The organism is Agrobacterium vitis (assembly GCF_013426735.1).
Lineage (GTDB): Bacteria > Pseudomonadota > Alphaproteobacteria > Rhizobiales > Rhizobiaceae > Allorhizobium > Allorhizobium vitis_D.
The window spans coordinates 327501-385171 of record NZ_AP023272.1; the positions used below are offsets into that span (position 1 = coordinate 327501).

49 protein-coding genes (2 of these 49 cut by a window edge) are annotated in these 57671 nt (G+C 58.2%); 15 read left to right on the top strand and 34 right to left on the bottom strand.

The window, feature by feature from the left end; all coding sequences use genetic code 11:
- The 4 genes from lhpI to H1Y61_RS01570 all read left to right on the top strand — a co-directional run.
- On the top strand, nt 1-458 hold the final stretch of the coding sequence (gene lhpI / locus H1Y61_RS01555) for a bifunctional Delta(1)-pyrroline-2-carboxylate/Delta(1)-piperideine-2-carboxylate reductase (protein WP_180573518.1). The gene continues 499 nt to the left of window position 1, outside the view; only the last 458 of its 957 coding nucleotides appear in the window; its start codon lies beyond the left edge, outside the window; its stop codon occupies nt 456-458.
- 82 nt (nt 459-540) lie between these two features.
- The gene (gene hrpB, locus H1Y61_RS01560; protein ID WP_180573519.1) at nt 541-3003 is read left to right on the top strand and encodes an ATP-dependent helicase HrpB; all 2463 of its coding nucleotides are present in this window, start codon (nt 541-543) and stop codon (nt 3001-3003) included.
- 36 nt (nt 3004-3039) lie between these two features.
- A complete protein-coding gene (locus H1Y61_RS01565) occupies nt 3040-4344 on the top strand; it encodes an ActS/PrrB/RegB family redox-sensitive histidine kinase (protein WP_156554736.1) in 1305 nt (434 codons plus the stop codon).
- Nucleotides 4345-4503: 159 nt separating this feature from the next.
- On the top strand, nt 4504-5079 hold the full coding sequence (locus H1Y61_RS01570; RefSeq protein ID WP_070165173.1) for an ActR/PrrA/RegA family redox response regulator transcription factor: 576 nt from the start codon (nt 4504-4506) through the stop codon (nt 5077-5079).
- Between the two features lie 19 nt (nt 5080-5098).
- On the opposite strand, the gene H1Y61_RS01575 is transcribed toward H1Y61_RS01570, so the two are convergent.
- Nucleotides 5099-5584, bottom strand: a complete 486-nt coding sequence (locus H1Y61_RS01575) for an MmcB family DNA repair protein (RefSeq protein WP_041697305.1) — start codon at nt 5582-5584, stop codon at nt 5099-5101.
- Nucleotides 5585-5760: 176 nt separating this feature from the next.
- Between H1Y61_RS01575 and H1Y61_RS01580 the strand changes: the two genes are divergently transcribed.
- A complete protein-coding gene (locus tag H1Y61_RS01580; protein ID WP_012654547.1) occupies nt 5761-6459 on the top strand; it encodes a L,D-transpeptidase in 699 nt (232 codons plus the stop codon).
- A gap of 161 nt (nt 6460-6620) precedes the next feature.
- Here H1Y61_RS01580 and H1Y61_RS01585 read toward each other — a convergent pair whose 3' ends face one another.
- From H1Y61_RS01585 to H1Y61_RS01640, 12 genes are all read right to left on the bottom strand, one after another.
- Entirely contained in the window at nt 6621-8801 is a 2181-nt protein-coding gene (locus H1Y61_RS01585) for a malate synthase G (RefSeq protein ID WP_180573520.1), read from the bottom strand.
- 347 nt (nt 8802-9148) lie between these two features.
- On the bottom strand, nt 9149-12697 hold the full coding sequence (gene addA / locus H1Y61_RS01590; protein ID WP_180573521.1) for a double-strand break repair helicase AddA: 3549 nt from the start codon (nt 12695-12697) through the stop codon (nt 9149-9151).
- Nucleotides 12690-15875 carry a double-strand break repair protein AddB gene (gene addB / locus H1Y61_RS01595; RefSeq protein WP_180573522.1) on the bottom strand — a complete coding sequence of 1062 codons (3186 nt, stop codon included), beginning with the start codon at nt 15873-15875 and terminating at the stop codon, nt 12690-12692. The genes addA and addB overlap by 8 nt, the downstream gene beginning before the upstream one ends.
- A gap of 4 nt (nt 15876-15879) precedes the next feature.
- Complete coding sequence (locus H1Y61_RS01600) at nt 15880-16611, bottom strand: nucleotidyltransferase family protein (RefSeq protein ID WP_180573523.1); 732 nt, start codon at nt 16609-16611, stop codon at nt 15880-15882.
- A gap of 163 nt (nt 16612-16774) precedes the next feature.
- Complete coding sequence (tsaE, locus tag H1Y61_RS01605) at nt 16775-18283, bottom strand: tRNA (adenosine(37)-N6)-threonylcarbamoyltransferase complex ATPase subunit type 1 TsaE (protein WP_180573524.1); 1509 nt, start codon at nt 18281-18283, stop codon at nt 16775-16777.
- Nucleotides 18280-20832: a sensor histidine kinase gene (locus H1Y61_RS01610; protein WP_409363954.1), complete on the bottom strand. Its 2553-nt coding sequence runs from the start codon at nt 20830-20832 to the stop codon at nt 18280-18282. The genes tsaE and H1Y61_RS01610 overlap by 4 nt, the downstream gene beginning before the upstream one ends.
- Nucleotides 20833-21208: 376 nt before the next feature.
- A complete protein-coding gene (gene ahcY, locus H1Y61_RS01615) occupies nt 21209-22609 on the bottom strand; it encodes an adenosylhomocysteinase (RefSeq protein ID WP_180573526.1) in 1401 nt (466 codons plus the stop codon).
- A gap of 173 nt (nt 22610-22782) precedes the next feature.
- On the bottom strand, nt 22783-23058 hold the full coding sequence (locus H1Y61_RS01620; protein WP_012654539.1) for an HPr family phosphocarrier protein: 276 nt from the start codon (nt 23056-23058) through the stop codon (nt 22783-22785).
- A gap of 14 nt (nt 23059-23072) precedes the next feature.
- Complete coding sequence (locus H1Y61_RS01625; protein WP_012654538.1) at nt 23073-23474, bottom strand: PTS sugar transporter subunit IIA; 402 nt, start codon at nt 23472-23474, stop codon at nt 23073-23075.
- Nucleotides 23475-23834: 360 nt separating this feature from the next.
- Complete coding sequence (locus tag H1Y61_RS01630) at nt 23835-24293, bottom strand: HPr kinase/phosphatase C-terminal domain-containing protein (protein WP_180573527.1); 459 nt, start codon at nt 24291-24293, stop codon at nt 23835-23837.
- Nucleotides 24290-26062: a sensor histidine kinase gene (locus H1Y61_RS01635; protein WP_180573528.1), complete on the bottom strand. Its 1773-nt coding sequence runs from the start codon at nt 26060-26062 to the stop codon at nt 24290-24292. The genes H1Y61_RS01630 and H1Y61_RS01635 overlap by 4 nt, the downstream gene beginning before the upstream one ends.
- A 342-nt stretch (nt 26063-26404) precedes the next feature.
- Entirely contained in the window at nt 26405-27127 is a 723-nt protein-coding gene (locus H1Y61_RS01640; RefSeq protein WP_087729524.1) for a response regulator transcription factor, read from the bottom strand.
- A 355-nt stretch (nt 27128-27482) separates the two neighbouring features.
- Between H1Y61_RS01640 and H1Y61_RS01645 the strand changes: the two genes are divergently transcribed.
- Together H1Y61_RS01645 and arfB are read left to right on the top strand one after the other, a co-directional pair.
- Nucleotides 27483-29093 carry a phosphoenolpyruvate carboxykinase gene (locus H1Y61_RS01645; RefSeq protein WP_071203248.1) on the top strand — a complete coding sequence of 537 codons (1611 nt, stop codon included), beginning with the start codon at nt 27483-27485 and terminating at the stop codon, nt 29091-29093.
- Between the two features lie 164 nt (nt 29094-29257).
- Nucleotides 29258-29692 (top strand): alternative ribosome rescue aminoacyl-tRNA hydrolase ArfB, encoded by a 435-nt coding sequence (arfB, locus tag H1Y61_RS01650; RefSeq protein ID WP_012654533.1) that lies wholly within the window; start codon nt 29258-29260, stop codon nt 29690-29692.
- Between the two features lie 36 nt (nt 29693-29728).
- Here arfB and H1Y61_RS01655 read toward each other — a convergent pair whose 3' ends face one another.
- The 7 genes from H1Y61_RS01655 to hisB form a co-directional block, all read right to left on the bottom strand.
- Nucleotides 29729-30307 carry a DUF3237 domain-containing protein gene (locus tag H1Y61_RS01655; protein WP_174112137.1) on the bottom strand — a complete coding sequence of 193 codons (579 nt, stop codon included), beginning with the start codon at nt 30305-30307 and terminating at the stop codon, nt 29729-29731.
- A 66-nt stretch (nt 30308-30373) separates the two neighbouring features.
- Nucleotides 30374-31366, bottom strand: a complete 993-nt coding sequence (gene coaA / locus H1Y61_RS01660) for a type I pantothenate kinase (RefSeq protein WP_174112136.1) — start codon at nt 31364-31366, stop codon at nt 30374-30376.
- Nucleotides 31367-31371: 5 nt separating this feature from the next.
- Entirely contained in the window at nt 31372-31686 is a 315-nt protein-coding gene (locus tag H1Y61_RS01665; protein WP_012654530.1) for a phosphoribosyl-ATP diphosphatase, read from the bottom strand.
- Between the two features lie 12 nt (nt 31687-31698).
- Nucleotides 31699-32493, bottom strand: coding sequence for an imidazole glycerol phosphate synthase subunit HisF (hisF, locus tag H1Y61_RS01670; protein ID WP_180573529.1), 795 nt, complete (start codon nt 32491-32493; stop codon nt 31699-31701).
- Nucleotides 32490-33236, bottom strand: coding sequence for a 1-(5-phosphoribosyl)-5-[(5-phosphoribosylamino)methylideneamino]imidazole-4-carboxamide isomerase (gene hisA / locus H1Y61_RS01675; protein WP_180573530.1), 747 nt, complete (start codon nt 33234-33236; stop codon nt 32490-32492). The genes hisF and hisA overlap by 4 nt, the downstream gene beginning before the upstream one ends.
- A gap of 24 nt (nt 33237-33260) precedes the next feature.
- A complete protein-coding gene (gene hisH, locus H1Y61_RS01680; protein ID WP_180573531.1) occupies nt 33261-33911 on the bottom strand; it encodes an imidazole glycerol phosphate synthase subunit HisH in 651 nt (216 codons plus the stop codon).
- 28 nt (nt 33912-33939) lie between these two features.
- Nucleotides 33940-34536 carry an imidazoleglycerol-phosphate dehydratase HisB gene (hisB, locus tag H1Y61_RS01685; protein WP_012654526.1) on the bottom strand — a complete coding sequence of 199 codons (597 nt, stop codon included), beginning with the start codon at nt 34534-34536 and terminating at the stop codon, nt 33940-33942.
- Between the two features lie 194 nt (nt 34537-34730).
- On the opposite strand from hisB, the gene hslV reads away from it, so the two are divergent.
- The 5 genes from hslV to H1Y61_RS01710 all read left to right on the top strand — a co-directional run bounded on the left by hslV (nt 34731) and on the right by H1Y61_RS01710 (nt 40518).
- On the top strand, nt 34731-35291 hold the full coding sequence (gene hslV / locus H1Y61_RS01690) for an ATP-dependent protease subunit HslV (RefSeq protein WP_012654525.1): 561 nt from the start codon (nt 34731-34733) through the stop codon (nt 35289-35291).
- A 34-nt stretch (nt 35292-35325) separates the two neighbouring features.
- Nucleotides 35326-36633, top strand: a complete 1308-nt coding sequence (gene hslU / locus H1Y61_RS01695) for an ATP-dependent protease ATPase subunit HslU (RefSeq protein ID WP_071203241.1) — start codon at nt 35326-35328, stop codon at nt 36631-36633.
- 272 nt (nt 36634-36905) lie between these two features.
- Entirely contained in the window at nt 36906-37763 is an 858-nt protein-coding gene (locus H1Y61_RS01700) for a DUF1402 family protein (RefSeq protein ID WP_234617698.1), read from the top strand.
- A 198-nt stretch (nt 37764-37961) separates the two neighbouring features.
- On the top strand, nt 37962-38282 hold the full coding sequence (gene trxA / locus H1Y61_RS01705; RefSeq protein WP_180573532.1) for a thioredoxin: 321 nt from the start codon (nt 37962-37964) through the stop codon (nt 38280-38282).
- 265 nt (nt 38283-38547) lie between these two features.
- The gene (locus H1Y61_RS01710; RefSeq protein WP_180573533.1) at nt 38548-40518 is read left to right on the top strand and encodes an ATP-dependent nuclease; all 1971 of its coding nucleotides are present in this window, start codon (nt 38548-38550) and stop codon (nt 40516-40518) included.
- A 121-nt stretch (nt 40519-40639) separates the two neighbouring features.
- On the opposite strand, the gene H1Y61_RS01715 is transcribed toward H1Y61_RS01710, so the two are convergent.
- The 9 genes from H1Y61_RS01715 to H1Y61_RS01755 all read right to left on the bottom strand — a co-directional run bounded on the left by H1Y61_RS01715 (nt 40640) and on the right by H1Y61_RS01755 (nt 49934).
- Complete coding sequence (locus H1Y61_RS01715) at nt 40640-41305, bottom strand: DUF2161 domain-containing phosphodiesterase (RefSeq protein WP_180573534.1); 666 nt, start codon at nt 41303-41305, stop codon at nt 40640-40642.
- Nucleotides 41306-41803: 498 nt separating this feature from the next.
- On the bottom strand, nt 41804-43147 hold the full coding sequence (locus H1Y61_RS01720; protein WP_235680810.1) for a bifunctional folylpolyglutamate synthase/dihydrofolate synthase: 1344 nt from the start codon (nt 43145-43147) through the stop codon (nt 41804-41806).
- 108 nt (nt 43148-43255) lie between these two features.
- Entirely contained in the window at nt 43256-44176 is a 921-nt protein-coding gene (gene accD, locus H1Y61_RS01725) for an acetyl-CoA carboxylase, carboxyltransferase subunit beta (protein WP_012654518.1), read from the bottom strand.
- A 134-nt stretch (nt 44177-44310) separates the two neighbouring features.
- Nucleotides 44311-45150 (bottom strand): tryptophan synthase subunit alpha, encoded by an 840-nt coding sequence (trpA, locus tag H1Y61_RS01730; protein WP_180573535.1) that lies wholly within the window; start codon nt 45148-45150, stop codon nt 44311-44313.
- Between the two features lies 1 nt (nt 45151).
- Nucleotides 45152-46372, bottom strand: a complete 1221-nt coding sequence (gene trpB / locus H1Y61_RS01735; protein ID WP_180573536.1) for a tryptophan synthase subunit beta — start codon at nt 46370-46372, stop codon at nt 45152-45154.
- Complete coding sequence (locus H1Y61_RS01740; protein ID WP_180573537.1) at nt 46369-47043, bottom strand: phosphoribosylanthranilate isomerase; 675 nt, start codon at nt 47041-47043, stop codon at nt 46369-46371. The genes trpB and H1Y61_RS01740 overlap by 4 nt, the downstream gene beginning before the upstream one ends.
- 41 nt (nt 47044-47084) lie before the next feature.
- Complete coding sequence (locus H1Y61_RS01745) at nt 47085-47849, bottom strand: M48 family metallopeptidase (RefSeq protein ID WP_180573538.1); 765 nt, start codon at nt 47847-47849, stop codon at nt 47085-47087.
- A 205-nt stretch (nt 47850-48054) separates the two neighbouring features.
- A complete protein-coding gene (locus H1Y61_RS01750) occupies nt 48055-48501 on the bottom strand; it encodes a DUF2852 domain-containing protein (protein ID WP_180573539.1) in 447 nt (148 codons plus the stop codon).
- Nucleotides 48502-48638: 137 nt separating this feature from the next.
- Nucleotides 48639-49934: a polyhydroxyalkanoate depolymerase gene (locus tag H1Y61_RS01755; protein WP_180573540.1), complete on the bottom strand. Its 1296-nt coding sequence runs from the start codon at nt 49932-49934 to the stop codon at nt 48639-48641.
- Between the two features lie 418 nt (nt 49935-50352).
- Between H1Y61_RS01755 and H1Y61_RS01760 the strand changes: the two genes are divergently transcribed.
- Nucleotides 50353-50949, top strand: coding sequence for a nitroreductase family protein (locus H1Y61_RS01760; protein ID WP_180573541.1), 597 nt, complete (start codon nt 50353-50355; stop codon nt 50947-50949).
- A gap of 160 nt (nt 50950-51109) precedes the next feature.
- Here H1Y61_RS01760 and gyrB read toward each other — a convergent pair whose 3' ends face one another.
- The 5 genes from gyrB to H1Y61_RS01785 form a co-directional block, all read right to left on the bottom strand.
- Nucleotides 51110-53545 carry a DNA topoisomerase (ATP-hydrolyzing) subunit B gene (gyrB, locus tag H1Y61_RS01765; protein WP_180573542.1) on the bottom strand — a complete coding sequence of 812 codons (2436 nt, stop codon included), beginning with the start codon at nt 53543-53545 and terminating at the stop codon, nt 51110-51112.
- 125 nt (nt 53546-53670) lie between these two features.
- Entirely contained in the window at nt 53671-54066 is a 396-nt protein-coding gene (locus tag H1Y61_RS01770; RefSeq protein WP_180573543.1) for a helix-turn-helix domain-containing protein, read from the bottom strand.
- Nucleotides 54063-54641 (bottom strand): Smr/MutS family protein, encoded by a 579-nt coding sequence (locus tag H1Y61_RS01775; RefSeq protein ID WP_180573544.1) that lies wholly within the window; start codon nt 54639-54641, stop codon nt 54063-54065. The genes H1Y61_RS01770 and H1Y61_RS01775 overlap by 4 nt, the downstream gene beginning before the upstream one ends.
- Nucleotides 54641-55786: a murein transglycosylase A gene (gene mltA / locus H1Y61_RS01780; RefSeq protein ID WP_180573545.1), complete on the bottom strand. Its 1146-nt coding sequence runs from the start codon at nt 55784-55786 to the stop codon at nt 54641-54643. Before mltA ends, H1Y61_RS01775 begins: the two co-directional genes overlap by 1 nt.
- Nucleotides 55783-56481 (bottom strand): Tim44/TimA family putative adaptor protein, encoded by a 699-nt coding sequence (locus H1Y61_RS01785; RefSeq protein ID WP_180573546.1) that lies wholly within the window; start codon nt 56479-56481, stop codon nt 55783-55785. Before H1Y61_RS01785 ends, mltA begins: the two co-directional genes overlap by 4 nt.
- A 121-nt stretch (nt 56482-56602) precedes the next feature.
- Here H1Y61_RS01785 and H1Y61_RS01790 point away from each other — a divergent pair, with 121 nt between their 5' ends.
- Together H1Y61_RS01790 and secB are read left to right on the top strand one after the other, a co-directional pair.
- Complete coding sequence (locus H1Y61_RS01790; protein ID WP_180573547.1) at nt 56603-57136, top strand: FxsA family protein; 534 nt, start codon at nt 56603-56605, stop codon at nt 57134-57136.
- A 79-nt stretch (nt 57137-57215) separates the two neighbouring features.
- Nucleotides 57216-57671, top strand: the 5' portion of a protein-coding gene (gene secB / locus H1Y61_RS01795; protein WP_012654504.1) for a protein-export chaperone SecB. 6 nt of this gene lie beyond the right edge of the window; 456 of the gene's 462 nt are visible here — the first part of the coding sequence; it begins with the start codon at nt 57216-57218; the stop codon falls past the right edge of the window.

Consider the following 57671-nt stretch of genomic DNA (forward strand, 5'->3'; position numbering starts at 1 on the left):
CAGCCGCAGCCTGTGAGCTCGGTTTTTCTGCGCGGGCGGTGACAGAACTTGAAGAGGTTGCGCAGCAGGCGGATATTATTTCCTGCGCCACCCTGACAACGGATCCGTTGATTAAAGGCGACTGGCTGAAACCTGGCGCCCATGTCGATCTCGTCGGCGGTTTCCGGCCTGTCATGCGCGAGGCGGATGATACGGCAATTCGAAGGGCGCGCGTCTATGTCGATACCCGTGCAGGTGCGATGGCTGAGGCTGGCGATATCGTACAGCCGCTCCGCAATGGCAGTCTGACAGCAGAGCAGATTCAAGGCGAGCTCTCGGAGCTCGTCAAAGGCACTGTCAATGGACGAAAGAACAGAGAGGAAATTACGCTGTTCAAATCCGTTGGGGCTGCGCTAGAAGATCTCGCAGGCGCCATTCTGGCGTATGAAACCGTAAAGGCCCGGCAGGGTCAGCTGTGAAGCTACCCTCTTTCAAGGAAGGACTGCCGATCGGTTGAGCCGGTTTCGATTTCCCTGACACATACCAGCGATACACAATTCCATGGCATTCTCTCTTCCTCTTTATCCTGTCAGCGAAATCCTGCCTCCTTTGGCCAAGGCATTGCGAGAGGGAAACCGTGCTGTGCTTTCCGCTCCTCCAGGGGCAGGCAAAACGACGCTTGTTCCACTCTACCTGCTCGACCAGCCATGGCGGGGCGATAACCGGATCATTCTGCTGGAGCCAAGGCGGCTGGCTGCGCGTGCTGCGGCCTCCCGCATGGCCTCCCTTATCGGCGAGACTGTGGGTGAAACCGTAGGCTACCGGATGCGGCTCGATAACCGCATCTCTGCCAAGACACGGATTGAAGTGGTCACGGAGGGCGTATTTGCGCGGATGATTCTGGAGGACCCCGAACTGTCCGGCATCGCCGCCGTGCTGTTTGACGAATTTCACGAACGGTCCCTGGATGCGGATTTCGGCCTGGCGCTGGCATTGGATTGCCAATCCGCCCTGCGCGATGATTTGCGGCTGATCGTTATGTCGGCGACGCTGGATGTGCAGCGGGTAGCAGGCCTGATGCAGGACCCGCCGGTGCTGGAAAGTGCGGGGCGCGGCTTTCCCATCGATATCCGCCACCGCGACCGGCCCGGCACGGAGCGGATTGAAGACAGCGTCACCAGCGCTATTCTCGATGCGCATGCCAATGAAAGCGGGTCGATTCTGGCCTTTTTGCCCGGACAGGCCGAGATCCGCCGCGTGGCGGAGCGGCTGGAGGGCCGGTTGCCAGCCGCAACTTTGATTGCGCCGCTTTACGGCAATCTTTCGCAAGCCGAGCAAGACCAGGCCATCAAGCCAACCACTCCCGGCACCCGCAAAGTGGTTCTGGCAACATCGATTGCCGAAACCTCAATCACCATCGACGGGGTGCGGATCGTCATCGACAGCGGGCTGCAACGCCTGCCGGTCTACGAACCCTCGACGGGTATTACGAGACTGGAAACCACCCGCGTTTCGCGCGCGTCCGCCGACCAGAGGGCCGGGCGTGCCGGTCGAACCGAGCCGGGTATCGCCATCCGGCTGTGGCATGCCGGTCAAACGGCAGCGATGCCAGCCTTTACCCCGCCGGAAATTCTCGCCAGTGATCTGTCCGGTCTGGTGATGGACATGGCCCATTGGGGCGTGATCGATGCTTCTGCCTTATCCTTTATCGATCTGCCGCCTGCCGCCGCCTTGAAGGAGGCGCGAAACCTGCTGATGGCTCTTAGCGCACTGGATGATCAGGGGCACTTGACAGCCAAAGGCAAGATCATGCGCGGCCTTGGCCTGCCGCCGAGGCTTGCCGCCATGGTGATTGCCGCCGCAGAACAGGGACAGGCCAAAACAGCCAGCGAGATCGCCGTCCTGCTGACAGAACAAGGATTGGGTGGATCGGATATCGACCTGGAAGAACGCCTGCGCCGGTTTCGGTCGGATCGCGGCGAGCGGGCCAGTGCAGCGCGCAAGCTGGCGGAGCGGCTGACGAAAGACCTGCCGAAACGTCAGGCTGCCGCCACGCCAGCGCTGGCCGGAATGCTGCTTTTGCATGCCTATCCAGACCGGATCGCGCTGAAACGGGGCGCGCCGGGGCGATATGTCATGGCAAACGGGCGTGGCGCGGAACTGGCGCAAACCGAACGGCTGGCGGCAAGCGATATGCTTGTCATCGCCGATCTGACCGGACGGGCGGCGCAAGGGCGAATCCTGAGCGCGGCGGAAATCCGCCTTTCCGATATAGAAGAGAGCCTGCCGGGGGCAATCATTCAAGACGATGAGAGCTTTTTCGACCCGCCAAGCGGCCAGGTCCGGGCGCGGCGCGTCAAGCGGATCGGTGCGATCATTCTGGAGGAGACACCGCTAGGGCGACCCAGTGGCGAAGGTGCCACCAAGGCACTGGCTGAAGGGTTGCGGCAATTGGGCCTCGAACGCCTGAATTTCAGCAAAAATGCCGAGCAATTGCGCCATCGTATCGGTTTTCTGCATCGCACGCTCGGAGCGCCGTGGCCGGATATGAGTGACGAGGCCTTGCTGGAGCGGCTTGAGGACTGGTTCATTCCCTTCCAGACCGGTGTGCGCAGCCTTGCCGATATTTCCATGGGCGGAATCATCGATGGGCTGAAGGCGCTGGTGCCTTACGAGGCGCAGCGGGATCTGGACCAGATGGCGCCGACCCATTTTACCGCGCCGACCGGCATGAGCCATCCGATCCAATATGACGGTGACGAGCCGAAACTGACAATCCGCGTTCAGGAATTGTTTGGCCTTAAAAACCATCCGGCCATTGGCGGCGGACGGTTGCCGCTGCTGCTGGAACTGACCTCGCCAGCGCATCGGCCAATCCAGACGACCCGCGACCTGCCTGGTTTCTGGGCCGGATCATGGAGCGACGTGCGCGCCGACATGCGTGGGCGCTATCCCCGCCATCCCTGGCCGGACGACCCTGCTGCTGCGGCCCCCACGACACGGGCAAAACCTCGTGGTACATAGACCCTGCCCGAAGGAGGACGGGCGGGGGGAACGTGAATGAGCGCAAAGACGGATATTCGCATGCATTTTGGTACATCCAGCCGCAGATTGCGGCTTGAAACGCTGGTTCGGCTCCGCTGGCTGGCGGTCGCAGGGCAGACCATCACCCTGGCAATTGTCGCGCTGGTTCTGCAATTTCCCATGCCGGTACTGGCCGCCGCCATTCTGATCGGCGCATTGGCAGTGGTGAATTTCCTGCTGCAACTGGCCTTTCCCTCCACCCAGAGGCTGGAACCGATCTGGACACTGGCGATCCTGGCGCTGGACCTTTTCCAGATGGGAGCGCTGCTGTTCATCACCGGCGGGCTGGCCAATCCCTTCGCGCCGCTGATCTGCGTACCGGTCATCGTGGTTTTTGCCTCCCAGCCGCTGCGCCATTCCATGGCCTTGCTGGGCCTGGCGATGGTCTGCATTTCGGTACAGGCTTTCACGCCTTTTCCCCTGCCCTGGTATGCTGACTATATTGATCGCGGCGGCCCGGTCATGCTGGTGGCAATCTGGTGCTCGATCGTGTCGATGACCGCCTTTGCTGCCTTCTATGCCTATCGAGTGTCCAAGGAGGCCAATCTTCTGGCCGATGCGCTGGCGGCAACCGAACTGGTGCTGCAAAAGGAAAAGCATCTTTCCCAGCTGGATGGGCTGGCCGCCGCCGCCGCCCATGAATTGGGGACGCCTCTGGCGACGATCAGCGTTGTTGCCAAGGAAATGGAACGGGAACTGGGCAAGGACTCCCGATTTGGCGAGGACGTGCAGTTGTTGCGCAGCCAAAGCGAACGTTGCCGCGACATTCTGAAGCGTCTGACAACTCTGTCCGCCGAGGATGAGGCGCATATGCGGCAACTGCCGCTCTCGTCGCTGATTGAGGAAGTGATCGCGCCTCACCGGGACTTCGGCATCAAGCTGACGGTGGTGGAGGTTTCCGAACGCGCCAGCGAGCCGGTGGGTAACCGTAATCCCGGCATTCTCTATGGGCTTGGCAACCTGATCGAAAACGCCCTGGATTATGCACGCGAACAGGTGATCGTCACGGTAGAGCATGACAACCGTCATGTGACGATCATTATCGAGGATGACGGCGAAGGCTTTGCGCCCGATATCCTTCTGAGAATCGGCGAGCCTTATGTCACCAGCCGCAAAAGCGATGCGCGGGCGGGCGGACTTGGGCTGGGGTTGTTCATTGCCAAGACCTTGCTGGAGCGTTCCGGCGCTGTCCTGACCTTTGAAAACCGGGGCGCTTCAAGCCCGGGGGCGCGGGTAACAGTGCGCTGGCCACGCCGGGAAATGGAAACACCGACAAAGTGACTTTACCGACAGGGGCGAGTGCGCAATAACGCTGCGGACACTAGAGTGTCTCTGCTCTTCATGGAATCGCAGCAACGCTCTAGCTCGTCGTTTTTACGCATTTCCGGACGGAAAACCGGTTTCCACTTTTCCTGGAAATGCTCTAGGGATTAAGAGAACATGACCCAGGATATGCCGATCACCCACGAAGACGGCGCTGCCGATCTCGGCCCGGACGCCACCTTGTTGATAGTCGATGACGACCAGCCCTTTCTGCGACGGCTGGCTCGCGCCATGGAAACCCGTGGCTTTCAAGTGGATATCGCCTCCTCTGTGGCGGAAGGCATTGCCAAGGCCAAGACCGCAGCCCCGAAATATGCCGTGGTTGACCTGCGGCTTGGCGATGGCAATGGTCTTGATGTGATCCAGGCCATTCGCGAAAGCCGAACCGACACCCGGATCATCGTGCTAACCGGCTACGGCAACATTGCCACCGCCGTCACCGCCGTCAAACTCGGCGCGGTGGATTATCTGTCGAAACCTGCCGATGCCGACGATGTCTTCAACGCCCTGACCCAGCGTCCGGGCGAAAAGGCCGATGTGCCGGAAAATCCGATGTCTGCCGACCGGGTGCGCTGGGAACATATCCAGCGGGTCTACGAGGCCTGCGAACGCAATGTCTCGGAAACCGCACGGCGGCTGAACATGCACCGCCGCACCCTGCAACGGATTCTCGCCAAGCGCGCACCAAAATAACGAGCGTGCGCCGAAACAATCAGGGCAAAAATTGCGGGGCGGCATCCCATTCGGCCCGCATCAACCGTTGGGCTGCCGCACGTGAAAAGGCCAGCATCACGGATTTGCGGGTGGCGGGGGCAAGCCTGTGCTCTGGCGCATCGCGCAACAGATGCGCACCGTAGCCGTCTGAGACGATCAGGCCGCACTCTTGCGGAAAAATCTCCTGCGGCACATCGGGCAGCGTGGCAAAAAACAGCCGGTCGCAGTGCTGGCGATAGTCCGGCCATTTGCGGTCAACCCGAAAATCCTCGATCGAGGATTTGATTTCGGTAATCCAGATTTCACCCTTATCCGAAACGCTGATCAGGTCGGCGCGGCGGCCGCTGGCCAGCGAAAGCTCCGGCAGCACGGCATGGCGCATCTGATCGAGAAGCAATTGCGTGCCACGGCGAATCATTAAGGCACGTTCGGACTGCCGTCCGTCGATTAATGTATTCTTAACGGAAATAGTAAGAATCGTCATAATCTTCTCTTTGCTGGCCCCAAGTCTGTTGCAAAAAAGCCAGTCTTCAGCAATTTGCGAGGCCAGAGACGGCATGGGTCTTCTGTTCCCTTGCAAACTCCACTGTAATCAAAAATATACCACTATCAAAGCTGGTAACACAGATCATTTCCCGCCCGAAAGTCGATGAGCCTCCCATGCGAATCCGCAATGCACTGACCGTGCTCGGTCTATTCTCCACCCTCGCCATCACTGGCTGCTCCACCACGTCGGAAGCCGACAGCAAAAAGACCGCTGAGGCCGCGCCTGTTGTCGCCCCCGCCTCGGTCGAAACAGCACAGATCTTCGATGATTCCTATGGTCCGGTTACGGATGCCGGCTATGCGCTGCCCGGCATTCCGATCCAGAAGGTCAATCCGAAGTTCCGCCGCCAGATCATTGCCTTCGACACGACAGAGCGGCCCGGTACGATCATCGTCAACACCAAGGAACGCTTCCTGTATTACGTTCTGCCGAATGGCAAGGCGATCCGCTACGGCATTGGCGTCGGCAAGGACGGTTTCGCCTGGCAGGGTCAGGCCTACATTGCTTGGAAACAGGAATGGCCAACCTGGCATCCGCCGAAGGAAATGGCCGTGCGCAAGCCGGAAGTCGCCAAATATGTTGAAAACGGCATGGGCCCCAGCATCAGCAATCCGCTTGGCGCCCGCGCCATGTATCTGTTCAACGACAAGGGCCAGGATACGCTGTTCCGTATCCACGGTTCGCCGGAATGGGCATCGATCGGCACCGCCGCATCGTCTGGCTGCATCCGCATGATCAACCAGGACGTCATTGACCTCTACAGCCGCGTCCTGCCGGGCAAGGCCACCAAGGTCATCGTTCAGCAGTCCTGATTGCGATAATAGATAGCCTCCACTGAAAAGCCGCCGGATCGCCTCCGGCGGCTTTTTTGTTTCACGTGAAAATCGCTGGTAAAGGTCTACACCGGCAAAACCGTTTCACACTTTTGCTGGAATTGGCCTCTTGCTGGCGCAATTCCGAACGCAAAACCGCTTCACACTTTTGCTAGAATTGCTGTGGCCTTCAACTCAAGTCGGCGGCGGTGCAGGACCGGTTCGGTATAACCGTTCGGCTGCTCCCTGCCCTTCAACACCAGATCAAGGGCCGCCTGGAAAGCGATGGAGGTGTCGAAATCGGCAGCCATCGGGCGATAGGCCGAATCACCCGCATTCTGCTTATCGACGATGGCTGCCATGCGTTTGAGTGTTTCGGTCACCTGCGCCTCGGTGACAACGCCATGATGCAGCCAGTTGGCCATGTGTTGGGCGGAAATGCGCAGGGTTGCGCGGTCTTCCATCAGCCCGACATTGTTAATGTCAGGCACTTTCGAGCAGCCGATGCCCTGGTCGATCCAGCGGACCACATAGCCCAGAATGCCCTGGGCATTGTTATCCAGCTCGCGCTGGATTTCTTCCGGCGTCCAATTGGGGCGGGAGGCCACCGGCACCGACAAGATATCGGCGAGCTTGGCCCGTGTCCGGCTCTTCAATCCGGCCTGGACACCCGCGACATCCACCTGATGATAATGGGTGGCATGCAGTGTTGCCGCCGTTGGTGATGGAACCCAGGCGGTATTGGCCCCGGCTTTCGGATGAGCGATCTTCTGTTCCAGCATCGCCGCCATCAGGTCGGGCATGGCCCACATGCCCTTGCCGATCTGGGCATGACCAGACAGGCCGCATTGCAGCCCGATATCGACGTTCCAGTTTTCATAAGCCGCAATCCAGGCGGCCTGTTTCATATCGCCCTTGCGGATCATCGGCCCGGCTTCCATCGAGGTATGGATTTCGTCGCCAGTGCGGTCGAGGAAGCCGGTATTGATAAACACCACCCGGTCCTTGGCGGCGCGGATGCATTCCTTGAGGTTAACAGTCGTGCGGCGCTCCTCGTCCATGATCCCCATCTTGATCGTATTGGGTTCCATGCCCAGCGCCTGTTCGACACGGGTGAAGATTTCGACGGCAAAAGCCACTTCTTCCGGCCCATGCATTTTCGGCTTCACCACATACATCGAGCCCTGGCGCGAATTCTTCCGCCGTCCGTTCGGGCCAATATCGTGCAACGCGATCAGCGCGGTCACCATCGCATCCATAATGCCTTCCGGCACCTCGGCACCATCGCGATCCAGAATGGCCGGATTGGTCATGAGGTGCCCGACATTGCGAATCAGCATCAGCGACCGGCTGGCTACGGTAAAGGGCTTGCCCTGCGGGTCGGTGAATTCGAGATCGGGGTTGAGAGTGCGGGTAAAGACGTGATCGCCCTTGGCAACCACTTCCTCCAGATCGCCCTTCATCAAGCCGAGCCAGTTGGAATAGGCCAGGATCTTGTCCTCAGCATCGACGGCAGCAACCGAATCCTCGCAGTCCATAATAGCGGTAATCGCCGATTCCAGCCTGATATCGTTGATATGCGCCTTATCGGCAGCGCCGATCGCACCCTGCGAGTCAATGCAGATTTCCACATGCAGACCGTTGCGGCGCAGAAGATAGGAGGTCACGCTGCCGTCTTCGCTGAAGGTTCCAGCCAGTTGCGAGGGGTCCATCAACCCGGTCTTGTCGCCGGAGGTCAGTGTCACGTCGAGATAGCCATTGGCAAGCGCAAGCTCTGCCACGTCTGCCCAGCGGCCACCCGCCAGCGGCACCGACTGATCGAGAAAAGCCCGCGCCCAGGCAATAACCTTTTCGCCACGTTTGGGATTATACCCCCTGCCCTTTTCGGCACCGTCGGCCTCGGAGATCGCATCCGTTCCGTAGAGCGCGTCGTAGAGCGAACCCCAGCGCGCATTGGCAGCGTTCAGTGCATAACGGGCATTCATCACAGGCACGACAAGCTGCGGCCCGGCAATCGAAGCAATCTCCGCATCGACATTGCTGGTCGTCACGGAGAAATCCGGCCCTTCCGGCAGGAGATAGCCGATATCGCGCAGGAAAGCTTCGTAAGCCGCAAGATCCGAGGGAGCGCCGTTTTGCTTGTACCAACTGTCCAGCTGCGCCTGAAAGGCGTCGCGCTTGGCCAGCAGGGCGCGGTTCTTCGGGGCAAGGTCATGCACGAGGCTGGAGAAATGCTGGAAGAAGGCCTCTGGCTCCACGCCTGTCCCCGGCAAGGCCTCACTCACCAGAAAATCATAGAGATCCTGCTCGATAGCCAGACCAAACTGTTCGACACGCGCCATTTCAACCTCCTGCGGTCATCCATTCATCAAGGGGCAAAGCCTGTTCGCGGTGCAATGCGCGCCAGACGCTATCAAGCCCCTGCCGCCACTGCATTTGCCGCCCCACGCTACCATCCCCGTTCTTGATTGGCTGTCAACCGGACATAAATCTGAAATATCTATGCAAATTTGGGCGAAAGAGGAAATAAGCCTTTTGGTGCGTCCGAGACGAATTGCCGATCCGCACTTTTGACCGACAAACCCTAGTGCATCGATCCAAACGGAGGCTTCAGCCGAGTTTGGAAAAATCGATGCATAAACAAAAGATGAGTGCACGAAAGCATGAACGAAGTGAATGCGTCAGTGCACTAGGTGTTTTGAATGGTCTGAAGCTCTTGTAATGCGCCATGCAACCCCGCCTCCGTCAGCGCCACCACATGCGGCCCTTCGGTATAGACCAGCAGGCACTCGATCACCTTTCCCGGATAGAGCGGCTTCAGCAATTCGCGGTAGATTGCAAGCTGGGCCGAATGGGATAGCGGCACTTCACTTTCCTGACGCGGCGGCTGCCGGTTGGTCTTGTAATCCAGCAGAATCACTTTCTCGTCCGTGACAGCCATCCGGTCCACCCGCGCCGAGACGGCACGCTGTTCTGCGCCAAGCCGGATGGTTCCCATCAGCGAAAATTCCGTCTGCGCATGGCTGGAAAACACCTCACTCAAGGCCGGGTGGTCAAGAATAGCCAAAACACTATCCACCAAACGGACACGCTCATGGGCGGGCCAGAACCGGGCGGCGCGCTCGCCATAGCGGCGGGCGGCGGGTTTGCGTTCATCGACGGGCACGCCCGGCAACATTTGCAGCATCCGGTGCACCAACCGGCCCTTTTGCAGCGCCAACCCGGCATCCTCACCCTTGCTGAACAACGGCGAGCGCAGCATCAAGTCGCCGTCCTCGTCATTCACCTCGATCCCGGCCCCGGAGGGGCTCAAAGGCCGTGGCAGGCGGGGCGGTGGCGGGGCGGGGCGCAGCAATGCCTCCGGCAAGGCTTCCATCTCCCGTTTTTCCAGGCGTTTTTCCTGTCGTTCGAATCGGCCCGAAACGACGGCATTTTCCCAGAGCAGCCCGGTCCAGTCGCCTTCCGGCCCGCCAAAGCGTTGCTCCCGGCACCGTTCTGTATCAAGCATCAGGGCCGACCAGACCATCTGGTGCCAGATTTCGGTCTGCACCTGCTTGCCGCGATAGCCGCAGACCACCAGCCGGTCGGCAGCCCGCGTCATGCCAACATAGAGCAGGCGTCGATATTCCTCCTCGATGGCCTGTTTTCGCTTTGCCACGTCCTGCGCGGTCAGAGGATTATCAACCGCTTTCACCGGCACCCAGACCGGGCATTCCTGCGGCTGCGCTCCGGTCTCGATCATCCGGAATTTTGGCAGATGTGTATGGTTGAAGGCTTTGGAGCCATCATCGACCAGAAAGACAATCGGTGCTTCCAGCCCCTTGGAGGCATGAACGGTCATGATGCGCACCTCGCTGCGCTCCTTGTCCTGTTCGCGCTTCACTTCCGGGGCTTCCTGCTCCAGCGTGGTGATGAAGGATTGCAAGCCCGGCAGGCCCGCCTGCTCATGGGAAAGAGTAAAGGTCAGGAATTCATCGATGATATCGCTGACCTCGCTGCCAAGCCGAGCCAGAAAGTCGCGTCGTCCCCCCAGGGGACCAAGCACCCGTCCATAGAAATCATGGGGCAGAAGATCCCGCGCCAAGGCCACATAGCGGTGCAGACGGGCAAGGGCCGCCTGCCATTTTTCCGATCCGGCCTCCGCCAGCCGGGCAATCTCGGCAAATACCGAGATCTCGCCGCGCCGTGCCGCCACTTCAAACACATCGTCTTCGCTCAGGTTGAACAACGGGCTTTTCAGCAGCGCCGCCAGCGACAGGTCATCGGCGGTGAGAAGCACGAATCGCCCCAGTGCCAGCAGATCCTGCACGGCGATATGGCCTGTCAGCCGCAACCGGTCGGCACCGGCCACCGGAATATTGCTACGCCGCTTCAAGGCCCGTGTCAGCGCATTGACGAAAGCGCCGCGTTTGCGCACCAGAATGAGGATGTCGCCTGCTTCTATGGACCGCTCCACCCCCTTTTCCACGATGGTCTCGCGGGCCAACATGATCTCGATCCGCTGGGCGATCCGCCGGGCCAGCATGGCAGACGGCGCATTTTCCGGGGTTGCATCAAAGGGTGCGGTCCAGTCCTCTTCACTTTCGCTGCCTTCCGGCGCGATCATCTCCCAGACTTCGACCGCGCCGGGGTGGCCGATGCGGCTCGACATATGCACCACTGGTTCCGCAACCGCCGAAAGGCCCCTGGCATTCTCGGTGACCGAAAACACCTGATCGACGGCAGACAACACCGCATTGGTGGAGCGGAAGGACAGCGGCAGGCGCACCGCGCTGAAGCTTTCGCCGCCCCGCGCCACTTCCTGTTCGGTCTCGCGGGCTTCCTGCGAAAACCGTTCCGGCTTTGCGCCTTGGAAGGAGTAGATCGATTGCTTCTCATCGCCAACGGCAAAGAAGGTTCGGCGGACCGGACGGGCGCTCAGGCCGGAGAAGAAATCTTCCCGCAGCGAGCGGATGACCGACCATTGTACCGGGCTGGTATCCTGCGCCTCATCGACCAGAATATGGTCGATGCCCTGATCCAGCTTGTAATGCACCCAGGGACCGACCGTGCTGCGGGTCAAAAGTTCGGCGGTGCGGGCAATCAGATCCTCGAAATCCAGCTGGCTGCTGCGCTTTTTCAGCTCTTCATAATCATGGTCCAGCCGCTCGGCCAGCGTTAGCGCCGCCCGTGTTGCCTTGAACAGCCGAAACAACCGCAGACGTTCGCGGCAGGCCACCACATGGTCGCGGGCCGCAAAAATCGCATCCGACAGATAAGGGGCCGCCTTGTTAATGGCGGCGGCAATCAGCGACCGGTCGGCTTTTGGTTTATCGGAGCCGGTATAGAAGGCCTCTTCCAGCAATTGCGCCCGGATAAGCGCGTCAGGCTGGCGCACGGCGCGCTCCAGTGTCAGGGCGACGCCCTGCACAAGGGAACCGCCCTTGGTGAGCGCCAGATCGATATATGTGGAAAGCTGCGGCCCCGCGAGGCTGGGAAGCGGCCAATAGGCCTCGGCCAGCGATGTCTCGGTTTCGTCAGGCTGAAGGCCCAAGGCATTGCGCAAAGCACTTTCCACACCGCCCTTTCGACGGGCTACCGCCAGAAAGCTGCGCACCGCATGGCGGTTGGAAACGATGTCAGACAGCAGGTTTTCCAGCCCGAATTCATCGCCAAGGCTCAACACTTCGGCAAAGGCTTCGGCGAGGTTTGCATCGTCTTCGGCAGCGGTCGCCGTCAGCAGTGACCGGCGGGCATCGGCCAAAAGCACGGAGGCGGCGCGGTCGTCCAGCACCGAAAAATGCCCGGCCACATTGGCTTCCAGCGGAAACTGGTGCAGCAGCGCCTCGCAAAAGGCATGGATGGTCTGGATTTTCAAGCCGCCCGGTGTTTCCAGGGCGCGGGCAAACAACCGTCGCGCCTCGGCAATCTTGATACGGTCGGGTGGTCGGCGCTCGATGGTTTCGATTCGGCGGGCAAGCTCCTCGTCGGACAAGGTCGCCCATTCGGCAAGCCGGTCGAACACCCGGTTCGACATTTCCGAGGCCGCCGCCTTGGTATAGGTCAGGCAAAGAATAGAAGAGGGCCGCGCGCCCGCCAGCAGCAGGCGAATGACCCGTTGCGTCAGCACATGGGTCTTGCCGGAGCCGGCATTGGCCGAGACCCAGGCGGACCGGGCCGGGTCGGAGGCCAGCGATTGCTGCCGGGTCGTCCAGTCAATGGGATCGTCGCCATCGCGCAGCATATCCGGATCAGTCATCACTGCTGCTCTCCTCTGCCGCTTCAGCGGTGGACCATTCAGCGACCCGAGCCAGATGATCATAGTCACCGCTGAAATCATTCATCATCGCTGGCATCAGCCGCGAGACATAGCCGCGCTCGCCCGATTGCAGCAGGGTCACGAAGCGGGTCAGTTGCGCGATGGATTCATGCGCCAGATCCAGTGCCGACTTTGCCTTGTCGCCCTTGCCGGTCAGCTCGTTATTAACCTGGTCAGCCTTGAAGCGCCCGCCGGGCCGCAGCCGGACATAGATCAGGTTATCCGGATTCAGCCGCCCGACATCCTTGAAAGCCCCCATGGTCAGAGCCGCAGCTTCCAAAGCCAATTGCGGGTCAAGCAGGCTGCGGGCCTGGGAAACACTGGGGTTAAGACCGGTTTTGTAATCGATGATATCGGCGTGGCCAGCCCGGATATCGATCCGGTCGGCAATACCAGTGAGCCGGATATCGATCTCGCCGAGTTCCACCCCGGCGCGGGCCTCCGTTACCAGCTTGGCCGGATCGCGCTGGCGTTGCCACTCGATAAAGGCGAGGCCAACCTCGGAGAAACGCTTGCGCCAGACAACATGGATATGCGGCGGCAGATTTTCCTCGGCAAACAGCGTGTCGGCAATCTCGCTCATCAATTGTTCAGTGTCAGGCCCCAGCTTTTCGGGCATACGCGCCACGAATTGCTCGACAATCGCATGGTAGAGCGTGCCGCGTTCGGAGGCGCCGGGATCGCTGTTGAACGGTTCGACCGGATCGAGCTTCAGAATGCGGCGGGCATAGATTGAATAGGGATCGCGCCTGAGACGCCCGACCTCGCTGAAGGAATAGGTTTTCGGATGCAGATCGGCCGGTGGCTTTGGCTGCGGACGTTGGGCGGGCGCTTGATCTGCGCCTTTATCGAGCAACTCAGCAAAATGCCGGTAACGCTCCCCTCTGGCTTTCAGAGCCTCAGCAAAATCCTTGCCACCCAGCGCCAGCAGCCGTTGCAGCCAGCGCGAGGCAACGGTGGGGGCCGATCCCTGCCGCAGGGCGCGGCAATAGATCAAGTGGCGGGTGCCATTGGCCATTTCGAAATCATGGGCAAGCTGGCCGATCTGCCGTTCCGGCGGCTCCAGCCCCATTTCGGTTTTCATGCTGCGCGACAAAAATGGATTATTGGTGGTGGTGCCGGGCCATGACCCTTCATTCAACCCACCGAGAATCATCGTATCGACGTTTTGCAGACGCGATTCCAGTGCACCGAAGATGAAGACCCGCGGATGGCGCAGCGATTTCGGCTTGACCGATTCGCTGGCGGTCAGCGCCGCGACAATCTCGATCCACTGCGGACCATCGGCGCTCAACTGGCCATCGGTTTCCATGATTTCGCTGAGCAGCCGCGCCAAAACGGCACCGGCCTCATTGGCCCAAAGAGGGGCAAGATCGCCCGCATTGGTGCGAGCCACGGCCTCCAGCACCTGACCGGTGCGCTCGGCCCATTCCCTCAAAGACAAACGGGTGGTGAAATGGTGACCATCCGGCTTGGCGACCACATGACCGGCAAGCGGCTCCACCGCCTCTGCTATTGCCTCGGCCAGTATCCGTGCCTGCTCGCGGGTCTGATCGGTAAAAGAGCGCCGCCAGGCCGGTGGGTGGCGGTCGTCGAACTGGGCGACCACCTGTTCATCCAACAGCGGTGCCAGTGCGGCGATATCGATGGCACCGGTGCCGCCGCGCAGCGCAATTGCCTCCAAAGCGTCGGCGGCATCGCGATGTCCAACATCCGTCAAGCCAAACCGGGCGAGTGGATGTTTGAGCAAGGAAACGATGGCAACCGTATCGCCGGGCCGCAACACCGCTTCCAGCACCAGCACCAGCAACGTGCCCTGCGGCGTCGCCGAAAATGGCGTACCCGCCGAATCGTCGGCCTCGATGCCGAACCGGGCCAGTTCTGACGCGACCCGACGGGCGAGGTTGCGGTCAGGGGTAATCAGCGCGGCGCGGCTTTCGCCGCCATCGGCACCGGGCCGCTCTAAGGCCAGCCTGAGGGCAATGGCGATGGCAATCGCCTCTTCCCGCTCGTTGGCTGCCTCAATCAACGCCACATCGGCAAAAGCGGCTTGAAACCTGTTATCCCCAAATGCCTGTCGCCAGGCGGTCCATTGGTCAGTCGCCTTGGCAGGTGACAGTGCCCGGGAGAGTATTTCGCTGCGGTCGGCAAGATCGGGTTCTGCCTCTTCCAGCACGCCCACGTCGTCACGGGTCAGGCCGAGACGCCCTAGTAGCCGGTGCAAACCGTATTGCGGATGAGTGCGGGCGGTCGGCTCCGGCGGCATGCCGGGTGGCTGTTCACCACCGACGCTTTGCCACTGATCATCCGGCATGGCCTTGTCCAACCCCGGCAGCACGATCACCCCCTGGGGCAGGCGCGCCACCGCCGCGATCAACTCGGACGCAGCAGGGATCGAGCCGGTCGATCCAGCGACGATCACCGGATGAGGGTCAGACAGTTGACCAACACGGTCGCGCTCAGTGCGCAACAAGGCGTTGCGGTGGAGAACCGGCGAGGACCGGTTCAACTCTTCCAGACGGGCTGGCCAATAGGCGCTGGCTATGCCGAGGAAAGCCAGCGTCAATTGCCACCAGGAGGCAAAATCCCGGGCATCAAGCTTGTCGAGATCGGCCCAGTCACGTTCCTCGGTTTCAACCGAATCGATCAGTTCGACCAGCGCCCGCGCCAGCCACACGGCATCCGCCGGGCTGGCCGGAGCGACGAGCGGGGTTTCGGTGTGAATGCTCAGCACGATATCCGGCAGCTTGTTGCGCCAGGCGAGAATTAACTGCGCCAGTTCCAGCAGCCGCACCGTATTGCTGATCGGCGGGTTCAACGCCAGCAGCGCCGGGGTATCCGCGTCGAAATAACTGGCATCGTCCTCGGCTTCGCCCAGGGGCTTGATCATCGGCAGAATGGCGGATTGGCCACCCAGAACCTCAACGAACTGAGCGCGCAGCACGCGCACCGCACGCCGGGTCGGCACCAGGATCGTGACCTTGGACAGGGACAGGGGATCGGCTGGATCATAGCGAAAGCCGGGGGCAAGACGCCCATCGCACAAGGTCTCGGCAATCAGCCGCAGGAAAGGCCGATCCGGGGGAATGGTGAAGATGCGGGCTTGCAGGCTGGACATCAGCTCAAGCGTCCTGTCGGTGGCGGGCCAGCACTGTTTCCGCCTCTTCAATCGCCTCCGGCGTACCGACCGTCAGCCATTGGCCCTCCAGCATCAGGCCGAACAACCGGCCTTTGGCAATGGCCCGATCGAAATAGATGTTGAGATTGAAGGCATCCTGCGGCGCATCGTCTAAAAGGGCGTGCTCCATGGCCAAAGCCCCGGCATAGACCACCGGGTTTGGATCGCCCGGCTGATAGCGTGTCAACCGGCCATCGGCACCGAGGTTGAAATCATTCTTGCCATTATGGCCGGTGGTCTGTTCCAACGTAACGCAGAGCATCAGCATATCCATCTGCGCCGGGTCAAAGGCTTCCGCCAGTCTTTGCAGATTGGTGGGGTGGTCCTTCGGCTCACCGATCCAGAACAGGTCGGCATTCATCACCAGCAACGGGCCGGGAACGAGATGCTTGATGCCTTTGGCCAAGCCGCCGCCATTGTTCATCAAGCCATCGCGCTCATCGGAAATCAGGATGCGGGGCTGATCGCGCCCGGCCAGATGCGCCAGCATTTGCTCAGGAAAATGATGGATATTGACCACAGCGGTTTCTACGCCCGCCTGTTGCAAATGATCCAGCGCATAATCCACCAGCGTCTTGCCCGCCACCCGCACCAAGGGCTTTGGCATGGTGTCAGTGATAGGACGCATTCTTGTGCCGAGCCCTGCGGCCAGCACCATGGCTTGGGAAATCTTCATGGCTCTCGTATCTGTCGGCGATCTGCGGCATCGCTCACGTGTGACGCATTATCTTCAAGAGACACGCTCTACCGCAAATCCCGCCAGAGAACCACTGTCGAAGGACCAGAACCACAATTCCAGAGCCATCCCGCCAAAGAACGCAGCGTAAAAAGCTGGAGATTCAAGCGCGCTGCAACAGGCCGTGCTTTGAAAGCCAGTCTTTCAGCGGCGTGAGCGCCTCATGCTCCAGCGCGCCAGCGAGATAGGCGAGCGTTCGGGGCATATGCTGCATATAGCCAGGCTTGCCATCCCGCTTCATCAGCCGCACCCAAAGCCCGACCAGTTTGCAATTGCGCTGGGCAGCCATGATGGCGAAATCCCGTCGAAAGACGCTTTCATCAAATCCGGTTTCGGCCCGGCGCAGCGTCAGATAATGATCGAGCAGCCGCTTTTGCAGCTCCGGTTCGATGGTGACACGGGCATCCTGAATCAGAGAGGCGACGTCATAGGCCGCCGGGCCGATCATCGCATCCTGGAAATCGATCAGGCCGACGCGGGCGATGCCCTGTTTCCGTTCCTGCCAAAGGAGATTGGGGGAATGGACATCGCGCAGGACCAGACTGTTGCGGTCATGGATCTGGCGAAACAGACCGGACCAGAGAGCGAGATAGGCCTGCCGCTCCTCTTCACTGGGTTGCCGTGCGAGCGTAAAAGGCATGTACCAATCGAGCAGCAATTCCGTCTCGAACCCCATGGCTGCCGCATCGAAATCGGGAATGCGGTGGATATGGTCCGGCGAGACGGGCATTTCACGTGAAACATTCTGCCCATGCAGGAAAGCAAGCGCGGCAGCAGCTTCCATATAACGCTCGGCGACCGGCTGCCCCTCTGCATCCAGAATGCCGTCCTGACCGAGATCTTCGATCAGCAAAATGCCATCGGGGTCACTGGCATAAATCTCCGGGACGGTAAGGCCCGCATCCTTCAATAGTTGATCGATAGCCACAAAAGCCCGATGGTCTTCTGCCAGATGCACCAGTTCCGGGTAGGTCTTGCCAAGGCGGATGATCGGTGTGGCCGGTCGTTTGGGGCTGTCCATCACGATGCGCTGCGGTTGACCGTCAATCCTTGCCGTCTCATAGGCGCGGTAGTCCGCATCGCCAGTCAAGAAGCGGCGTCGGGCGCCCGCCATGCCATTGGTATCGAGGAAGGCGCGGATAGCAAGCACCCGCCGGATTCGGCCCAGCCTGTCTTCAGGCCCCGTGATCGTCAACTCACGCCCACCATCCGGCGGGAAACCATAATGCAGGCCGATTGTCGCCTTCGGCAGTCGATCTTCGGCCCGCTCCGGCCATTCGACGAGGCAAATGCCGGTATCTAGCGCCTCATCGAAACCCAGTTCATCAAGCTCGGAAGCATCACCCAATCGGTAAAGGTCGAAATGAGCGGCTGGAATGCGCAACTCATAGCTTTGGACCAGCGTGAAAGTCGGGCTTGGCACTTCCAGATCATCGTCATCGCCCAAGGCCCGCAGCAATGCTCTTGCAAGGGTAGACTTTCCCGCTCCGAGATCACCATGCAGGGCAAGGCAGTCCCCCGGCTTCAGGGCAAGCGCCAGATCTTCCCCGAGCTGGATCGTCGCCGCCTCATCGGCAAGCGAAAGATGAAGCGATATCTCTAATCCTGTCATTCTGCGGCGACGGAATGGACAAGCACACCGGACGGAATTCGGCAAAGAACCGTGGTGCCTTGGTTGGGAACACTGTTGATCGAGACGGTGCCGTTATGCAGATGCACGAAGCTTTCGACAATCGACAGGCCAAGGCCAGCCCCGGTGCGCTTGCCACCCTTGGCATTCGAGGAAAAGCGCTTGAACACCGATGGCAGCATATCTTCTGGAATGCCGCATCCGGTATCGGAAACTGAAAATACGAAGTCGGCATCTTCGCGCCAGCATTTCAGCACGACCTTGGCGCCTTCGGGCGAGAAGTTCACGGCATTGGTGATGATCTTGATCAGGATCTGCTTCAGCCGTTGCTGGTCGGCGACGATGTCGCCCAGATGCGAGGGAGCAAGGATTTCCAGCGTCACGCCGCCTTCCTGCAACCGGTCGGTCATCTGCATCGACACATCGTCCATAAGATCGGTGAGATCGATATCCGAATAGGTCAGCCGCATGATACCGGCATCGACTGTGGCAAGGTCGAGAATGTCGTTGACGATGGTCAGCAGCACGGCAGACGAAGTGGAGATATGATCGACATATTCCCCCTGCCGTTCATTGAGCGGACCGATGGCCGTCGATTTCAACAGATCGGTAAAGCCGATGATATTGGTCAGCGGCGAGCGCAGTTCATAGGAAATATGCTGGACGAAATCGTTCTTCAACTCGTCAGCCTTGCGCAGGGCTTCATTCTTTTCAAGCAGCGCCCGTTCCGCCCGAACGCTGTCGGTGATGTTGACGAAGGTCAGCATCGTCTGGGCGTTGGGCAGCGGGATGACAGCGTAATCCAGCACCAGACCGGACATCAGCTCAATCGTGCCCTGGCTAGACGGCCGCTCGTCCTCGAAACTGGTGATCATCTTGCCGAAGGCGCGCCATCCATCCGGTTTTTCATAGGATAGAGCACAGGCCTCTTCGATGGCGCGGATATGGGTGCCAGGCGCGGCCTGCGTCTCGGTAATGCCCCAGAGCGCCCGGAAGGCCGGATTGGACAGCCGGATTCGGCCATCGGGACCAAAAACGGCAACGCCTTCAGACAGATGATCGATGGTTTCACCCTGAACCCGGACCAGCGTATTATAGCGGGTTTCGAGGTCCACCTGTTCGGTGAGGTTCTCGAACACCCAGGTGGCACCGCCCTGCGGATGGGCAGAGGCAATAACGCGCAGGGTCTGGCCGTTGGGCAGGTGCCAGAGCACGGTCTGGGTATCGATGGAGCGGTAGACAGAAAGGGTATTTTCCTTCCATGCCTTCCAGCTCAACTGTTCCGGCAGCTTGCCGGCGCTGCGCAGCCGGTCCAGCAATTCGGCATGATCAGGGCGAGATTCGAGGAAAGCCAGATCCAGATCCCAGAGCTGCTGGAAGGCCTGATTGTAGAATTGCAGCCGCCGTTCACCGTCGAAAATCGCCACCGGCGTTGCCAGATGGTCCAGCGTTTCGGCGTGGCTTTTCAAGGTGCGGCTCAACTCCTCGCGCAGGGCCTCTTCGCGCGATACATCGATAGCCATGCCGCAAGAACCCTTCGGCGTCTTGGTATCGACCACGGAAAAGAAAGTGCGGTTGCCATGCACGACGGTGGAAACCGTGTCATGGTAAGGTGAAACCGGTGTCAGCGTGGCGCGGATCTTTTCCCGGGTAATGGTGTTAAGGATTTCACGGCCTTCCTGTATGGCCTGATCAGGGGTCAGCGCTTCAACGGCATCGCTATAGGCCTGATTGACCCAGACCAGCCGCCCCTCGGAATCGCGCTGCCAGACGGGTTGTTCGACGGATTCCAGCAGGCTTTCGAAGGTTTCGATGGCGGTGGAGAGCCGGGTCTTTTCGATTTTCAGCTCGGCCAGTTCGGCGCGCAGATTATTGAGCGCCACGAACCGGGCAAAGGCCCGACCGCCGGAAACACGGCCCTGCACTTCCAGCACCTCGTCGCGATAGGTCTCGACGATCAGGTCGAAGCTCTGGGCGTTAAAGCGCAATTTCTCAATGGCATTGTCCAGGTCGGCGGCCGAACCGGGCTTCATCCAGCGGCCAAAGGCCAGGAAATCGCCTTCGGTCTGGGGTGCGCCGGTTTCAACGGGCAATTGGCCCAGCTGTTCCGGCTTGGTTTCACCACCGTCCCAGATGACGATGCGGCGGTTCTTGTCGGCAATCAGCGCCTGATAACGGGAAATCCGCTGGTTGGCATCCGACAGGGCCGATCGTATCTCCCGGCTGTCCGCCTCGATACTGTTGCGCTGACGCACCAGCCAGAGGGTGGACAGAAGCGTCGCGGAAATCGCGCCGATTACCAGGGAAAGGCCAATCATTTCAGTGGATGAAAACGTACCGATGCCGCCCGCATTCAGCTGCGGCACGGCAATCGTTTGCGCTAGGGCAGAATGGCACACGAGTCCACCCGCAAGAACCGTGCTCCCGTGCAGCCACCAGCGCGATAAACGCGGGAAGCCACGTCCGGCGATGCCGCTGGCCGCGCCAGCGCGAGGTCCTGTGTCCCCGAAGGACGCAGATTCGGCGCGCATGGTTTTACCCGCACTTCTGCGTAGGCCCGTCCTTCCCCGTAGGAACGGGTATTTCTTCTGAACCGTCATTTCCGGTCTGTCTCCGTCCACTGTGCCGCAATTCCGACAAGACATCCCCATTTCGCGTGTGCACATGCCGAATGCATCACCCGAAGGTGACGTCATGCAAACGGCTTTTTGCTTCACGGGGTCATAGGCAGCGTGACCGGAAAAAACATCCGGTCACCAAACACTGCCTGCGCACCTGCGAGGCACACGAATCAAGTTTTAAAACAATACTGTGGATAAGATTTTGAAAAAAGGGGCAAAGAAAAAAAGAAATCGCAGCCTTTGTCAAGGCTGCGATTTCTATATCTTGTGTATATCTGGCTACGGATTAGTATCTGTAGTGGTCAGCCTTGAAGGGGCCGGATGGCGTGACACCAATATAGGAGGCCTGTTCGTCAGAAAGTTCAGTCAGTCTGACGCCGAGCTTTTCCAGATGCAGGCGCGCGACCTTTTCATCGAGATGTTTCGGCAGAACGTAAACCTGGTTCTTGTAGGCATCGGGCTTGGTGAAAAGCTCGATCTGGGCCAGAACCTGGTTGGTGAAAGACGCGCTCATCACGAAGGACGGATGGCCCGTGGCATTGCCGAGGTTGAGCAACCGGCCTTCCGACAGCAGGATCATCCGGTTGCCCGCCGGGAATTCGATCATGTCGACCTGCGGCTTGATGTTAACCCATTTCAGGTTCTTCAGCGCGACAACCTGAATTTCATTATCGAAATGGCCGATATTGCCAACAATGGCCATGTCCTTCATCTCGCGCATATGCTCGATACGAATGACATCCTTGTTGCCGGTGGTGGTGATGAAGATATCGGCTGTCTTGACGACATCTTCAAGCCGCACCACTTCAAATCCATCCATAGCGGCCTGCAAAGCGCAGATCGGATCGACTTCCGTCACCTTGACGCGGGCGCCAGCGCCGATCAGCGATGCAGCGCAGCCCTTGCCCACGTCGCCATAGCCGCAGACCACGGCAACCTTGCCAGCCATCATCACGTCGGTGGCGCGGCGGATACCGTCAACCAGCGATTCCTTGCAGCCGTATTTGTTGTCGAACTTCGACTTGGTGACGGAATCGTTGACATTGATGGCCGGGAAAGGCAGCAGGCCCTTCTGGCTGAGCTGGTAGAGGCGGTTGACGCCTGTGGTGGTTTCTTCCGTCACACCCTTGATGGCGTCGCGCTGTTTGGTGAAGAAGCCCGGTGTGGCTGCCATGCGCTTCTTGATCTGCGCGAACAAAATTTCTTCTTCTTCGGACGAAGGGTTGACCAGCACGTTTTCACCGGCTTCGGCGCGCGCACCAAGCAGGATATACATGGTGGCGTCGCCGCCATCGTCGAGGATCATGTTGGACTGGCCACCATCGGTCCATTGGAAGATCCGGTCGGTATAATCCCAATATTCCGTCAGGCTTTCACCCTTGACGGCAAAGACCGGCACGCCCGAAGCAGCGATGGCGGCAGCGGCATGGTCCTGGGTGGAAAAGATGTTGCAGGAGGCCCAGCGCACTTCGGCGCCCAGCGCCGTCAAAGTCTCGATCAGCACAGCTGTCTGAATGGTCATGTGCAGCGAACCGCTGATGCGGGCGCCTTTCAGCGGCTTGGTTTCGCCAAGCTCCGAGCGGCAGGACATCAGGCCCGGCATTTCGGTTTCGGCAATATCCAGTTCCTTGCGACCGTAATCCGCAAGACCGATATCGGCGACAATGTAATCCTGTTCAGTGCTCATGGCGTTCTCCAGACCGGGTTGAAACGCAGGGCCAGCACCCATCCGAAAAGATGGTAAAGCCGATGCGCCGCCCGCCATTCTGCGGCAGGCCAGTGTCATCCGTGTATCAGGGAACGTCGGGGAAGGCAATAATCACATAAAGAGGTCTTTATATCTTTATGTTCGATCTTGGTTTACATTTCCTCGCCAAACTTGTCGCGCACCAGCGCATCCAGCGTGTCGATTGCCTTTTCAGCCTCCTCGCCTGAGGTAACAACGGTAATCGTACAGCCGGGGCTTGCCGCCAACATCATCAGACCCATGATCGAGGTTCCGCCGACGGTGGTTCCATCCTTACTGACGGTGACTTCGGCATTGAAGCCCTGCACGGTCTGGACGAATTTGGCTGACGCCCGGGCATGAAGGCCGCGCTTGTTGACGATCAGCAGGTCTCTGGTGAAGGAGGTCATCTTACTCGCCGTTCCTATTTGCCGCTCAGAACGCGGCTGGCCACATTGATGTATTTGCGGCCGGCTTCCGACGCATCGACGAGTGCTTTTTCCATGTCGTTCTCGCCGCGCACACCCGCCAGCTTGATCAGCATGGGCAGGTTGACGCCGGCGATCACTTCGATCCGCCCGGTATTCATCACCGAAATTGCAAGATTCGAAGGTGTTCCCCCGAACATATCCGTCAGGATGATCACCCCATGCCCATCATCGGCGCGCATCACAGCATCCAGGATATCCTGGCGGCGCTGATCCATATCATCCTCCGGACCGATACAGATTGTCTCGATGAATTTCTGCGGACCAACAACATGTTCCACGGCATAATGAAATTCTTCAGCCAGCTTGCCATGGGTGACAAGCACAAGTCCGATCATTCGCTTATAGCTCCCTGCTCAACTGCTGACCGCCAGTTATCGCACTGCAATAGTTTCGTCCACCGATCTGTTGGGTCGCAAGGCACGCGCTGGCCCAAGAAAAGCCCTATTTGAAAATCCAAAACACAACCTGCCCGCGCAACAACACCTTGTCGATCAACTATAACTTAGCCCCAAAGTCTGTCAGGTTCGGATTGAACCTGACACCCTCTCGCTTATCTTACTTTCGTTTGTCTTTTTGGGAAAACCTCGTTCCACTTCTCCCTAACAAACTCCAATATTGTCCGATCAATTCTGTGCAGTGCATCTTGGCGATGAAAACACGAAGTGCAAGTGCAAAATAGTCTTGAGGTCACGCCTTTAATCTGGCGCCCACGCCTCAAGCAACCGTTGCAGCCCCGCAACGCTTGGATGATGGGCCGGGCAAAGGCGAAGGACAGGTAAGGATTGACCAGGAAAAAAACTCCGGCTTTCAGCGCTTTGCGGCAGGCGTTCCGTCATCGACAATGGCTCGACCGAAAGGACGACGGCATCGATCACCGCCGCATCGAGGCTTGGAACGGTCACCAATCCGCTGAATCGGATTTCCATCAACCCGGCAATTGTCTGGGGCCGGGACGCGATCACTCTTCCGCCTCTGGCTTCCAGCCATACCCTATCATCGGCCACAAGAGCGGCAAAAAGGCCATTTTGCCGCGCATTTTCCAGCAGGAGGCGGGCCAGTTGCGACTTGCCCGACCCACTCGGCCCCATGATCAAATAGCCTCGCCTACCCAGCACGACACCGGTTGCATGCAGGTTGAGCCGGCTCTCGTTCATGGAGACGGCTCTGCTGGCAGGGTGAGGATGAAGCGGGCCCCGAGGATCCGTGCAGTTTCCGGCTCCAGGATGTTTTCAGCCCGCAACGATCCGCCATGCGCCTCAGCGATCTGCCGGCTGATGGAGAGGCCAAGCCCTGAATTCTGGCCGAAGCTTTCGCCATCGGGACGGTCGGTATAAAAGCGCTCAAAGATCCGGTCGATATTCTCGACCAGGATACCGGGACCGTTGTCTTCGACCTGCACGACGCAGCGGCTGCGGGTGCGCGACAGGCGCACCACAATGCGCCCTTCCTTTTCAGGCACGAAGGAACGGGCATTTTCAATCAGGTTGGTGACGATCTGGCCAATACGCAGGTCATGACCGTTGATGATATAGCGGACCTTCTGACCCTGCTTGTGCTCCACGACATATTCGATATCGACCGGCTTCTTGCTGCTGCGGATCTGCCTGGAAATCTCCACCAGATTGCCAAGCACGACTTCCATATCGACCGGTGCCGCGTCGGTACGCGCCAGTTCAGCGTCCAGCCGTGAGGCATCGGAGATATCGCTGATCAACCGGTCAAGCCGGCGGACGTCATGCTGGATCACATCCAGAAGCCGCTGCTTCGAGACATCGGTCTTGGCAAGCGGCAGGGTTTCGACAGCGCTGCGCAGCGATGTCAGCGGATTTTTCAACTCGTGACTGACATCGGCGGCAAAGCTCTCGATGGCATCGATCCGGTCGTAAAGTGCCGTGGTCATTTCCCGCAGGGCCACAGACAGATTGCCGATTTCATCTTGGCGCGCAGAGAAATCCGGGATTTCCTCCCGCTCCTTGGCACCGCGCCGTACCCGGATGGCCGCTGCTGACAAGCGCCGCAGCGGATTGGCAATGGTTGAGGACAACAGCAGCGACAGCACGATATTGACCAGCGTGGCAACGCCGAACACCCGCAGGATCGCCAGGCGTTCCGCATGAACGATCTTGTCGATATCGCCAGCCTGGGTGGACAGCAGCAGAACGCCGAGCACGGCGCGAAACCGCTGGACCGGTACCGCCACGGAAACGATCAGCTCGCCCTGTTCGGTCACACGCACCACGGCGCCGCGCACCCCGGTCAGCGCATTCATCACTTCAGGGTAGATCGATCCATCCCCGCCCGGCGCTTCCTTGTAGAGCGGTACATTGCTTGGTTGCAGCATGCGATTGAATTGCTTGGCCAGCCAGTCCGTCCAGCTGCCCGTATCGCCCTCGACCGGGGGAAGATCATAGCGCAGCACCTGGCCACGGGAATAGAGATGGCGCGAATCCAGCAGCAGATTGGCGTCGGCATCAAACAGCCGCGCCCTGGTGCGGGTCGGCGAAATCAGCCGGCGCAGCACGGGTGCGACCCGCTCGGGCTTGATGGGAAATTCCAGGTCCTCGTCATTGGGCACCGGGGTGATGCTTTGCCCCGCCTGCAATTCCAGCAGCTTTTGCGGATCGATGGTGATGGAATTGGTATCCACCGATGCCGAGGCAGAAATCGCTCCGGCAATAATTTCCCCCTGGGTCAGCAGGCTTTCCACCCGCGCATCGATCAGCCCTTCGCGAAACTGATTGAGATACATGATACCGGCGACCAGAACGATCAGCGCAGCAAGATTAAAGAAGACGATCCGTCGCGTCAGACTAGAGAAAACGGCATTGCCGAAGATGCGTCTGATCAGGGTAAAGGGATGAGAAAAGGACAGGCGCAAGGGCAGCCTGCGGCTCTCGCCGGGATCCCCGTCCTTATCGTCCATAGGCCTTTTGGATAGAATTCCCCTCACACGGCACACTTATCCTGTGGGGCAATCGAATCCCACCGAATACCGTCATGTCTGCCGTCAACGTTCATTCTCAACCGGGCCTGGTCCTAGTGCACTGACGCATTCACTTCGTTCATGCTTTCGTGCACTCATTTTTTGTTTATGCATCGATTTTTCCAAACTCGGCTGAAGCCTCCGTTTGGATCGATGCACTAGAGTTTGTCAGGGAAACCGGTTTTCCCGAAAAGACAAACGAAAACAAGTGAATTGAGAGCATGCCTGGTTCAATCTGAACCTGCCAGGCTCTCAATCCGCAAGCAATGCACGCAGGCGGCATCAGGCCGTTTCGCGGAAGCGGTATCCAACGCCGTACAGCGTTTCGATCATGTCGAAATCATTGTCCACCATTTTGAACTTCTTTCGCAGGCGCTTGATATGGCTGTCAATGGTGCGGTCATCGACATAGACCTGTTCGTCATAGGCGGCATCCATCAGCGCGTCGCGGCTTTTCACCACGCCGGGCCGCTGGGCCAGCGAATGCAGGATCAGAAATTCAGTGACTGTCAGCGTGACCGGATCGCCTTTCCAGGTGCAGGTATGGCGCTCCTGGTCCATGACCAGTTGGCCGCGCTCCAGGTTGCGGGCCTGCTGCTCGGCAGCACTCTTGACATTGCCGGGGGCGTTTCCAGTCTCGCGATTGGCCGCACGGCGCAGGATTGCCTTGACCCGCTCCACCAGCAGACGCTGAGAAAACGGCTTGGTGATGAAGTCGTCGGCCCCCATTTTCAAGCCGAACAATTCATCGATTTCCTCATCCTTGGAGGTCAGGAAAATCACCGGAATATCGGATTTTTGGCGCAGGCGGCGCAAAAGCTCCATCCCATCCATGCGCGGCATCTTGATATCGAAGATCGCCAGCTGTGGCGGCCGCGCCAGAAGCCCGTCCAGCGCCGAAGCTCCATCCGTGTAGGTTTCAACCTTATATCCCTCGGCTTCGAGAGCGATCGAAACCGACGTCAGGATATTCCGGTCGTCGTCAACAAGCGCAATTGTCTGCATGCCGTTTATCTCCGTCATTACCGATTGCCGTCACCGCCCATCAAGAAGGTGACGGCCCGCGGCCCCATTCCATATAGAGGCCACGAAGCGCTTCATGAGGGTAAAGGTGGAACAAATTGTGGCAAAGATAAAGGGGGCAGGCGTGTCCGGCCTCAACCCCGTCTCGTTTCGACGGCAAAAGACAAAGGCTCATCGCCTTTAAACTGAACCGATTTAAAACTAACATACCAGTTTAAAACGATTAAATATATGATATTATTGATGTTTTCAAGATTTTACTCTTGCGTTTTTAAAATTCGGTCATTAGCGTTGACCCATAATTATCTAGCTATCCCGCTGAAGAAGGAATTGCATCATGGAGGAGCTTGGAGTGAACAATAGCCGTCTTGGGATCGAGACCATTGGCTTGGGCAAGGCCGCCAATGTCCATTATAATCTGCTGCCCGCCGCCCTTTATGAGCATGCGATCCGCAATGGTGAAGCCGTGTTGACAGCGGACGGCGCGCTTTTGGCCGAGACCGGACAGCATACGGGCCGCTCGCCCAAGGACAAGTTCATCCTGCGTGACGCCAATACCGACAGCCAGATCTGGTGGGACAATAACAAGCCGATGTCGAAGGAGCATTTCGACATTCTGCATCAGGACATGCTGGCGCATGTGGCTGGCAAGACCCTGTTCGTACAGGATCTGATTGGAGGCGCCGATGCCGCCAACGCTTTGCCAACCCGCGTTGTAACGGAACTTGCATGGCATTCGCTGTTTATCCGTAACTTGCTGATTCGTCCGGAACGCGCCGCGCTTGCCGATTTCGAAGCGAAATTCACCATTATCGACCTGCCCAGCTTCAAGGCTGATCCGGCCCGTCATGGCTGCCGCACCGAAACGGTCATCGCCTGCGACTTCACCAACAATATCGTGCTGATCGCCGGTACCTACTATGCCGGTGAAATGAAGAAGTCGGTGTTCACGGCGCTCAACTACATGCTGCCCGCCAAACAGGTCATGCCGATGCATTGCTCGGCCAATGTCGGCCCGGCTGGCGATTCGGCTGTGTTCTTCGGTCTGTCCGGCACCGGCAAAACCACGCTGTCGGCTGATCCGGCCCGCACGCTGATCGGCGATGATGAGCATGGCTGGGGCGAAGACGGCATCTTCAACTTCGAAGGCGGCTGCTACGCCAAGACCATCCGTCTGTCGGCAGAAGCTGAGCCGGAAATCTACGCCACCACCAAGCGGTTCGGCACGGTGCTGGAAAATGTCGTTCTGGATGAAAACCGGGTCCCGGATTTCAACGACGGCTCGAAGACCGAAAACACCCGTTGCGCCTATCCGCTGAACTTCATTCCCAATGCGTCGCCCACCGGCCGCGCCGGGCATCCGAAGACCATCATCATGCTGACCGCAGATGCCTTCGGCGTCATGCCGCCGATCGCCAAGCTGACACCAGAACAGGCGATGTACCACTTCCTTTCTGGCTACACCGCGAAAGTGGCTGGCACGGAGCGCGGCGTAACCGAGCCGGAAGCAACCTTCTCGACCTGCTTCGGCGCCCCGTTCATGCCTCGCCATCCGGCAGAATATGGCAATCTGCTCAAGGAGTTGATTGCCCGCCACGAAGTGGATTGCTGGCTGGTCAACACTGGCTGGACCGGCGGTGCCTACGGCGTCGGTAACCGTATGCCGATCAAGGCAACTCGGGCGCTGCTGACGGCGGCTCTCTCCGGAGAGTTGAAGAAGGTCGAGTTCCGCACCGATGCCAATTTCGGCTTCGCGGTACCGGTTTCTGTCGAAGGCGTCGATACCAGCATTCTCGACCCCCGCTCGACCTGGGCAAATGGGGCTGACTATGACGCGCAGGCCAAGAAACTGGTCGGCATGTTCATCGCCAATTTCGAGAAATTCGAAGCCCATGTGGACAGCAATGTTCGCGATGCGGCTCCGGTTCTGGCTGTTGCTGCGCAGTAAACGTTTCACGTGTGACGATTTTGGAAAGCCCGGCGATGATCATCGCCGGGCTTTTTCCATGATGCATCTGCTCCAGAAAAACAGCCTGAGGTGCCGGAGAGCCGAGATTTGCCTGAACTGGTGTTTTCCGCTACAGCCTCACGGCGAAAAGGCTGGACAGGACCATGGCGAGCGACCCGCTCTATATCAATGACAGGATTACGATTGCCGGTTGGGAACTGACCGAGCAATTCGTGCTGGCTGGTGGTCCGGGCGGGCAGAATGTCAACAAGGTCTCAACCGCCGTCCAATTGTTCTTTCCGCTGACAAGCTCTCCCTCGCTCCCGGATCGTATCAAGACCAATGCCATCAAATTGGCGGGCCGACGCCTTTCCAAAGAAGGTGTGTTGTTGATCGAGGCAAGCCGCTTTCGAAGCCAGGAGCGCAATCGGGAAGATGCCCGCGAGAGGCTGAAGGAATTGCTGCTCGAAGCAGCCAAACCCCCACCGCCACCGCGCCGGAAAACCAAACCCACTAAGGGCTCAATCGAGCGCCGGTTGAAGGCAAAGGTGGGACGCGGCGAAATCAAGAAAATGCGCGAGAAGCCGGATCAGGATTGATCGCTTTCCAAGCGTGGAAGACCTTCAGCCCTGATCTTAAACCAGACTGAAGACCCGAATCAGCACCATCGGTTTGGGCCGCAGACTATGCAGGGTGCCGACAAAGACACGGCGGTTCAGCCAGTCATGCGGTCCTTCCGGTGCGGTAATATCGATATGCGAAAAAGCATATTGCGTGCCGTCCGGTTGACGGTCGATCAAGACCCTGTTGTTGACGGTAATGACGGCGCCGTCATCCGCCTGCAATTCATAAAGCGCGTTCAGAAGCCGCACACCGTCTTTGCGCAGCACTTGCCGGTCCGCACCTCCGGGCATGACCTTACCCTTGATTCGCGGCCCGGCAAATTCACCGCCGGTGATATTGATGATACGCCTGTCGCCCAGCGGGGACGCACCCATCTCAATCGTATCCTGAAGGGTAAAAATCGCCTCATAGACGAATTCTGTCCGAGGCAAAGCGATGGGAATGTCTGATAGCGGACCGCCGCCGGTTTTTGTATCCGCTGCCTGTCCGCTCTGCCCTGCGGCGATCGCGGCGATCGCCGTCGCTGCCGCACCCAGAAACACACGCCTGCCGGAAACCGGTGCGGCTTTGTTGGGATCAATGAATGTCATAACTCTCCTCCCAGAGATAAAACCTCATGAAAACATCAACTTATAATAATATATGGGCGCAGTGCCCTATAATTTTCGCAGCGCCACCTGTTCAACCAGATGATTTTCTCCCTTGCGCAGGATCAAATCGGCCCGGGGCCGGGTCGGCTGGATATTGTCGCGCAGATTGATCAGGTTGATGTGGCTCCAGAGATTTTCGGCAATGGTCAGAGCTTCGTTTTCACTGATCGTCGCATAGCGGTGAAAATAGGAATTCGGATCACGGAAGGCCGTTTCGCGCAGCTTCATGAACCGTTTGACATACCAGTTGTGGATCAGGCTTTCCTCAGCATCAATATAGATCGAGAAGTCGAAGAAATCCGAAACCATCGGCACGATCTTGCCATCTCGCGGCAGATCGCGCGATTGCAGCACATTGATCCCCTCGAAAATCAGGATATCCGGACGGTCGATGATGGTATGCTGATCAGGCAGCACGTCATAGGTCAGGTGCGAATAGCGGGGCGCCTTGACATTCTGTTGCCCAGCCTTGATGGCCGACAGAAACCGCAGCAGGGCCGCCGTATCGTAGCTCTCGGGAAACCCTTTGCGGTTGAGCTTGTTGTCGCGCACCAGCGTTGCGTTCGAATACAAAAAGCCATCGGTGGTGACCAGATCAACTTTCGGGCTGGACGGCCAGCGGGCCAAAAGCTCCTTCAGCACGCGCGCCGTAGTAGATTTGCCCACCGCCACCGATCCGGCAATACCGATAATAAACGGCGTCTTCGTCACATTGGTGCTGAGAAAACGGTTGCGCTGCTCAAACAGCAATTGAGACGATTCGACATGCGAGGATAACAGCCGCGACAGCGCCAGATAGATCCGCCGTACCTCGGCAAGATCAATCGGGTCATCGATGGATCGCAGGCGATGTACTTCGTCCAGCGTCAGAGTGAGCGGTGTATCGGCGCGAAACCGCGCCCATTCCTCCGACGAAAAGAACAGATAGGGCGAGTAGCTGCCTACCTGGAAATGATCAAGGGCTTCCTCCCCCTCGGCCTGCCTGATCGCTGTCGTCATGTGTCCTACCGACTGGCCTTTTCGCTGAGGCCCGATTGGGCAGTGCGCCGTTGCAACTCTTCCATCACCGTTTCTATCGGGATATCGGCAATTTTCAATACGACCAACAGGTGATAAAGCAAATCGGCACTCTCATAGATCAGGTTGGCGCGATCATTTTTGACCGCTGCCATCACGGCCTCGATAGCCTCTTCGCCAAGCTTCTTGGCGGCCTTGTCCTGGCCTGCCGTCACCAGCTTTGCCGTCCAGCTTTCGTCCGGCGAGGCCTTGGCGCGGATGGCAACGATGGCCTCCAGATCGGACAGCGTGAATGTGCTCATAAAATTGCCCTTTCAGGCCTGGTCGAGACGCATAGGGATACCGGCATTGGCCATATGCGCCTTGGCCTCGGCAATCGAATACGTGCCAAAATGGAAAATCGACGCTGCGAGAACGGCAGTGGCATGGCCTTGCCTTACACCCGACACCAGATCGTCCAGTGTGCCAACGCCGCCAGAGGCAATCACCGGCACCCGAACCGCGTCTGCGATGGCGCGGGTCAGTTCCAAATCATAACCGCTTTTGGTGCCGTCACGATCCATCGAGGTGACCAGCAATTCGCCTGCGCCGCGCTCGACCATTTTGACCGCAAATTCGACAGCGTCAATGCCGGTCGCATTGCGCCCGCCATGGGTATAAATCTCCCAGGCGCTGATATTGTCGCCACCGCTGGCTTGGCTTCGGCGACGTTTTGCATCAATGGAAACCACAATACATTGATTGCCGAACTTATCGGCGGCTTCCGCAACAAAATCGGGATTACTGACGGCTGCCGAGTTGATTGAAACCTTATCGGCACCGGCCAGCAGCAGCTTGCGAATATCGCCAACCGCCCGCACACCGCCCCCCACCGTGACCGGCATGAAGCAATGATCTGCGGTGCGGGCGACGACATCAAAAATCGTCTCGCGATTATCGGATGAGGCGGTAATGTCCAGAAAACACAGCTCATCGGCACCGGCTGCATCATAGGCCTTGGCCGCTTCGACCGGATCACCGGCATCGATCAGATCAACAAAGTTCACGCCCTTAACAACGCGGCCATCTTTTACATCGAGACAGGGAATAATGCGGGCCTTGAGTGTCACAGGATGGCATCCTTTTTCGCATTGGCAATCAAGGCCAGCGCTTCCGCCGGATCGATCCGTCCATCATAAAGGGCGCGGCCGGAAATTGCACCTTCCAGTTTGCGCGCATCCGGCTCCAGCATCCGGCGGATATCCTCTATTGACGCCAACCCGCCAGACGCGATGACAGGGATGGAAACCGCATCCGCCAGTTCCAGCGTCGAAGCCCAGTTTATTCCGGTCAGAATGCCGTCCCGGTCTATATCCGTATAGATGATCGCCGCAACACCTGCGCCTTCAAACTTTTTTGCCAGCTCGACCACGCCGAGTTCAGAGGCTTCCGCCCAGCCTTCCACTGCCACCTTGCCACCCTTGGCATCGATGCCAACAGCGATCTTGCCAGGGAACTGCTTGCAAGCCTCAATCACCAACGCCGGATCACGCACGGCGACCGTGCCGAGAATAACGCGCGACAAACCATGCTGGAGCCAGGTCTCGATATGGGTAAGACTGCGGATGCCGCCGCCCAGCTGGACCGGATTTTTCGTCGCCTTGAGAATGGCATCCACCGCCGCGCCATTGACGCTTTCACCGGCAAAAGCGCCGTTCAGATCAACAACATGCAGCCATTCAAAGCCTTGGTCTTCAAAGGCCTTGGCCTGCGCTCCGGGATCGGGATTATAGACGGTGGCCTGCTCCATATCGCCTAGCTTGAGGCGAACGCATTGGCCGTCTTTAAGGTCGATGGCAGGAAAGAGGATCATCGTATGCTATCCATCGGCACGGGCTCACGGCGCCCAATTGAGAAAATTCGAGATCAGCTGGAGGCCTAGCGTCTGGCTCTTTTCCGGATGGAATTGGGCGCCTGCCATATTGTCACGCCCCACAAAAGCAGTCATCGGGCCGCCATAGTCGGTCGTGGCAATAACCTCATCGGCATTGCTGGCCGCCAGATGGTAGGAATGGACGAAATAGGCATGAAGGCCGTCATTGCCGGTGGCAATCCCGTCAAATAGCGGATGCGGACGGGCAAGTGTCAGCGTGTTCCAGCCGATCTGCGGGATCTTCAGGCCCGGATCGGACGAGGTCATTTCCACCACATCGCCCTTGATCCAGCCGAGGCCTTCAGTCACGGTCTTTTCCAACCCGCGCGACGACATCAGCTGCATGCCGACGCAGATGCCGAGGAAGGGGCGGGCCTTGACCTCGACCGCTTCGATCAGCGCTTCATGCATGCCTGGCACGGCATCAAGGCCCCGCTTGCAATCGGCATAGGCACCGACGCCGGGCAGCACGATCCGATCGGCGGTTGCCACCCGGTCGGCCTTGTCGGTCAGTTCGATTTCGGCATCAAGGCCGGATTCCCGGGAGGCCCGCTCGAACGCCTTGGTGGCGGAGCGCAGATTGCCTGATCCGTAGTCAATAATCACAACACGCATGGAGGCTCAGATCCTCAAACTTGATCGTTTACAGCATTCCCTTGGTGGACGGAATGCGGCCCGCTTGGCGGGGGTCAATTTCAGTGGCACTGCGCAGGGCGCGGGCGACGGCCTTGAAGCAGGTTTCGGCGATATGATGGTTGTTGGCGCCGTAATGATTGAGGATATGCAGGGTAATACCGGCATTCTGCGCCAGCGCCTGAAAGAATTCCCGCACCAGTTCGGTGTCGAATGTGCCGATCTTCGGTGCCGAAAAGGCGACGTTCCAAACCAGAAAAGGCCGGCCTGAAACATCGATGGCCGCCTTGGTCATCGTTTCGTCCATGGCAAGATCGATCGAGGCATAACGAACAATGCCGCGCCGATCGCCCAATGCCTTGGAAATCGCCTGGCCGATGGCAATGCCGGTGTCTTCGACGGTGTGATGATCGTCGATATGCAGGTCGCCGGTGACGTCGATATCCATGTCGATCAGCGAATGGCGGCTGAGCTGGTCCAGCATATGGTCGAAAAAACCGACCCCTGTCGAAATCTTCGAAGTGCCGGTGCCGTCGATAGTGACGGAAACCGAGACCGAGGTTTCGTTGGTCTTGCGCGAAATGCTGGCGCTGCGGCTCTCTGCCATGGCCTTCTCCTTGAAAAGATGCCGTTCCTTATCAGGCGGGGGTTGAAATATCCAGCAGGACGAGCCGGGTTTTTCGGCGATCCGGCATCGGGATAGCGACCAACCGGCTTGCGATTTGCAATTGTCTTTTGGCCGCTTACATAAAGGTCAATCGAAGCGCCGGATTGGACGGCGATGGACTGGAACGGATCGATATGAGCGAACATAATCCCTATGGAACCATGCATGGCACCACGATCATCACGGTGCGCAAGGGCGGCATGGTGGTAATGGCCGGTGACGGTCAGGTCAGCCTTGGTCAGACAGTGATGAAGGGCAATGCCCGCAAGGTGCGCCGCATTGGCAAGGGCGAGGTGATTGCCGGTTTTGCCGGAGCGACCGCGGATGCCTTCACCCTGCTGGAGCGACTGGAAAAGAAGCTGGAGCAATATCCCGGTCAGTTGATGCGCGCCGCCGTCGAGCTTGCCAAGGATTGGCGCACCGACAAATATCTGCGCAATCTGGAAGCGATGATGCTGGTGGCCGATAAGACGGTGACACTGGCGATTACCGGCAATGGCGATGTGCTGGAACCCGAACACGGCACGATTGCCATCGGTTCGGGCGGCAATTACGCGCTGGCTGCGGCTCTGGCCTTGATGGATACCGAAAAGTCGGCGGAAGAAGTGGCCCGCAAGGCCATGAAGATCGCTGCCGATATCTGCGTTTATACCAATGAAAACGTGCTGGTCGAAACGCTGGAAAGCGCCAACTGACCGCCCTCCTCCCCTCTTCCCAGGTGTAATCTCAATGACAACTTTTTCACCCCGCGAAATCGTCTCGGAACTCGACCGCTATATCATCGGTCAGAACGATGCAAAGCGTGCCGTGGCGATTGCGCTGCGCAACCGCTGGCGCCGCCAGCAGCTCGATGAGAGCCTGCGCGATGAAGTCATGCCCAAGAACATCCTGATGATCGGCCCGACCGGCGTCGGCAAGACCGAAATCTCCCGACGCCTCGCCAAACTGGCGGGCGCGCCCTTCATCAAGGTCGAGGCCACAAAATTCACCGAGGTCGGCTATGTCGGTCGTGACGTGGAGCAGATCATCCGTGATCTCGTGGAAATCGGCATCGGCCTCATCAAGGAAAAGAAGCGGCTGGAGGTGGAAGCCAAGGCCCATGCCGGTGCCGAGGAGCGGGTGCTGGATGCGCTGGTTGGGGCAACGGCCTCACCTGCCACCCGCGATAGCTTCCGCAAGAAACTGCGGGCCGGAGAGCTGGACGACAAGGAAATCGATATCGAGGTTGCAGAGACAAGCTCCGGCATGCCGGGCTTTGAGATTCCCGGCATGCCGGGGGCCAATGTCGGCATTCTCAACCTGTCCGACATGTTTGGCAAAGCGATGGGCGGCCGCACCAAGAAGGTCCGCACCACCGTCAAGACCTCTTACGCCGATCTGATCCGTGACGAATCCGACAAGCTGATCGACAATGAAGTGATCCAGCGTGAAGCGGTGAAGTCGGTAGAAAACGACGGCATCGTCTTCCTGGACGAAATCGACAAGATCGCCAACCGCGAAGGCGCCATGGGCGCTGGCGTCTCCCGCGAAGGCGTGCAGCGCGATCTGCTGCCCCTGGTGGAAGGCACGACGGTTGCCACCAAATACGGGCCAGTGAAGACCGACCACATCCTGTTTATCGCATCCGGGGCTTTCCATGTCTCCAAGCCATCCGACCTGCTGCCGGAATTGCAGGGCCGTTTGCCGATCCGCGTTGAGCTGAAGGCGCTGACCAAGGAGGACTTCCGCCGCATCCTGACGGAAACCGAGGCCAGCCTCATTCGTCAATATATCGCCCTGATGGCCACGGAAAAACTGGATCTCGAATTTACCGAGGATGCCATCGACGCGCTGGCAGACGTTGCTGTCAACCTCAACAGCTCGATTGAAAATATCGGAGCCCGGCGTTTGCAGACGGTGATGGAGCGGGTGCTCGACGACATTTCCTTCAACGCGCCAGATCGCGGCGGGGCGAAAGTGATGATCGATTCGGCCTATGTGCGCGAGCATGTCGGCGAAATCGCTGCCGATGCGGATCTGTCGCGCTATATTCTGTGATGTTTTCGCACCGCGATGGGGTGAAATCGGCAAATCACCGCCCTAATTCGGCCTTGTGACCAGCCGAGAGTCGACAGCACCGGCCCTCCCTCTATAAGGAGGGCCGCTCGCCGTAATAGGGCAAGGCGGTATCGGGTTGGTGAAACATCGTTCCGATCTGCAATATATACGGGATGGAAATGGTGCGTCGCTTAGCTCTGGTCTTTATTCTTTCGGTTTCATGTGCTTTTTCCGCTGCCTTCGTGCCGGAAATCCAGGCTGCCGAGGTGCGGATGGTGCCTGCAGGCAATCGCAATGCCGAACAGCCCCCCATTCCCGGTGCATCGAAGCAGCGCACCAAGGAAACCAAGACCACCTTCGATCTGAAATACGAGAAGATTCGCGATCTGCTGATCAAGGATCGTCAGTTGATCGGCAAGATCAAGAAAACCGCGGCGGCCTATAATATCGACCCGATCCACATCGTTGGCGCGCTGGTCGGTGAGCATACCTATAATGTCGATGCCTACGACACATTGCAAAGCTACTATGTGAAGGCCGCTTCCTATGCCGGTCACACGTTCCGCTTTGCCTATGATGGCGAGGATGTCGATGATTTCGTCGCCCGCCCGGAATTTGCCGCCTGCGCCGAGTTGAAGGATTCGGCCAAGCTGTGGACCTGCCGGGAAAATGTCTGGGAAGACAAGTTCCAGGGCAAGCGGGTCGGAAACAAGAGCTTTCCCAACAACCGCTTCAGCGCGGTGTTTTTCCAGCCTTTCTATGCCGGGCAAACCTTTGGCCTTGGCCAGATCAACCCGCTGACGGCATTGATGCTGACCGACATGGTCCATCAGACATCCGGCTATCCCAAGCTGGACGAGAAGGATGCGGCAGGGCTCTATAAGGCCATCATGGACCCCGATACCTCGCTCGCCTATATCGCGGCGATCATCCGCAAATCCATCGATGACTATAAAACCTATGCCAATGTGGATATTTCCAACAATCCCGGCCTGACGGCGACGCTTTACAATGTCGGGAATTCCGAGGCGCGGGCGCGGGCGCTGGGACGGCGTGGTGGCCTGCCGGAAGAAAATTACTATGGCTGGCTGGTCAATGACCGGCTGAAAGAACTTGAAGGCCTGCTTTAGGCCCTGTGAGGGCCTCATCTTTGTAATGTCCTCTGCAAACTCAAGAATTTGGACCGCATCGCCACGCGAAACAAAAATCGGCTCGGGGCTATAACGTTTTGTCTTGGCTGACGCCCGACAATTGCAATGCGCTTTAAGTTGAAATCCTCACAATAACCATCATATATGTGACAACAGGAATTCTCCAAGGAGCAGCCAATGGCTACGGTAAAAGTCGATGCAAGCAATTTCGAAGCGGAAGTTCTACAGTCGGTAGAGCCTGTCGTGGTGGACTTCTGGGCCGAATGGTGCGGCCCCTGCAAGATGATCGCCCCCAGCCTGGATGAAATCTCCACGGAACTGGCCGGTAAGGTTAAGATCGCCAAGCTCAACATTGACGAAAACCCAGAACTCGCCGCCAAATTCGGCGTCCGCTCCATCCCAACGCTCGCCATGTTCAAGGGCGGCGAAGTGGCTGACATCAAGGTTGGCGCTGCCCCGAAGACGGCCCTGTCCAGCTGGATCGCTGGCGCTGCTTGAGTGGCGGCTGGATATAATTGGATACGAAGAAGCCCGGTTTTGCCGGGCTTTTTTGTTTGGGAGATAAAGCAGGGAAATGAATTATTGGATGAATGTCGGCTTTGCGCCGCCATTGCAGTAATTGCTCTCACATCCAAATGTATCTGGAAGCAGTCGTTGATTTCGCTTGAGAAATACATCTGGGCATTACGTTCATTTTTTCTTGCCGTTAAAGCTGAGTACATATTAAATACAACTCAATAATAGACAACGGGTGGGGCTGGAAATGAAACTGAAGGAGTACAGGGTTCGAGAGTTTCGCAGTATCTGGGATACCGGCCCAATCAAGGTGGACGACCAAACAACCTGCTTTGTGGGCAAGAACGAGGCGGGCAAGACGACTGTTCTGACGGCCCTTTATCGAACCAACCCGATTCGACCTAAGGATGCTGTTTTCGACGAGACTTACGACTACCCCAAGCGCGAGGTGGAGGACTACCTGCATGCGGTCGAAAGTGGCGAGCGCGATAAGGCTGTGGTCGTCAGTTGCACTTACGAACTCGAACAGGATAACTTCGACGTCATATCGGAGGTATTCGGACCAAAGGCATTCACCGGCCCAACATTTACCCGTGACTGCTACTACGGCAACAACAACAGCAAGGGTTACCTGACATGCGATGAGGCTGCGGCAAGGAGGCACCTTGCTGACAACTCAGCATTGATTGATGACCTAAAGACCAAGTTGCTCGAAGCTCCAGACTGGCAGGCATTTGCTGCGACCCTCGATGGGGCAGAAGCTACTGAAGCTGTTACGGCGCTTAAAGCTCTGGTCGCTAAGGTCATAAAGAGTGGCACTGTCCGCTCTTACATCTACCAAAACTTGATCTGGCCCCGAGCGCCCAAGTTCCTCTACTTCGATGAATATTACCAGATGGAGGGGCAGGCCAACCTCAACGCCCTCATTGCGCGCGAAGACAGCGACCAGCTCCTCGACTCGGACTACCCGCTCATCGGCCTCATCAACCTCGCGCGCCTCGACCACCGCAAGCTCGTGGCCACCAACAACACGGTGGAACTGAAGAACAAGCTGCAAGGTGCCGGGAACCATCTGACCCAGCGTATCGTCAAGTACTGGTCTCAGAACAAGCACATACAGATGCGCTTCGATGTGCGTGACGCCAAAGCCGGAGACCCTGTCGGGATGCAGCAAGGGGTCAACGTGTGGGGCGAAGTGTATGACTCCGTGCACTGGGCCACGACGCCGTTGAGCAATCGGTCGCGGGGCTTTGTGTGGTTCTTCTCGTTCTTGGCTTGGTACGAGGACGTGAAACGCCAGAAGCAGAATGTCATCCTGCTGCTGGATGAGCCTGGTCTGTCATTGCACGGTCGCGCGCAGGCCGACTTGCTACGCTACTTCGACGCCGAGCTATCGGGCCACCAACTCCTGTACACCACGCACTCACCGTTCATGATCGACCCTACACAGTTCGAGCGGGTCCGCATCGTGCAGGATTTGGGCATCGATGCTCCCGAAGCTCTTCCCAAGGAGGAAGATGGCACTAAGGTGCTGGCCAATGTGTTCGACGCCACCGACGACAGCTTGTTTCCCTTACAGGGGGCGCTCGGCTACGAAATCCAGCAAACGCTTTTCATCGGGCCGAACTCGCTCATCGTCGAGGGCGTCGCCGACATGCTCTACCTGCGGGGGGTGGCGGCCCAATTGGAGCGCGAGGGCCGCGAGGGGTTGTCTGAGCAATGGATCATCACGCCCGTCGGCGGTAGCGGAAAAGTGCCCACGTTCGTGGGACTTCTTGGCTCGCAGAAGGGAATCAACGTGGCGACGCTGCTAGACATTCAGAGCAGCGACAAGCAGCTCATTGAAGACCTTTACAAGAAGAACCTGCTCACCAAGAAGCAGGTGTCGACCTACGCGGACTTCACCGGCACTGCTGAAGCTGATGTGGAAGACATGTTTGATCGGTCGTTCTACGTAGAGCTAGTCAACGGTGAGTATGGCAAGCAGCTCACGTCGAAGATCACGCTTGCGAAGCTCAACCAGAATGTGCCGCGGACGCTGCGGGCGATTGACGCTTGGCTGGCCGACAACCCCTTGAAATCCGGTTCGTTCGGCCACTACAGGCCCGCGCGCTACTTCACCGAGCAGCTAACCACACTTTGGCCGAAGGTGTCGCACGAGACGAAGGACCGATTCGAGGCGGCGTTCAAGCACCTGAACGGGCTCTTGCGAAAGTAGCTGCCGCCGACCGCATCTTTGGCAAACTCTAGGGTCGACTTGTACGACTTTTCGGTACGAAGCGGACAGTCAACTCGCGGCCCCTTTGCAGACAAGCCTATAGTAAATAGATTTCAAAAAATCACTCTAAACGCCCCTGCCCCGGCGGCCACCGCCTCAGCGCCTCGTTCCCCGCCTCCGTCAATCCATAAACCCCACGCTCGACCCGCTCAAACCAACCATAGACATTGGACAGCAAAATCTTTCCGGCGTCAGGGACCGCTTTGCGCACATCGCCAACCCGCATCGGCTCGGCGACAAGAATTGCCGCACAGGCAAGGGCGTTCTGGCGGTAGGCGGTCATCACAGGCATTCTTGTGCTGCCGCCAAGCGCCGGATCGCCGCGCCGGGTCTGGTGTTCACGCATCAGACGGGAGCGGCGTTTGGGATTCGTGCGGGGCATGGGCGAGACGGAGCCGACGATGATGCTGACGTCACCGTTGGCGGAGACGCCGAGCATGCCGATGCCGAGACGGCGGCAGAGGTCGCGGTAGCGCTTGTCGGCCTCCCGCCCCCTGCCCTTGGCCGAGATTTTCGCGGCAATCCAGACCTCGTCGGATATGGCTGCCCGGTCTACGGCCTGAAGGATGAGTTCCAGATTGAAACTCAGTTTCAGTTCGCAAATCACCACGACGGATGGATCGTCAGCGCTCAGGCCCACAAGATCACAGCCGCCGATTTCGCCTTTTACGGTATAGCCTGCTTTTTCGAGAAACGATTTCACAGGGAGATAAAGGGATGTTTCCATGGGGGATCGCGCATTGGGCCGGAGAATCACTCGGCTACTCTATAACGATGTCGATGGGGAAACATCGTTTATCGCAATGTCAGGCAGGACATGACGCGAACGTTTTGATGCGCGGCTTACCCCCCTCTGTCCTGCCGGACATCTCCCCCTCAAGGAGGGAGATCGGATAGACGTTACAGCTTAAGTTTACGGATAGGTCGTGATCACCGATACGCTGGGAGCAATAATGTGATTCGCAAGGCCAAATCCGGGTTGATCTCCCTCCTTGAGTGGGGTGAGAAAGGGTCGGCGCAGCCGAAAAATCGATCCAGTGGATCGATTGTACTGACGAACGCCCGAAGCCATGCGAAGGGCCAAATCCGGCAAGGCAGAGGGGGGGGTACGCGGCATATCAAAACGTTTGAGTCATGTACTCTGATATTGACAAACCATCATCATATTTAATTGTTTTCATTAGTCTTTTAGGAAAGCTGGGTTCCACTTTTCCCAAGGCAAACCCTACCTCGGCGGCGTGCCATTATCCGCCAGCACATTTCCAACAACATAAAGCGAGCCGCCAATCAGGATTCGCGGAGCAATCTCTTCGGTATTGATCCGGCTACGGATCGCTTCCAGCGCTTCCGCAACCGATGAGACAGGCTCTGCGGGAATTCCGGCATCGCAGGCGGAGCTGGCCAGCGCCACCGGGTCCAAGGCTGCGTCAGTGCCGCGGATTGGTACGGTGAAGGCCTGGATGGCCAAGCCTTCAAAGGCTTTAAAATAGCCAAGGGGGTCCTTGGTGTTGAGCATGCCGGTGATCAGGTAGAGCGGGCGGGACTGGCGTTCTTCAAAGCCTGCCATGGCCTCGGCAATCACCTCACCGGCACCGGGATTATGGCCGCCATCCACCCAGATTTCGGCGCCTTTCGGCGCGTGGTCCAGCAACGCGCCTTCCGTCAGCTTTTGCAGGCGGCCCGGCCATTCAACGCTGTGCATCGCGGCCTCAGCCATGGCTTCGGTCACGGTAAAGCCAGCGGAGCGCACGGCGCGGATGGCCGCTGCGGCATTGGCAAATTGGTGGCGGCCCGGAAGTTTTGGCAGGGGCAGATCCATCAGGCCCGTTTCATCCTGATAGACCAGCCGTCCATGCTCCTCAAATGCCAGATAATCCTGACCGAACACCGAGAGCGGACAGCCCAATCGCTCGGCAATATCCACCAGCGCCTCGCGGGCGGCGGCAAATTCCTGATGGCCGATCACCACCGGTCGCCGTCTTTTCATGATCCCGGCTTTCTCGGCAGCGATCAGCTCCACCCGGTCGCCCAGATAGGCCTGATGGTCAAAAGAAATCGGCATGATGACGGAGACAGCGGGCCGATCCACCACATTGGTACAATCCAGCCGCCCGCCCATGCCGACTTCCATAATCACCGCATCAGCGGGAATTTCAGAAAACAGCAGGAAAGCGGCAGCCGTCAAAATTTCAAAGACGGTGATGTGCTGGCCCGCATTGGCGACCGCCACTCGTTTCAAGGCATCGGCGAGCGAACCATCGTCAACGATCTGCCCTTTGCCGCCTTTGACGCCAATCCGGTAGCGCTCGTGCCAATTGACCAAATGCGGTGACGTGTGGACATGAACGGCAAGGCCGCCAGCTTCCAACAGCGCACGCGAAAAGGCGCTGACGGAGCCTTTGCCATTGGTGCCAGCCACATGGATGACCGGCGGCAACTTGTCCTGTGGATTGCCCAGCACTTCGAGCAAGCGCCGCATACGCTCCAGGGTCATGTCAAAACCCTTGGGATGCAACTGCATCAATTCATTGATGACCTGTTCAGCCTGGCTCAGCGTATTCTCTATCATGGGGCGGTTCCAGGCTTGCAAGTCGTTTTGAGGGCCGGAGGCAGTAAAACTGCTCCCGGCTTTAGGCATGTCAGGCGGCTATTGCCGTCACTATATCACCCAAGGCGATCAGGCGGAAACGGCGCGCGAGGCCTCAATGACCGACAAGGTCTTGTCATCATTAGCACCAACCACCGTTGCGGGCTGCTTCGTCAGGATTTTCAGGGTGCGGGCCAGGGTGGCCGGAATATCGTGGCGCTTGACCACCATATCGACCATGCCGTGCTCCAGCAGGTATTCCGAGGTCTGGAACCCCTCCGGCAGCTTTTCGCGGATGGTCTGCTCGATCACGCGCTTACCGGCAAAGCAGATTTCAGCACCCGGCTCAGCAATATGGAGATCGCCCAGCATGGCATAGGATGCCGTCACGCCGCCCGTGGTCGGATTGGTCAGCACAACGATGTAAGGCAGTCCTGCTTCCTTCAGCAAATCGACGGCAACAGTGGTGCGCGGCAATTGCATCAGCGACAGAATGCCTTCCTGCATGCGCGCGCCGCCCGAAGCCGGGAACATCACCAGCGGGCATTTTTCCGCAATGGCCCGCTCGAACGCCTTGACGATGGCTTCACCAGCAGCAATGCCGAGTGACCCGCCCATGAAGTTGAATTCATGCACGACGGCCACCAGCTTCAGGCCTTCGACCGTGCCGAGACCGGCGACAATCGTGTCTTCCTGCTCGGTCTTGGTGCGGCTATCCTTCAATCGGTCGCTGTATTTCTTCGAATCGCGGAACTTCAGCGGGTCCTGCGCCACTTTCGGCTGGGCGAAAGCTTCGTACTTGCCACCATCGAACAGATCAGCCAGCCGCGCCTTGGCGGGCATTTTCATATGATAGCCGGAGGCGGGAACAACCCATTTGTTCTCTTCCAGATCCTTATGAAAAACCATTTCGCCGGTTTCGGGGCACTTGATCCAGAGATTGTCCGGAACATCGCGACGGCCCAGCATGGAATTGATGCGGGGGCGAACGTAATTGGTAATCCAGTTCACTTTGAATACTCCTTGATCGAGCACTTCCGGGATCGGCAGGCCGGCATCCGAAAAGGCTGAAAACAGACAATCAGGAAGTCGTGGAGCCCGCTTGGGCTCCGCGTCTTCCAAGGCAATAGCCCATTTTAGAAGGACTATTGCGCCGCCGCAAGCCGGGCGGTCTGGACGCCGCTTGCCAGCCCACGCACTAGGGTTACCACCCATTGCACCGTATCCGCCGTCGCCTTATCATCCTTGGTCAGGCTCAGTGCGACCTGATTGACGATGGCCGTGCCAACCACGACGCCATCGGCGCTGGCCCCAATCAGCCTTGCATGTTCCGCCGTCTTCACGCCGAAGCCGACGCAGATCGGCAGATCGGTATGGGCCTTGATCCGCCCGACAGCACCGGCAACCTTGGACGGATCGGGCAAAGCCGAGCCGGTAATGCCGTTCATCGATACATAATAGACGAATCCAGAGGTATTTTGCAGCACCATCGGCAGGCGCTTCTCATCCGTGGTCGGTGTCGCCAGGCGAATGAAATTGATGTCGCGCTTACGCGCCGGTAGGCACAATTCATCGTCCATTTCTGGTGGAAGATCGACAACAATCAAGCCATCGATGCCCGCCTCCAGCGCGTCATCCAGGAATTTTTCGACGCCGTAGACGTAGATCGGATTGTAATAGCCCATCATGACGATCGGCGTAGCCTGATCGGCCTTGCGGAATTCTCTAGCCATATCCAGCGTTTTTACCAGGGTCTGTCCGGCCTTGAGGGCGCGTTGACCGGCCATTTGGATGGCTGGACCATCGGCCATCGGATCGGAAAACGGCATTCCCAGCTCGATCACATCGGCACCGGCACCAGGCAATGCCTTCATGATCGCCAGCGACGTTTCGAAATCCGGGTCGCCGCCCATGAAATAAGTGACGAGAGCCGGGCGGCCCTCTTCCTTCAGATCGGCGAACCGTTTGTCCATACGCTGCGTCATATCAGAGCCCCATTCCCAGAATCTTGCCGACTGTGAATATGTCCTTATCACCGCGCCCACAGAGGTTCATCAGGATGATCTCGTCCTTGCCCATTTTCGGAGCGCGCTTCATCACTTCGGCCAAGGCGTGGCTGGGCTCCAGAGCGGGAATAATGCCTTCGGTGCGGGTCAGAAGCTGGAAGGCCTCAAGCGCTTCGGTATCCATGATCGGCACATATTCCACACGGCCGATATCCTTCAACCAGGAATGTTCAGGACCGATACCCGGGTAATCAAGCCCGGCGGAAATCGAATGGCCATCCTTGATCTGCCCGTCGCTGTCTTGCAGCAGATAGGTGCGGTTGCCATGCAGGACACCAGGGGTTCCAGCGGTCAGCGAGGCGCAATGCTCATTGCCATCCAGCCCCTTGCCGCCAGCCTCGACACCGATCATCCGCACGCTCTCATCATCGAGGAACGGATGGAACAAGCCAATGGCATTGGAGCCACCGCCGACGGCTGCCACCAGCATATCCGGCAGGCGGCCTTCGGCAGCCATCATCTGCTCGCGGGATTCCTTGCCGATCACCGACTGGAACTCGCGGACCATTTCCGGATAGGGATGCGGACCGGCAGCCGTGCCGATCATGTAATAGGTCTCATCGACATTGGTGACCCAGTCGCGCAGGGCCTCGTTCATCGCATCCTTCAAGGTGCCATGCCCTGAAGTGACCGGGCGGACTTCCGCACCGAGCAGCTTCATGCGGAAGACGTTCGGCGCCTGGCGCTCCACATCGGTAGCACCCATATAGACGATGCAGGGCAGGCCGAAGCGGGCAGCCACGGTGGCCGAGGCCACACCGTGCTGGCCAGCGCCGGTCTCGGCGATGATCCGGGTCTTGCCCATGCGCTTGGCCAGCAGGATCTGGCCGAGACAATTGTTGATCTTGTGCGAACCGGTATGGTTCAACTCGTCGCGCTTGAAATAGATCTTGGCGCCACCAAGTTCCTCCGTCAGCCGCTCGGCAAAATAGAGCGGGCTTGGACGCCCGGTATAATGGGTGTTGAGGTGATCGAGTTCAGCCTTGAAGCTGGGGTCGGTCTTGGCATTTTCCCATTCCGCCTGCAGATCCAGGATCAGCGGCATCAAGGTTTCGGCCACGAAGCGGCCGCCGAAAATGCCGAAACGGCCATCTTCATCCGGCCCGGACCGGAAGGAATTCGGGATTGGGTTCTGGTTCACTGTACACTCCCTGAAACCGGCGCTGTGGCCGTTGCCAGCCTGACGGCGGCGAAGAACTGATCCATCCGTTCGAGATCCTTGACGCCCGGCGCGCTTTCGACGCCGGAAGACACATCCAGGCCTCGCGCTGCCGTCTCGGCAAGGGCTTGCCCGACATTGTCCTTGTTGAGCCCACCCGAAAGCATGTAATCGACCTCTGCGTCAAGATCGCGCAGCAGACGCCAATCGAAGGTGACACCATTGCCGCCCGGCAGATCGGAGCCTTCAGGCGCCTTGGCATCCAGCAGAAAACGGTCTGCTATCCCTATATAGGCATCAATCTGCAAAAGATCAGCGGGTTCGCGGATGGAAAACACTTTCATGACAGGAAGACCGTAGAGTGCCTTGATGGTCAGCACCTGTTGCGGGCTCTCATGGCCATGTAATTGCAGGATATCCGGCTTCAGCAGGTAAACAATATCATCAAGATCATCGGTGTCTGCATCGACAGTGACGGCAACGATCTTCGCCCTACCCCGCGCCTTTTCGGCAATGCGTCCGGCAATGTCGGGTTCGATATGCCGTGGGCTTTTCTCAAAGAAGATGAAGCCGACATGGGTGGCCCCCAGGCTGATAGCCTTTTCGACGGCTTCCTCGGTCTTCAATCCGCAAATTTTGACATCAGGTTTCATGTCAGCGAAGTGACATGAAATCGGCTCGGAGTCGAGCCAAATCAGTCAAAATCGAGGGCATGCAGTTCCGATCCATGCCGCTTCAACCAGCTCTTGGCCTCGTCCATGCCGGGGCAAAGACGTTTGCACAGCGCCCAGAATTGCGGGCCGTGGTTCATTTCCTTCAAATGCGCCACTTCATGGGCGGCAAGGTAATCGATCACCGAGGGTGGCGCCATGACGATGCGCCAGGAAAAACTCAAGTTACCATCCCAGGAGCAGGAGCCCCAACGGCTACGTGTGTCTTTCAGCGCCAAGCTTTTTGCCGGCTTGCCCAGCCGTCCGGTATGGATAGACACCAGCCGTTCCAAATCGAGCCGCGCTTCCTTTTTTAGAAAGGCTGACAACCGCCGACCGGCATGCTCCGGCAGACCGCTGATGCGAATCACCGGTTCGCCATTTTCCATCTGCACCTGGGTCACGCCGCGCAGCTGGCCGGTATGCTCGATACGATGCGCAACGCCGCGCAGCGAGATCATGCCTCCTGCCCTGACTTTCATATCATCGGAAAAGCGTGCCAGTTTGTTTTCCAGCCAACCGCGATGCCGTTCGATAAAATCGTTGACGTCGCCTTGGCGCACCCCTTTGGGAATGGTCATTTTCAGGCCCCGACCACCGGGCTCGATCCGCAGGGTGATGCGGGTGGCGCGCAGGTTTTCGCGAATGGCAAGCGACACCGCGCGCCCAGCCACGATCAACTCGCGGCTTTCCGGCACTTTCGGCTTTTTCACCGCTCTGGTCGGGCTTCGCAAAAACAAGGGAAACATCTGGGTCTTTTACCTGATTCGGTCGAGTCGTCGCCGTATATTGCTTACAGTCTCTCAAGAATTGCTCTTGGTGTGGCGAAATCCGTCAAGCGCCGACCTGACCCTCTATACTCCGCCAGCGGCGATTATTGGATAGACTGTCAGCGAGAACCATAAAAAAAGGCCGACATCCAGAGATATCGGCCTTTTTAGACGTGAATGACGGTCAGTCCTGGGTGAAGGTCTGGACATCGCTGCCACGCTCATCGCGACGGCTGGCATTGCGCTGATTCATGAAGCGGTTGAATTCATCCTGATCCTTGGCGCGCTGCAATTCCAGGACATAGGCCTCGAATTCTTCACGCATTTCTTCAAGCTTGCGACGTTCCTGCTCGATACGCTCCAGCTCGGCGACACGCCATTCATCGAAGGCGAGGTTACCAGTGGAAGCGCTAAAGCGGTTGCGATTGCGTGAGCGGCGGCTGCCGCAGCATTTTGAAAACATGGCGTCCATAGCCTCATTTGCGTTCCGTTTCGATGTGCGGAAGCGATCGCCCCATAAAATATAGGCAAGCATGGCAAGGCCAAGCGGCCAGAAGATCACGAAGCCAAGCACCATCATGGCAATCGTCGCAGGCGTCCAGCCCGGACGCAGCAATGCTGATTGGTTCATTCCATTATCCTCGTTGCGTCCGGCAAGCACCATGCGACCGGACATATTCGAGATGGGAATGGCGGATACAACCTTCAAGCATGCACCATTCGTAATTTGCTAAATCACTCACGCAATTCGGGAAATTCGATTTCCCCTCAGGCTGATTTTCCACCCTTGATGACACGCTTCACCATCGTTGCCCGCTTTACCGCCGAAGTCGGTTGATTGGAATGCTGCTTGGCAAAGGCGACGATACGCGGTGCGATCTCCCGGCGGAATCGAGAGCCGGTGAAGACGCCATAATGGCCAACATCCGGCTGCATGTAATGCATGCGCTTGTCATCGGCGAGATTGGTGCAAAGCGTTTGTGCCGCCTTTGTCTGGCCGACGCCGGAAATATCGTCGTTCTCGCCTTCAACCGTCAACAGAGCCACATTGCGGATGGCGCCGCAATCAACCGGTTTGCCACGATGCATCAACTGGCCCTTTGGCAGGTCATGCCGCATGAACACGGTTTCCACTGTTTGCAGATAGAATTCAGCCGTCAGGTCCATCACTGCCAGATATTCGTCATAGAACTCCCGGTGCTTTTCGGCGGAATCGCCGTTGTTCTTCACCAGATGCACATAGAAATCTTTCTGGGCAATCATATGCCGATCGAGATTCATCGACATGAATCCCGAAAGCTGAAGGAAGCCCGGATAGACGGGCCGCAGGAAGCCCGGCTGTGGCCAGGGAACGTTCATGATGACATTTTCCTCAAACCATTCGATCGGCTTGTTCTTGGCCAGTTCATTAACGGCTGTCGGATTGATGCGCGTATCGATCGGGCCCCCCATCAATGTCATCGAGGACGGCACGAATTCATCGTTTTCCGCCTCCATCCGGGCCACGGCGGCCAGAACGGGAACGGAGGGCTGGCAAACAGCGACGAGATTGGTGTTTGGGCCGAGATGATGCAGAATGTCGATTACATAGTCGACATAGTCATCGAAATCGAACGTCCCGTCCGTCATCGGTACCATGCGGGCATCGATCCAGTCGGTAATATAGACATCTGCACTGGGCAGCAGCGCTTCGACAGTGCCGCGCAACAAGGTGGCGTAATGGCCTGACATTGGTGCGACGATGAGGATCTTTGGATCATCGCTACGGGGCTGGCTCAGGCTTCGGCTGAAGTGAATGAGATTGCAGAACGGCTTGGACCACGTGACTTCCTCAGTGATCTTCACGGGTGATCCATCAATAACGGTCGTCGGCAGACCAAACTCTGGCTTTCCGTAGTGTCGCGTGCTGCGTTCGATCACCTCGAAGCCAGCGGCCATTGTCCGACCGATAACGGTATGGGTCAGCGGGTTTAGCGGATTACGAAAAGCCAGACGCATCGCATCTGCCGTGGCTCTCAAAGGAGCCATAGCTGCGTGATTCATTTCATACAGTTGATAAAACATCGATGCGATCCGCCTCTTCCCTGTTGTCACTTATCCAAAGCTAAACTGGACCAGTCGAGCCAAGGTTCCAGCCGGGGTTCAAAGGGGTGAAAAATGCGTAACCCCATCACCATCCGTCATTAACCAGATAGTATGCACAGAAACCTTTATACTTCATAGATTTTATCGCACGAATCCGTCCTAGGGATTTCACATCTTGACAAAGGACTGATGGAGCCTTCCGGTGCTTTCCGGCCATTGTTGCTCACACCTTGCCGGTTGCGGTCATACACCCTATGTGCCGCGATGAGGCTCGGTCAGGTGGTTTGCAACTCTGCCGTAAAATCAGCTAACGGTCTTGGGATAGCTATTCTGAACGCAATGATGCGGAACCCTCCGCCTCCCTTGTTTCCAGACTCCCACATTTTGAGGTTTGATAATGACAAGCAGCAATCATCGTAACGCCACCCATGACATTCACCCGATCTTCCTCGATCGCTGGTCGCCCCGCGCCTTTACCGGCGAGACCATGAGCAAAACCGAATTGCTGACCATTCTTGAAGCGGCTCATTGGGCGCCCTCGGCTTTTAATTACCAGCCCTGGCGCTTCGTCTATGCCTTGAAGGGCGACGAACATTTCGATGCGCTGCTGGGTGCCTTGATCGAATTCAACCAGGGCTGGGCCAAGAATGCCTCCGCTCTGGTTTTCGTCATTTCCGATACACTGAGCCGCTCGCCGGACGGCTCCGCGCCGAAGCCTTCGCGCAGCCACAGCTTCGATGCCGGTGCCGCCTGGGGTTATCTGGCTCTTCAGGCTATCCATTCCGGCTTCCATGCCCATGGCATGACCGGCGTGGATTTCGAAAAGGCCGCCAATGTGGCTGGTGTTCCCGCCGATTTCCATATCGAGGCTGCGGTTGCAATTGGTAAGCTGGGGGACAAATCGATCCTGCCGGAAGGCTTGCAGGCAAAGGAAGTCCCCAATGACCGCAAACCACTGGAATCCGTGGTTTTTGAGGGTAAATTCAAGGCCTGAACGGCTATTCCGAAGGGTCAGTGAATGATCCCTCGTATAACGGCACCGTCCAAAAAGCGGACTGCTTGATGCTGTAAAGTCGAATGTTTCACGTGAGTCACGAAAAAGGCCGTGCTTTTTACAAAGCACGGCCTTTTTATTTTGCTATCTGTGAGGTCCGTCAAATGTCCAGATTGGCGACATTCAGGGCGTTTTCCTGGATGAAATCGCGGCGCGGTTCCACCTCATCGCCCATAAGGCGGGAGAACAGGCTATCGGCATCGGTGGCGTCATTGACCCGGACCTGCAACAGCGACCGTACATTCGGATCGAGCGTGGTTTCCCACAGCTGCTCGGCATTCATCTCGCCAAGACCCTTATAGCGCTGCATGGATAGGCCCTTGCGACCGAAAGAGAACACGGCATCCAGCAGGTTGCGCGGACCGGAAATGGTCTGCTGGCCATCCTTGCGGGTCAGGACCGGTGGTTGGCCATAGATATCGTTCAAGCGGGTGGCGAGCTGGTCAATGTGGCGGGCGTCGGACGAACCGATCAGCGCCACATCCAGCGCCGCCACTTCCTTGACACCACGCACCATGCGCTCGAAGCGCAGGCCGCCCTCTTCCGTCACGAAGCCTTCCCAGCCCCGTTCGGTTTCCTCGGCGATCAGGTCGAGACGCTTGGCGACTTCCGCCGCCGTCTGCTCGGCCCGTTCGCGGTTGGCGGTCAGTTCGTGATTCAATGCACCGACGACGGCGGCCTGTTCCACGACATTGCGATTGTAGCGGGAATGCAAGCCATCAATCAGGCTGCGCAGCCGTAGCGCGTCCTGCACCACTTCACGCAGATCCTGTCCGGCGCGCACTTCGCCGCTGCCGAGCTTCAGCGATGCATCGTCCAGGCCCATGCCGATCAGATATTCTTCCAGCGCCTTTTCATCCTTCAGATACTGAATGGATTTGCCGCGTGTAACCTTATAGAGCGGCGGCTGGGCGATATAGAGATGGCCGCGCTCGATCAGTTCCGGCATCTGGCGGAAGAAGAATGTCAGAAGCAATGTGCGAATATGCGCGCCGTCGACGTCAGCATCGGTCATGATGATGATCTTGTGATAGCGCAGCTTGTCAGCATTGAACTCGTCTTTGCCGATGGATGTGCCAAGCGCGGTAATCAGTGTGCCGATTTCCTGACTGGACAGCATCTTGTCGAAGCGAGCGCGTTCCACATTAAGGATCTTACCGCGCAGTGGCAGGATCGCCTGGCGCTCACGCGAGCGGCCTTGCTTGGCAGAACCACCAGCCGAGTCACCCTCGACGAGGAAGAGTTCGGATTTGGCCGGATCACGCTCGGAGCAGTCGGCAAGCTTGCCGGGCAGCGAGGCAATATCCAATGCGCCCTTGCGGCGGGTCAGTTCGCGCGCCTTGCGGGCGGCTTCGCGGGCAACGGCAGCCTCCACCACCTTGCCAACCAGGATCTTCGCCTCGGTCGGATGTTCCTCGAACCAAGTGCTGAGCGCTTCGTTGACCAGGCTTTCGACCACGGGCCGCACTTCCGACGAAACCAGCTTGTCCTTGGTCTGCGACGAGAATTTCGGATCAGGTACTTTGACAGACAGAACAGCCGACAGACCTTCACGGCAGTCTTCGCCCTGAAGGGTGACCTTTTCCTTCTTGGTAATGCCGGAACTGTCAGCATAGGAGGTGATCTGGCGGGTCAGCGCACCGCGGAACCCGGCCATATGCGTGCCGCCATCGCGCTGAGGAATGTTGTTGGTGAAGCACAGCACATTTTCATGATAGCTGTCGTTCCACCACATCGCCACTTCGACGGTAATGCCATCCTTTTCGCCACGAATGGCGACAGGATTGCTGACCAGCGGCTTTTTCGAACGGTCGAGATAGCGCACGAAGGCTTCGAGGCCGCCATCATAGAGCATTTCTTCCTGGCGGATATCGGACTTGCGTTTGTCGGTCAGCAGAATGCGGACGCCGGAATTGAGGAAGGCGAGCTCGCGCAGGCGATGCTCCAGCGTTCCATAATCGAACTCGACCTGGGTAAAGGTTTCCGTGCTGGGCAGAAAGGTGATCTCCGTTCCGGACCGGCCTTGATAATCGCCCGTCACGGCCAGCGGCGCATCGGCAACACCATGGGTAAAGCTCATTTCATGAACCTTGCCATGGCGGCGGATCTTCATGGAAAGCTTGACGGACAGCGCATTGACAACCGAAACGCCAACGCCGTGGAGACCGCCGGAAACCTTGTAGGAATTCTGGTCGAACTTACCGCCAGCATGAAGCTGCGTCATGATGACTTCGGCTGCCGAAATGCCTTCGCCGGTATGGATGTCGGTGGGAATACCGCGTCCGTTGTCGGTCACGGTCACTGATCCGTCCGGGTTCAGCGTGACCGTGACGATGTCGGCGTGACCGGCGAGCGCCTCGTCAATGGCGTTATCAACGACTTCGTAGACCATATGATGCAGGCCGGACCCATCATCCGTATCACCGATATACATGCCGGGACGTTTGCGGACAGCATCGAGGCCCTTCAGCACTTTGATGGAGTCAGCACCATAGGCGGTGCTGGCGGCATTTGCTTCATCGGTTGTTTCAGTCATTCAGCGATCTTTCCAGTGTCATAAGCAATATGCGTGACCACAACAAAAATTATGGCGAATCACCCACGTTGGCACTTTCCGACTATAGGGATTTTGCGGCGACTTCCAAATCGCAGCCATGAAATTCAGCAGGCTTCCACGGGATTTCCAGGGTTTTGACGGTCCCGCTCGCATCTGCTCAGGAGTGCGTTGAGATCTTCTATCACATCGGGAGACAAGGTGCGAATCATCCCTGCAAGCCGGTTGGCAAAAGCGGTGTGGGCAGCAGGTAGGCCAGCGGTATCCAGCGTCACCCTGGGATGGGAAAGGCCCGCGACGGCAAACAGGTCATCGGCCTCATCCCAGATGATGTTGAAATAGCCGGCGATGCGCTGCAAGAGGTCGAAGCTCGGCTTGCCGCGCCGTCCATGTTCGAGCGCCGAAAGATAGGCCGGTGTCACGCCAATCGCCTTGGCCATGTCCTTCTGGCTCACACCCTTGCGCTCACGAAGCCCACGCACCGCATCGCCGAAGGGGGTCATTGTCCATCCCCGCCAAATCGCTCTCCGCCCTGGCGCGCCAAGCGGACATAAAGCGCGCCCTCCCCGCCGTGATGAGGAGCCGCTGGCTCATGGGAAGAAATCAGGTAACGGAACTCCGGCTTGGAAAACCATAGCGGCACCGCCCGTTTCAAGGCGCCTTCGCTGCCCATCGAACTGCCCTTGCCAGTGATGATCAAAACGTGGCGAAGTCCACGCTCATGGGCGCGCACTAGAAATTCCAACAGGATCGCATGGGCCTCACTCTGGAACAATCCGTGCAGGTCGATGCGAGCTTCCAGCTTGAGCTTGCCGCGCGACAGCTTGCGCTTGACGGGACGCTCCAGCGGATGGTGGAGGCCGGAGGGCTTCTTCGGCTCAGGCTTTGCGGCGGAACTTTCCAGCGAGGCACGCATGGCGGCAAGGCCGGGTTCCAGCACTTTGGACGCTTCCAAATCCGTCAAGGCGTCTTCAAAGGCGGTCAGCTCTTCCAGGCGACCGGCCATGGGGCGGGTGGTGCGCGCCACCTTGCCCCACAAAATCCGATCTTCCGTGCTGATCCTGTCCCTGCCCGCCATCAACCAAACCTCGACTCGACGCTTTTAGCGGCCTGTTTCGGGATCAGGATATAGAAATCCGCGTCGTTGCGCACTGCCCCAGCGAGATTTCCTGCTTCATCGCCAGAGCCGGTAAAAATGTCACCGCGCGCTGGACCGACAATCGCCGACCCCGTATCCAGCGCCAGCATCAGGCGTGCAAAAGGCTTGCCGCTATTCACTCCCGTTGGATCTTGGGATGTCAGAGTTTGGGAATGAATGAAAAACGGAAAGCCGAATGTGTGGATCGTCCGGTCCACCGCCAGGGATCGACCCGCCACCAGCGGCACTTTCGCCGCCGCAATCGGACCGCGTGACAGGTCACCAACTTCAGCTTCACGGAAAAAGATATAGGACCGATTGTGCCATAAGACCTCATCGACCTGATCGGGATGAGACGCGAGCCAGGCGCGGATCGCCTGCATCGACATTGCCTCGGGAGGAATTTCACCCCGCTTCAGCAACAGCCCGCCGATGCCGGAAAAAGGATGGCCTGCCTTGGCTGCATAGGTAATCCGCCCAACTCGCCCATCGGCATAACGCAGCCGTGCGGCACCCTGGACATGGACGAAAAATACATCGACTTTCGATTTCGCCCAGGCAATTTCCAGCCCGCGCCCCTCCAGAAAGCCCTGGTCGATGGCCTGACGATCCGGATAATAAGCTATGCCGGACTCGCTCTTGCGTCCAAAAACATAGGACGGATCGATGTTTTCAGGCCGGTTTTGATCGTCAAGATCGATCAAATCCTCAGGTCGGCGGTAAAACGGAAAGCGGTAGAGATCATCGGGATGATCGGAAACCTCGATGTCGGGCTCGTAAAAAGCCGTAACGAAACCCGGCTTTCCATCCGTGCGTGCTATACGAAAAACCTGGCATTCGACTTCCAGCAGGTGCTGCAATGCGTCGCCATCTGCTCGTGGTAATGCCGCTGCCTTTTCAAGCAGCGGCATCAGGTCCTGTGCGGTCAAACCCAACTGGCCGGTCCGGTAAGGCTTGACCGTGGTCAGATAATCCAGGCAATCGGCCATGGCCGGCAAAAGCGCCGAGGGATCATCCGCAGCCCAACCGGGGAGTTGATCGAAACCAACAGGCTCCAGCCGAAATTTCGTCGCTTCACCACTCATTGGTCGGATTCGGTGGCGATCAGCTTCCAGTTCGGATCGCGTGAGCGCGTGTCGCGGGCAAAGGTCCAGATGTCGTTGACATCGCCAACTGATTCCGCGTCGCCCTCGATCACCGCGCCGTGACTGTCATAGGTGGCGGAAATCAATTGGCTGACCAGCCGCACGGTGATCTGGACTTCCTGGCCGCGCACTTCGGCACCGGTGATTTCCGCCTTGTCGATACCGACAAAGGTGGACTTCATCACTTCGCCGCGCTGTTCGCGTTCGGTGATTGCCGCATCGAAACCGTCATAGACCTCACGCGACAGCAGATCCTTTAAACTTTTCCTGTCGCCCGCTGCAAAGGCCGTGACAATCATTTCGTAGGCCATGCGCGCACCGTTGAGGAATTCCTTCGGCACGAAACTCGGATCAACCTCTACGACCTGGCGCAATTGCTGGTTCAGCGGGGTGCCAGCCGGGGCATAGGCGTCGATTGCCGTCTGACGTTCCTCGCCATCGGCCTCATCGCGTCTGGGTAAAGTCACGACCCGCGCATCTTCCGCTGCTGGAGATGCAGCGTCCGGGCGTCCGGCGAAAGGATCTTTCGGTGGCTTTTCATTGCCAGTGCGACGTCCCAATACGCTACGCAGCTGCCAGAAAATCAGGACCGCAGCCACCAGAAAGAAGAGAGTCACAAAATCATTAGAACCCATTGCCACCGCACCGCTGTTTAATTTGAAGCTTTCTCACTCCATATAGTCTGCCTGGATGCTGCATTCAAATAGCCGATGCCACTTCTTTAGAGTCTCACGATAATCGTTTAAAGGAAACCAAATGCGACTGACCGCCCTTTTCCTGTTGCTACTGCCTTTGATGGAGATCGCCGGCTTTGTCCTGGTCGGGCAATGGCTGGGTGTTCTGCCCACGCTGGCGCTGGTGATCGGCTCCAGTCTCATCGGCCTGCTGGTGCTCCGCAGCCAGGGGATCAGCCTCGCCCAGCGCCTGCGCCGTCCACGTTCGGGCGATCCAGAACGAGCCGCCAAAGGCGTCCTGAGTGGCACGGCACAGATGTTCGGCGGACTATTGCTGATATTGCCAGGCTTCATCACGGATATTCTTGGCCTCCTGCTCCTGGTGCCTATGGTGCGCTCTGCACTTTGGAAGATCATCAGCCCAAGACTTGTCTTCGTGCAGCGCGGCGGGCGAGGACCTGGCTGGCAAAAAGGGCCAGGCGGCCCGTCATCATCAGGACCAGGCCCGTCCAAAGCTGAAGATATCATCGATCTCGATGAGAACGATTATCAAAGGCACAATTCCAACGGGTCCTCCTCTTGGACCCGGCTGCCTGGAGATGAAGGCAGGGGATGAGCGCTAGGGGCGAAAGGCTTGTAAGGCCCACCTTGAAATGATAGATGGCCTCGAACCATAAAAGCCTTGAGGAACCCCAATGGCCAATGAAAACAGCAATGGGGCGGAGAGCCCGTCCCTGAATATCCTTGCACAATATATCAAGGATCTGTCCTTCGAAAATCCGGGTGCGCCGCGCTCGCTGCAGGCCCGGGACAAGGCCCCTTCGATCAATATCAATGTCAATGTCAACGCCAACCCGCTGTCGGACAATGATTTCGACGTGGTCCTGTCGCTGACCGCCGAAGCGCGCGACGACGACAAAGTGGTTTTTGCAGCCGAACTGGTTTATGGCGGCGTCTTCCGCATCACCGGTTTCCCGCAGGAACATATGCTGCCGGTGCTGTTCATCGAATGCCCGCGCCTGCTCTTCCCGTTTGCACGCCAGATCATCGCCGATGCCACGCGCAATGGCGGTTTCCCGCCGCTGATGATCGATCCGATCGATTTTGCGCAAATGTTTGCCCAACGCTTTGCCGAGGAGCAGGGCCGGGTC

Excerpts from the sequence above, each read along its gene's own strand:
- hrpB (WP_180573519.1), top strand. The coding sequence starts at position 541 with ATGGCATTCTCTCTTCCTCTTTATCCTGTCAGCGAAATCCTGCCTCCT.
- H1Y61_RS01565 (WP_156554736.1), top strand. The coding sequence starts at position 3,040 with ATGAGCGCAAAGACGGATATTCGCATGCATTTTGGTACATCCAGCCGC.
- H1Y61_RS01570 (WP_070165173.1), top strand. The coding sequence starts at position 4,504 with ATGACCCAGGATATGCCGATCACCCACGAAGACGGCGCTGCCGATCTC.
- H1Y61_RS01575 (WP_041697305.1), bottom strand. The coding sequence starts at position 5,584 with ATGACGATTCTTACTATTTCCGTTAAGAATACATTAATCGACGGACGG.
- H1Y61_RS01580 (WP_012654547.1), top strand. The coding sequence starts at position 5,761 with ATGCGAATCCGCAATGCACTGACCGTGCTCGGTCTATTCTCCACCCTC.
- H1Y61_RS01585 (WP_180573520.1), bottom strand. The coding sequence starts at position 8,801 with ATGGCGCGTGTCGAACAGTTTGGTCTGGCTATCGAGCAGGATCTCTAT.
- addA (WP_180573521.1), bottom strand. The coding sequence starts at position 12,697 with ATGACTGATCCGGATATGCTGCGCGATGGCGACGATCCCATTGACTGG.
- addB (WP_180573522.1), bottom strand. The coding sequence starts at position 15,875 with ATGTCCAGCCTGCAAGCCCGCATCTTCACCATTCCCCCGGATCGGCCT.
- H1Y61_RS01600 (WP_180573523.1), bottom strand. The coding sequence starts at position 16,611 with ATGAAGATTTCCCAAGCCATGGTGCTGGCCGCAGGGCTCGGCACAAGA.
- tsaE (WP_180573524.1), bottom strand. The coding sequence starts at position 18,283 with ATGACAGGATTAGAGATATCGCTTCATCTTTCGCTTGCCGATGAGGCG.
- H1Y61_RS01610 (WP_409363954.1), bottom strand. The coding sequence starts at position 20,832 with ATGCGCGCCGAATCTGCGTCCTTCGGGGACACAGGACCTCGCGCTGGC.
- ahcY (WP_180573526.1), bottom strand. The coding sequence starts at position 22,609 with ATGAGCACTGAACAGGATTACATTGTCGCCGATATCGGTCTTGCGGAT.
- H1Y61_RS01620 (WP_012654539.1), bottom strand. The coding sequence starts at position 23,058 with ATGACCTCCTTCACCAGAGACCTGCTGATCGTCAACAAGCGCGGCCTT.
- H1Y61_RS01625 (WP_012654538.1), bottom strand. The coding sequence starts at position 23,474 with ATGATCGGACTTGTGCTTGTCACCCATGGCAAGCTGGCTGAAGAATTT.
- H1Y61_RS01630 (WP_180573527.1), bottom strand. The coding sequence starts at position 24,293 with ATGAACGAGAGCCGGCTCAACCTGCATGCAACCGGTGTCGTGCTGGGT.
- H1Y61_RS01635 (WP_180573528.1), bottom strand. The coding sequence starts at position 26,062 with ATGGACGATAAGGACGGGGATCCCGGCGAGAGCCGCAGGCTGCCCTTG.
- H1Y61_RS01640 (WP_087729524.1), bottom strand. The coding sequence starts at position 27,127 with ATGCAGACAATTGCGCTTGTTGACGACGACCGGAATATCCTGACGTCG.
- H1Y61_RS01645 (WP_071203248.1), top strand. The coding sequence starts at position 27,483 with ATGGAGGAGCTTGGAGTGAACAATAGCCGTCTTGGGATCGAGACCATT.
- arfB (WP_012654533.1), top strand. The coding sequence starts at position 29,258 with ATGGCGAGCGACCCGCTCTATATCAATGACAGGATTACGATTGCCGGT.
- H1Y61_RS01655 (WP_174112137.1), bottom strand. The coding sequence starts at position 30,307 with ATGACATTCATTGATCCCAACAAAGCCGCACCGGTTTCCGGCAGGCGT.
- coaA (WP_174112136.1), bottom strand. The coding sequence starts at position 31,366 with ATGACGACAGCGATCAGGCAGGCCGAGGGGGAGGAAGCCCTTGATCAT.
- H1Y61_RS01665 (WP_012654530.1), bottom strand. The coding sequence starts at position 31,686 with ATGAGCACATTCACGCTGTCCGATCTGGAGGCCATCGTTGCCATCCGC.
- hisA (WP_180573530.1), bottom strand. The coding sequence starts at position 33,236 with ATGATCCTCTTTCCTGCCATCGACCTTAAAGACGGCCAATGCGTTCGC.
- hisH (WP_180573531.1), bottom strand. The coding sequence starts at position 33,911 with ATGCGTGTTGTGATTATTGACTACGGATCAGGCAATCTGCGCTCCGCC.
- hisB (WP_012654526.1), bottom strand. The coding sequence starts at position 34,536 with ATGGCAGAGAGCCGCAGCGCCAGCATTTCGCGCAAGACCAACGAAACC.
- hslV (WP_012654525.1), top strand. The coding sequence starts at position 34,731 with ATGAGCGAACATAATCCCTATGGAACCATGCATGGCACCACGATCATC.
- hslU (WP_071203241.1), top strand. The coding sequence starts at position 35,326 with ATGACAACTTTTTCACCCCGCGAAATCGTCTCGGAACTCGACCGCTAT.
- H1Y61_RS01700 (WP_234617698.1), top strand. The coding sequence starts at position 36,906 with ATGGTGCCTGCAGGCAATCGCAATGCCGAACAGCCCCCCATTCCCGGT.
- trxA (WP_180573532.1), top strand. The coding sequence starts at position 37,962 with ATGGCTACGGTAAAAGTCGATGCAAGCAATTTCGAAGCGGAAGTTCTA.
- H1Y61_RS01710 (WP_180573533.1), top strand. The coding sequence starts at position 38,548 with ATGAAACTGAAGGAGTACAGGGTTCGAGAGTTTCGCAGTATCTGGGAT.
- H1Y61_RS01715 (WP_180573534.1), bottom strand. The coding sequence starts at position 41,305 with ATGGAAACATCCCTTTATCTCCCTGTGAAATCGTTTCTCGAAAAAGCA.
- H1Y61_RS01720 (WP_235680810.1), bottom strand. The coding sequence starts at position 43,147 with ATGATAGAGAATACGCTGAGCCAGGCTGAACAGGTCATCAATGAATTG.
- trpA (WP_180573535.1), bottom strand. The coding sequence starts at position 45,150 with ATGACGCAGCGTATGGACAAACGGTTCGCCGATCTGAAGGAAGAGGGC.
- H1Y61_RS01740 (WP_180573537.1), bottom strand. The coding sequence starts at position 47,043 with ATGAAACCTGATGTCAAAATTTGCGGATTGAAGACCGAGGAAGCCGTC.
- H1Y61_RS01745 (WP_180573538.1), bottom strand. The coding sequence starts at position 47,849 with ATGTTTCCCTTGTTTTTGCGAAGCCCGACCAGAGCGGTGAAAAAGCCG.
- H1Y61_RS01750 (WP_180573539.1), bottom strand. The coding sequence starts at position 48,501 with ATGAACCAATCAGCATTGCTGCGTCCGGGCTGGACGCCTGCGACGATT.
- H1Y61_RS01755 (WP_180573540.1), bottom strand. The coding sequence starts at position 49,934 with ATGTTTTATCAACTGTATGAAATGAATCACGCAGCTATGGCTCCTTTG.
- H1Y61_RS01760 (WP_180573541.1), top strand. The coding sequence starts at position 50,353 with ATGACAAGCAGCAATCATCGTAACGCCACCCATGACATTCACCCGATC.
- gyrB (WP_180573542.1), bottom strand. The coding sequence starts at position 53,545 with ATGACTGAAACAACCGATGAAGCAAATGCCGCCAGCACCGCCTATGGT.
- H1Y61_RS01770 (WP_180573543.1), bottom strand. The coding sequence starts at position 54,066 with ATGACCCCCTTCGGCGATGCGGTGCGTGGGCTTCGTGAGCGCAAGGGT.
- H1Y61_RS01775 (WP_180573544.1), bottom strand. The coding sequence starts at position 54,641 with ATGGCGGGCAGGGACAGGATCAGCACGGAAGATCGGATTTTGTGGGGC.
- mltA (WP_180573545.1), bottom strand. The coding sequence starts at position 55,786 with ATGAGTGGTGAAGCGACGAAATTTCGGCTGGAGCCTGTTGGTTTCGAT.
- H1Y61_RS01785 (WP_180573546.1), bottom strand. The coding sequence starts at position 56,481 with ATGGGTTCTAATGATTTTGTGACTCTCTTCTTTCTGGTGGCTGCGGTC.
- H1Y61_RS01790 (WP_180573547.1), top strand. The coding sequence starts at position 56,603 with ATGCGACTGACCGCCCTTTTCCTGTTGCTACTGCCTTTGATGGAGATC.